49 protein-coding genes, 1 tRNA gene and 2 rRNA genes (2 of these 52 cut by a window edge) are annotated in these 57,671 nt (G+C 63.7%); 24 read left to right on the top strand and 28 right to left on the bottom strand.

Features of this window, described 5'->3' with window-relative positions; translation table 11 throughout:
• The 3 genes in view from H6718_10825 to H6718_10815 are tightly spaced (at most 34 nt apart) and all read left to right on the top strand, a layout consistent with a single transcriptional unit that may run on beyond the window.
• Window positions 1-489 carry the 3' portion of a polyhydroxyalkanoate synthesis regulator DNA-binding domain-containing protein gene (locus H6718_10825; GenBank protein MCB9585881.1) on the top strand. The gene continues 183 nt to the left of window position 1, outside the view, so the window shows 489 of its 672 coding nt (coding positions 184-672); its start codon lies beyond the left edge, outside the window; its stop codon occupies window positions 487-489.
• Window positions 490-523: 34 nt separating this feature from the next.
• Window positions 524-1,192: a sigma-70 family RNA polymerase sigma factor gene (locus tag H6718_10820; GenBank protein ID MCB9585880.1), complete on the top strand. Its 669-nt coding sequence runs from the start codon at window positions 524-526 to the stop codon at window positions 1,190-1,192.
• Window positions 1,189-2,031, top strand: a complete 843-nt coding sequence (locus H6718_10815; protein ID MCB9585879.1) for a hypothetical protein — start codon at window positions 1,189-1,191, stop codon at window positions 2,029-2,031. The genes H6718_10820 and H6718_10815 overlap by 4 nt, the downstream gene beginning before the upstream one ends.
• A 119-nt stretch (window positions 2,032-2,150) precedes the next feature.
• Here the strand turns inward: H6718_10815 and H6718_10810 are convergent, their stop codons facing one another.
• The gene (locus tag H6718_10810) at window positions 2,151-3,134 is read right to left on the bottom strand and encodes an MBL fold metallo-hydrolase (GenBank protein ID MCB9585878.1); all 984 of its coding nucleotides are present in this window, start codon (window positions 3,132-3,134) and stop codon (window positions 2,151-2,153) included.
• A 64-nt stretch (window positions 3,135-3,198) separates the two neighbouring features.
• On the opposite strand from H6718_10810, the gene H6718_10805 reads away from it, so the two are divergent.
• Window positions 3,199-4,083, top strand: a complete 885-nt coding sequence (locus H6718_10805; protein ID MCB9585877.1) for a LysR family transcriptional regulator — start codon at window positions 3,199-3,201, stop codon at window positions 4,081-4,083.
• Between the two features lie 19 nt (window positions 4,084-4,102).
• Here the strand turns inward: H6718_10805 and H6718_10800 are convergent, their stop codons facing one another.
• The 5 genes from H6718_10800 to ggt form a co-directional block, all read right to left on the bottom strand.
• Window positions 4,103-5,383, bottom strand: coding sequence for a VWA domain-containing protein (locus tag H6718_10800; GenBank protein ID MCB9585876.1), 1,281 nt, complete (start codon window positions 5,381-5,383; stop codon window positions 4,103-4,105).
• 125 nt (window positions 5,384-5,508) lie between these two features.
• The gene (locus tag H6718_10795; GenBank protein ID MCB9585875.1) at window positions 5,509-6,444 is read right to left on the bottom strand and encodes a hypothetical protein; all 936 of its coding nucleotides are present in this window, start codon (window positions 6,442-6,444) and stop codon (window positions 5,509-5,511) included.
• Window positions 6,441-9,221, bottom strand: coding sequence for an NHL repeat-containing protein (locus H6718_10790; protein ID MCB9585874.1), 2,781 nt, complete (start codon window positions 9,219-9,221; stop codon window positions 6,441-6,443). Before H6718_10790 ends, H6718_10795 begins: the two co-directional genes overlap by 4 nt.
• A 51-nt stretch (window positions 9,222-9,272) precedes the next feature.
• Entirely contained in the window at window positions 9,273-9,617 is a 345-nt protein-coding gene (locus H6718_10785) for a hypothetical protein (protein ID MCB9585873.1), read from the bottom strand.
• Between the two features lie 110 nt (window positions 9,618-9,727).
• Window positions 9,728-11,437 (bottom strand): gamma-glutamyltransferase, encoded by a 1,710-nt coding sequence (ggt, locus tag H6718_10780; GenBank protein MCB9585872.1) that lies wholly within the window; start codon window positions 11,435-11,437, stop codon window positions 9,728-9,730.
• Between the two features lie 99 nt (window positions 11,438-11,536).
• Between ggt and gshB the strand changes: the two genes are divergently transcribed.
• Window positions 11,537-12,472, top strand: a complete 936-nt coding sequence (gshB, locus tag H6718_10775) for a glutathione synthase (GenBank protein ID MCB9585871.1) — start codon at window positions 11,537-11,539, stop codon at window positions 12,470-12,472.
• Between the two features lie 20 nt (window positions 12,473-12,492).
• Here the strand turns inward: gshB and H6718_10770 are convergent, their stop codons facing one another.
• From H6718_10770 to H6718_10760, 3 genes are all read right to left on the bottom strand, one after another.
• Window positions 12,493-13,419, bottom strand: coding sequence for a hypothetical protein (locus H6718_10770; GenBank protein ID MCB9585870.1), 927 nt, complete (start codon window positions 13,417-13,419; stop codon window positions 12,493-12,495).
• Window positions 13,420-13,495: 76 nt separating this feature from the next.
• Window positions 13,496-14,929 (bottom strand): AgmX/PglI C-terminal domain-containing protein, encoded by a 1,434-nt coding sequence (locus tag H6718_10765; protein MCB9585869.1) that lies wholly within the window; start codon window positions 14,927-14,929, stop codon window positions 13,496-13,498.
• Between the two features lie 13 nt (window positions 14,930-14,942).
• A complete protein-coding gene (locus tag H6718_10760; protein MCB9585868.1) occupies window positions 14,943-15,359 on the bottom strand; it encodes a hypothetical protein in 417 nt (138 codons plus the stop codon).
• 395 nt (window positions 15,360-15,754) lie between these two features.
• Here H6718_10760 and H6718_10755 point away from each other — a divergent pair, with 395 nt between their 5' ends.
• A complete protein-coding gene (locus tag H6718_10755; GenBank protein MCB9585867.1) occupies window positions 15,755-16,672 on the top strand; it encodes a hypothetical protein in 918 nt (305 codons plus the stop codon).
• 43 nt (window positions 16,673-16,715) lie between these two features.
• Here H6718_10755 and H6718_10750 read toward each other — a convergent pair whose 3' ends face one another.
• The 4 genes from H6718_10750 to H6718_10735 all read right to left on the bottom strand — a co-directional run bounded on the left by H6718_10750 (window position 16,716) and on the right by H6718_10735 (window position 21,416).
• Window positions 16,716-17,933 carry an acyl-CoA dehydrogenase family protein gene (locus H6718_10750; GenBank protein MCB9585866.1) on the bottom strand — a complete coding sequence of 406 codons (1,218 nt, stop codon included), beginning with the start codon at window positions 17,931-17,933 and terminating at the stop codon, window positions 16,716-16,718.
• Between the two features lie 38 nt (window positions 17,934-17,971).
• The gene (locus H6718_10745; protein ID MCB9585865.1) at window positions 17,972-19,189 is read right to left on the bottom strand and encodes an acyl-CoA dehydrogenase family protein; all 1,218 of its coding nucleotides are present in this window, start codon (window positions 19,187-19,189) and stop codon (window positions 17,972-17,974) included.
• A 241-nt stretch (window positions 19,190-19,430) separates the two neighbouring features.
• Window positions 19,431-20,192, bottom strand: a complete 762-nt coding sequence (locus H6718_10740; GenBank protein ID MCB9585864.1) for a TetR/AcrR family transcriptional regulator — start codon at window positions 20,190-20,192, stop codon at window positions 19,431-19,433.
• A 162-nt stretch (window positions 20,193-20,354) separates the two neighbouring features.
• Window positions 20,355-21,416: a ferritin-like domain-containing protein gene (locus tag H6718_10735; protein ID MCB9585863.1), complete on the bottom strand. Its 1,062-nt coding sequence runs from the start codon at window positions 21,414-21,416 to the stop codon at window positions 20,355-20,357.
• Window positions 21,417-21,554: 138 nt separating this feature from the next.
• Here H6718_10735 and H6718_10730 point away from each other — a divergent pair, with 138 nt between their 5' ends.
• The gene (locus H6718_10730; GenBank protein MCB9585862.1) at window positions 21,555-22,163 is read left to right on the top strand and encodes a sigma-70 family RNA polymerase sigma factor; all 609 of its coding nucleotides are present in this window, start codon (window positions 21,555-21,557) and stop codon (window positions 22,161-22,163) included.
• Window positions 22,164-22,165: 2 nt separating this feature from the next.
• Here the strand turns inward: H6718_10730 and H6718_10725 are convergent, their stop codons facing one another.
• A complete protein-coding gene (locus H6718_10725) occupies window positions 22,166-23,212 on the bottom strand; it encodes a serine/threonine protein kinase (protein ID MCB9585861.1) in 1,047 nt (348 codons plus the stop codon).
• A gap of 41 nt (window positions 23,213-23,253) precedes the next feature.
• Between H6718_10725 and H6718_10720 the strand changes: the two genes are divergently transcribed.
• From H6718_10720 to miaA, 11 genes are all read left to right on the top strand, one after another.
• On the top strand, window positions 23,254-23,886 hold the full coding sequence (locus tag H6718_10720) for a helix-turn-helix transcriptional regulator (GenBank protein ID MCB9585860.1): 633 nt from the start codon (window positions 23,254-23,256) through the stop codon (window positions 23,884-23,886).
• A 121-nt stretch (window positions 23,887-24,007) separates the two neighbouring features.
• Window positions 24,008-25,231, top strand: a complete 1,224-nt coding sequence (locus H6718_10715; GenBank protein MCB9585859.1) for a helix-turn-helix transcriptional regulator — start codon at window positions 24,008-24,010, stop codon at window positions 25,229-25,231.
• Window positions 25,232-25,315: 84 nt separating this feature from the next.
• Window positions 25,316-26,791, top strand: coding sequence for a hypothetical protein (locus tag H6718_10710; protein ID MCB9585858.1), 1,476 nt, complete (start codon window positions 25,316-25,318; stop codon window positions 26,789-26,791).
• The gene (locus H6718_10705) at window positions 26,788-27,582 is read left to right on the top strand and encodes a hypothetical protein (GenBank protein ID MCB9585857.1); all 795 of its coding nucleotides are present in this window, start codon (window positions 26,788-26,790) and stop codon (window positions 27,580-27,582) included. The genes H6718_10710 and H6718_10705 overlap by 4 nt, the downstream gene beginning before the upstream one ends.
• 13 nt (window positions 27,583-27,595) lie before the next feature.
• Window positions 27,596-28,267, top strand: a complete 672-nt coding sequence (locus H6718_10700; protein MCB9585856.1) for a hypothetical protein — start codon at window positions 27,596-27,598, stop codon at window positions 28,265-28,267.
• 284 nt (window positions 28,268-28,551) lie between these two features.
• Window positions 28,552-28,863 (top strand): 50S ribosomal protein L21, encoded by a 312-nt coding sequence (rplU, locus tag H6718_10695; GenBank protein MCB9585855.1) that lies wholly within the window; start codon window positions 28,552-28,554, stop codon window positions 28,861-28,863.
• A 21-nt stretch (window positions 28,864-28,884) separates the two neighbouring features.
• Entirely contained in the window at window positions 28,885-29,145 is a 261-nt protein-coding gene (gene rpmA, locus H6718_10690) for a 50S ribosomal protein L27 (protein ID MCB9585854.1), read from the top strand.
• A 176-nt stretch (window positions 29,146-29,321) separates the two neighbouring features.
• Window positions 29,322-30,158: a Cof-type HAD-IIB family hydrolase gene (locus tag H6718_10685; protein MCB9585853.1), complete on the top strand. Its 837-nt coding sequence runs from the start codon at window positions 29,322-29,324 to the stop codon at window positions 30,156-30,158.
• A gap of 81 nt (window positions 30,159-30,239) precedes the next feature.
• Window positions 30,240-30,824 carry a hypothetical protein gene (locus H6718_10680; GenBank protein ID MCB9585852.1) on the top strand — a complete coding sequence of 195 codons (585 nt, stop codon included), beginning with the start codon at window positions 30,240-30,242 and terminating at the stop codon, window positions 30,822-30,824.
• A gap of 40 nt (window positions 30,825-30,864) precedes the next feature.
• A complete protein-coding gene (gene mutL, locus H6718_10675; GenBank protein ID MCB9585851.1) occupies window positions 30,865-32,808 on the top strand; it encodes a DNA mismatch repair endonuclease MutL in 1,944 nt (647 codons plus the stop codon).
• A gap of 49 nt (window positions 32,809-32,857) precedes the next feature.
• Window positions 32,858-33,772 carry a tRNA (adenosine(37)-N6)-dimethylallyltransferase MiaA gene (gene miaA, locus H6718_10670; protein ID MCB9585850.1) on the top strand — a complete coding sequence of 305 codons (915 nt, stop codon included), beginning with the start codon at window positions 32,858-32,860 and terminating at the stop codon, window positions 33,770-33,772.
• 15 nt (window positions 33,773-33,787) lie between these two features.
• Here miaA and H6718_10665 read toward each other — a convergent pair whose 3' ends face one another.
• The 6 genes from H6718_10665 to H6718_10640 form a co-directional block, all read right to left on the bottom strand.
• Window positions 33,788-34,945 (bottom strand): homogentisate 1,2-dioxygenase, encoded by a 1,158-nt coding sequence (locus H6718_10665; GenBank protein MCB9585849.1) that lies wholly within the window; start codon window positions 34,943-34,945, stop codon window positions 33,788-33,790.
• Window positions 34,945-36,090, bottom strand: coding sequence for a 4-hydroxyphenylpyruvate dioxygenase (gene hppD / locus H6718_10660; GenBank protein ID MCB9585848.1), 1,146 nt, complete (start codon window positions 36,088-36,090; stop codon window positions 34,945-34,947). Before hppD ends, H6718_10665 begins: the two co-directional genes overlap by 1 nt.
• 83 nt (window positions 36,091-36,173) lie before the next feature.
• Window positions 36,174-36,839, bottom strand: coding sequence for a maleylacetoacetate isomerase (maiA, locus tag H6718_10655; protein MCB9585847.1), 666 nt, complete (start codon window positions 36,837-36,839; stop codon window positions 36,174-36,176).
• Window positions 36,836-37,813 carry a fumarylacetoacetate hydrolase family protein gene (locus tag H6718_10650; protein MCB9585846.1) on the bottom strand — a complete coding sequence of 326 codons (978 nt, stop codon included), beginning with the start codon at window positions 37,811-37,813 and terminating at the stop codon, window positions 36,836-36,838. The genes maiA and H6718_10650 overlap by 4 nt, the downstream gene beginning before the upstream one ends.
• 266 nt (window positions 37,814-38,079) lie before the next feature.
• Window positions 38,080-39,666: a hypothetical protein gene (locus H6718_10645; GenBank protein MCB9585845.1), complete on the bottom strand. Its 1,587-nt coding sequence runs from the start codon at window positions 39,664-39,666 to the stop codon at window positions 38,080-38,082.
• Entirely contained in the window at window positions 39,663-40,220 is a 558-nt protein-coding gene (locus H6718_10640; protein ID MCB9585844.1) for a hypothetical protein, read from the bottom strand. The genes H6718_10645 and H6718_10640 overlap by 4 nt, the downstream gene beginning before the upstream one ends.
• A gap of 129 nt (window positions 40,221-40,349) precedes the next feature.
• Between H6718_10640 and H6718_10635 the strand changes: the two genes are divergently transcribed.
• The gene (locus H6718_10635) at window positions 40,350-41,771 is read left to right on the top strand and encodes a hypothetical protein (GenBank protein MCB9585843.1); all 1,422 of its coding nucleotides are present in this window, start codon (window positions 40,350-40,352) and stop codon (window positions 41,769-41,771) included.
• On the opposite strand, the gene H6718_10630 is transcribed toward H6718_10635, so the two are convergent.
• Window positions 41,750-44,194 carry a S8 family serine peptidase gene (locus H6718_10630; protein ID MCB9585842.1) on the bottom strand — a complete coding sequence of 815 codons (2,445 nt, stop codon included), beginning with the start codon at window positions 44,192-44,194 and terminating at the stop codon, window positions 41,750-41,752. The genes H6718_10635 and H6718_10630 overlap by 22 nt on opposite strands.
• Window positions 44,191-45,105, bottom strand: a complete 915-nt coding sequence (locus tag H6718_10625; GenBank protein MCB9585841.1) for a redoxin domain-containing protein — start codon at window positions 45,103-45,105, stop codon at window positions 44,191-44,193. The genes H6718_10630 and H6718_10625 overlap by 4 nt, the downstream gene beginning before the upstream one ends.
• Window positions 45,106-45,128: 23 nt before the next feature.
• Between H6718_10625 and H6718_10620 the strand changes: the two genes are divergently transcribed.
• Window positions 45,129-45,656, top strand: coding sequence for a hypothetical protein (locus H6718_10620; protein ID MCB9585840.1), 528 nt, complete (start codon window positions 45,129-45,131; stop codon window positions 45,654-45,656).
• Between the two features lie 798 nt (window positions 45,657-46,454).
• On the opposite strand, the gene H6718_10615 is transcribed toward H6718_10620, so the two are convergent.
• A complete protein-coding gene (locus H6718_10615) occupies window positions 46,455-47,240 on the bottom strand; it encodes a shikimate dehydrogenase (GenBank protein MCB9585839.1) in 786 nt (261 codons plus the stop codon).
• Window positions 47,241-47,657: 417 nt separating this feature from the next.
• Between H6718_10615 and H6718_10610 the strand changes: the two genes are divergently transcribed.
• Window positions 47,658-48,431 carry a DUF2314 domain-containing protein gene (locus tag H6718_10610; protein ID MCB9585838.1) on the top strand — a complete coding sequence of 258 codons (774 nt, stop codon included), beginning with the start codon at window positions 47,658-47,660 and terminating at the stop codon, window positions 48,429-48,431.
• 565 nt (window positions 48,432-48,996) lie between these two features.
• Here the strand turns inward: H6718_10610 and H6718_10605 are convergent.
• Window positions 48,997-49,073 (bottom strand) — tRNA-Arg (locus H6718_10605).
• A 292-nt stretch (window positions 49,074-49,365) separates the two neighbouring features.
• On the opposite strand from H6718_10605, the gene H6718_10600 reads away from it, so the two are divergent.
• Window positions 49,366-51,030, top strand: coding sequence for a diguanylate cyclase (locus H6718_10600; GenBank protein MCB9585837.1), 1,665 nt, complete (start codon window positions 49,366-49,368; stop codon window positions 51,028-51,030).
• Here H6718_10600 and map read toward each other — a convergent pair.
• Window positions 51,011-51,763 carry a type I methionyl aminopeptidase gene (map, locus tag H6718_10595; protein MCB9585836.1) on the bottom strand — a complete coding sequence of 251 codons (753 nt, stop codon included), beginning with the start codon at window positions 51,761-51,763 and terminating at the stop codon, window positions 51,011-51,013. The two genes, H6718_10600 and map, sit on opposite strands and share 20 nt — an antisense overlap.
• A gap of 78 nt (window positions 51,764-51,841) precedes the next feature.
• Between map and H6718_10590 the strand changes: the two genes are divergently transcribed.
• Both H6718_10590 and H6718_10585 read left to right on the top strand, forming a co-directional pair.
• A complete protein-coding gene (locus tag H6718_10590; GenBank protein MCB9585835.1) occupies window positions 51,842-52,117 on the top strand; it encodes a LysR family transcriptional regulator in 276 nt (91 codons plus the stop codon).
• Between the two features lie 62 nt (window positions 52,118-52,179).
• Window positions 52,180-52,626, top strand: a complete 447-nt coding sequence (locus tag H6718_10585) for a nucleoside deaminase (GenBank protein ID MCB9585834.1) — start codon at window positions 52,180-52,182, stop codon at window positions 52,624-52,626.
• 7 nt (window positions 52,627-52,633) lie between these two features.
• Here H6718_10585 and H6718_10580 read toward each other — a convergent pair whose 3' ends face one another.
• The 3 genes from H6718_10580 to H6718_10570 form a co-directional block, all read right to left on the bottom strand.
• Window positions 52,634-54,895, bottom strand: coding sequence for a transglycosylase domain-containing protein (locus H6718_10580; protein ID MCB9585833.1), 2,262 nt, complete (start codon window positions 54,893-54,895; stop codon window positions 52,634-52,636).
• Window positions 54,896-55,027: 132 nt separating this feature from the next.
• Window positions 55,028-55,144: ribosomal RNA gene (gene rrf, locus H6718_10575) — 5S ribosomal RNA — on the bottom strand.
• Between the two features lie 106 nt (window positions 55,145-55,250).
• Window positions 55,251-57,671 (bottom strand): 23S ribosomal RNA (locus H6718_10570) (it continues 588 nt past the right edge of the window).

Raw genomic sequence — 57,671 nt, 5'->3', positions numbered from 1 at the left:
AACGCGACGAAGGAAGACAAAACCGACGTCACGCTCGCGCTGATCATCTCTGAAGAGCTGAAAGCGAAGCCGCGCGGCATCCCGCTCACGACGCTGAAGGCGCTGATCCGCAACCGCGGAGAGAAGCTGCTCACGACGCTGAGGGAGGGCCCCATCGGGCGTCTGATGCCCAAGGAGCAGGTTCCCGCGACCCCTGCCGAGCCGGCGCAGATTGTGGTGGAGCAAGTCCCAGCCGAACCAGAGGCCGGCTTGGAAGACAAGGAAGACGACGTGAGCGACAGCAAAGACGCCAAGGGGCTAACGCGAGTGATCCAGACGTCGCGCGCCACGCTGGAGCAGTGGCAGGCGGCGATCGACGAGCGTATCAACACGGTTTTGCCCGACTTTTCGCCGCTCAAGGATTTGAAGAGCCAGCTTTCCAAGCTCAACGAACGCCTGGATAAAATCGAAGCGCGCCTAGACTCGATCGACAACAAGCCTCAGGAATAACTGGGCGGCGCCCCGGGTTGCCGCTCAGTACCCGATGGCACAAGTCACATCCACGCGCGGCGCGCTTTCTGCGGCGGAATTCGAAGAGGAGGCGATCAGCCACCTCAAGTCGATGTACGCCGTGGCAACGCGCCTCACCCGTAGTCGGACCGAGGCTGAAGACCTGGTCCAAGACACCTTCGTGAAGGCGATGCGAGCTCGGCACCAGTTCGAGCCCGGCACCAACATGAAGGCCTGGCTGCTGCGCATCCAGACCAACACCTTCATCAATCGCTACCGCCGAGGTGGGCTGGAGCGCGCGGTCCTCGACGGACCTGACGCCGATCCCCTCAGCGATGGTTGGATCAGCGCCGCCAGCCTACGCGGGATGCGTGACCCTGAAGGGACCGCGCTGCGTCCGGTGCTCGAAGCGGAAATCCGCCGCGCCGTCGAGGGCCTACCGGAAGAGTTCCGGCTGGCCGTCGTGCTCGCGGACGTGGAGGGACTCGGTTACAAGGAGATTGCCGACGTCATGGGCTGTCCGATTGGAACCGTTATGAGCCGCCTGCACCGTGGCCGCCGCCTGTTGAAGGCTGAGCTGCTCGAGCAGGCGCGCGAGATGGGCATCGTTGGACCTGAAGAGCAGATCGGCTCCAAGCAAAAGAAGGCGAGCGAACCCGTGAACCTAGACGCTTACCGTGAGCGGAAGCGAGGTGTGGGATGAGCAACGCCGCACGTCGTATCGAACCCCTCGTCGACCCCTACATCGACGGCGAGCTGCCACCTGAGAAGATGGTCGAAGTCGAGCAGCTGATGCTCGATTCCGAGGACTGCCACGAGCAAGTCCTGTTCGCTCAGGCGCTCAAGGAAAGCATGCGCCAAACCCTGGCGGATGAAGAGCCCAGCGCGGCCTTCGAGGCTCGCCTGCGGGGAGCACTCCGCGCGGAAAGGGATCGTGAAGAGGCGCTGGAAGGGCACGGTCATGGCCGCGCTCTGCCTTGGAAGTACATCCTGCCCATCGCGGCTGCCGCAGGCTTCACCCTGGTGCTCGGCGCAAGTGGAGATCATCCCCAGACCAAGCCGAGCAGCAGCGCCCAGGCGAACGTGATGTCCAGTCAACCAACGCCGATCACCGTCGACGCCTTGGTGGATGAGCTAGTGAGCCATCACGCGGCTCCTCCGCCGGAGCCGGAAGTGGTCGAGCCTCGCCTGGTCGAGTCGTTCGAGCCTCAGGTCGGTGTGCCGGTTCACGTGCCTCAGGGCCTGCAAGACTACGGCGCTCAGTGGCTCGGCGGCAGCGTCGTTCCCGTACGGAACCAGAAGGCGGCTTCTTTCCGCTACCGTCTGGGTGGTCACCGGGTCACGGTCTACGTCTACGACTCCGAGCGAGTCCCCGTGCGCTACATCTTCAAGCCCAAGGTCGTGCGCAACACGGCCGTCTATATGGGTTCCCGTCGGGGCTACACCATCGCCGCCGTGGAGCGTCGAGGAGTGGGCTACGCGGTCGCGACGGATCTGGATGAGCCGGAGAGCGCCGAGCTAGTCGTCGCCTCCATGCGCTGACACGGGGCGCGCAACACCAGCCATCGAACGCAAATACGGGAGGTCCGAATGGGCCTCCCGTTTTGGTTTTTGCGAGCGTACTTCTCGCGGGTTTGGGGGTGAGGCGCGCCGCTGCTCAATCACTCACTAGCGCCAGCTGCCACGGGCGCCTGATCCGGAAGCCACTGGTGCCCAAGGCGTACCTGGATCTTCGGGTGCTGCTCCACCAACTGCTTGAGCCACTTGAGGCTCTCACGGTTGGTCGCTTGATCTGCCGTAAAGGAACCGGGCTCCACGCCGTGCTGCCAGCCCCAAGCCGTGTGACACGTATCCCCAACCATCAGCACCGGCCCGCGCGTCGTACGCGCCAGATATGCAGTGCTGCCGCTCGTGTGACCCGGCACCTGCAGCGCAAAGAAGCTACCATCGCCGAACACGTCGACCACGCCCCGAGTATCCTTAGGGAAATTCCATTCGCGCACCGGCGGGCGCCCTGCGAGCGCTTCGTCAGTGATGCCCGCAGTGAACGCATGGGAGAACTCTCGTCCCCGCGTCTCACCCTTTCCGGCGTAGACGGGCACATCCTGGGGGATGTCTGGGAGGCCCTCGATATGGTCCGTGTGCATATGAGTGAGAAAGACACCGCTGAGCGGCTGCGACTGCTTGGCGAGCCAGGTGCGCATGTCGAGCTTCACCTGGATGCGCTCGCGGTGCATCACGTCCCCCACCAAGCCACCGAGTAAGGAGCTCTCAGGCTGATTGGCAAGAGCCCACTCGACCCCCGAGTCGACCACGAACAGCCCAAACTTTGGGTGCCGCACGGAATAGAAGAAGATCTGAATTGGCTCGTCTCGGTCGCTGAGTCCCGCCGCTCGAGCCTCGGGCGCGTCCAGGTTGAGCAAGCCGCTCAGGGGCACCTCCCAATCGGCCGCGACGAAGGTCTCGAACTCGATGGGCCCCGGTTGGTCGACATCCGCCAAGAGAGCGTCGTCCGACGCGGTCACCCCGAGGTCCGACGGTTCCACCGCGTGGCTGGACGCAGGCAGGCCAACCACGGCTAGCGTGGCTGAAAACAAGGCGATCCCGGTGATCACTCCAAACAAGACGCGACGCCGACGAGTCATGGCAGAAGCCTAGCCATCTGGAATTGGATGCAAATCGATAAAGATTGCATACTGTTATCCGTAAATGGATATCCCGTGGGAGGACGTTCGCACCTTCCTAGCAGTGGCCGAGAGCGGCAGCATCAGCGCCGCCGCCCGTCTGCTTCGTCTAGGGCAACCAACGGTGAGCCGCCACCTAGCAACTCTGGAGGAGCACCTAGGCTACCCGTTGTTCGACCGCAGCGCGCACGGTGTGAAGCTTACGAGTCGCGGAACTCAGCTGTTAGAGCCAGCGCAGCGCATGGCGGAGTGGGCGGGGGTGCTCACGTCGCGCGCGGAAAGCCGGGACCAAGAGCCAGCAGGCGTCGTGCGCATCACGGCACCCCCGGGGCTGGCATACGGCTTCCTTGCTCCGTTCGCCGCAGATTTGAGAACGCGTTGGCCAGAGCTGCAGCTGCATGCGTTGGCGAGTGTCCAGTATGCGGATCTCGTGCGGCGTGAAGCGGATCTCGCGTTGCGTTGGAAGGCGCCCGAGCACCGTGACCTCGTCTCGTTTGCGACGCTGACGCACCACACCGCCGCGATGGCCACTCCGGAGTACGCAGCTTCCTTGCCGAAAGGCTATGGACTGGCAGATGTTGGATGGATCGGTTGGGCGCCGCCATTCGACCACGTGGTGCCGAACTCAATACTGTCTGAGCTGATCCCAGATTTCCGCCCGGTTTTTGCAAGCGATGACTACCTGGTCCAGCTTCGGGCCGCCCAATGCGGCATTGGAGGCATCTTCCTGGGCCGGGTAGAGCATCGCTACCTGCGTCAGGACATGTTTGTGGAACTCGACCTGGATCTGGGAGAGCACGCCGAGAGCACCTTGCACCTCGTGGTCTCGAAGAGCGCTCTCGACGTACCGCGCATCCGCTTCGTCGCCGAACGGCTAGCGGCGGAGCTCGCTGCTACCCGATGTTGGTGAACCAGCTGCTCGCCGTCGACTAGCGCGGGGGCGCGACGATCTGCTCGCAACCGAGTTCGATGCTTACCGAACCGCCCAGGTTCTTCACCCGGTCGCAGGACGCGGGACAGAGCGTGATCTTGGTCGGGTTCGCCGGGTCGTCGTAGTACCAACCGGGTTGGCCCTGGCACTGCGACACATCATTTACGCGCGGAAATACTTCCTCAGGGCTACCGTCCGGCGTGTAACGCACGTTCAGCTTGTCGGGGTCCGCCTCGCCCTCGGTGGGCGTCGGCATCAGGTACTCACAGCCGAGCGCCTGGCCGCGGATCTCGTTCATGGCGTCCAAGAAGTCTTGGCTGCCGGTCGCGGTGTCCACGACGATGGCCTTCTGGCTGCCGCCTGCGGCGGCGATCGCGTCGAGAGCCGCAATGTCGCCGATGCCAATGGCATAGGTCTCGACCGACGGCGTCTCGGCCAGCGCCGCGGCCGCCACGGCAGCGATTTGCGGGATGCCATCTTCGCAGCGACTTGGCACACCGTCGCTCGCTAAGACGATGATCACCTTGCGATCCGGATGCTGCTTGGCGTAGGCGGTGGTGGCGATGGCCGCGCTCTGGAGCGCCGGCATGGTGGGGGTGTCGCCGCCAGGCGAGGTGCCGTTCATCGCGTTGACGATGCCCGCGGCAGCGCCAGGCAGGGTGTTGAACGGAACCGCCGGGGGCAGGAAGCCGTTCGGGTCGCACATCTCGCAGAAGCCACCGTTGTTGGTGCAGCTATTTCCGCACGGCGCGAAAATCGGACACGTCGGCTCAGTCGGAGAGGGGAAGAATTGTAGGCCGATGCCGACGCCATCGGAGTCCGGGCTCTGCACGAAGTCGGTGAGCGCTCCGACGACGGCGGTCCAGCTTGGACCATCCATCGAGCCTGAGCGATCGAGCATCACGTACATATCGAGGGGGATCTGCTTGCCGCCGTAGTTGTCCGCGGCGCAGGCGTCTTGGCCGGAGCCACCGCTCGCGCCGCTGCCGCCGTTGGCGTCCACGAAGGATGAGCCGCCGAAGTTGTCTCCGCCGCTGCTCGAGCCGCCGTTCTCGAAGCCACCGATGCTGCTGCCACCGTTGCTGGCTGAGCCACCGTTGTTGCCGACCTGGCTACCACCACCACCCGTGGGGCTGCACGCACCAAACTGCGACGCGAGGGCCACCACCCCGAAAACCGCGCCCAAGCGCACCGCATTGATACGGCGACGTTTCGCCGGGTTGCCGCCCTGGGTTGAGGCAAGCTCCAACTGTTTCCGCGAGGTGCTAAGCTTCGACATGGCGACCGTAGTTTAGCGGATAGCCAGCTGAGTCGCCTGTGCCTCGCGCAGATATGAGCCGCGATTTCGTTGAGGCTTGAAGTTTTGTCGGCAGCACCACCGACCACACCGTGTGGGTGCGCCGCCTACTGGGCGACGGGCTTGAATAGCGCCAAAGCTTGCCTCAACAAGGGACGCGCGTCGGACACCTGAACATCCAAGCTGCCTCGCACCAGACCGTCGAGGTCCCGCACCTTCAGAGAACCGCGCGGCAAAGCCAGGCCTGCCAGTTTCAACATGGGTTCGTCTTCCAGTGCTCGCAGGCGGTCCGCGATGGACGCACAACGCAGCTCGTCATCGCACCGCACCGCGAGCTCGACACGCAGGCTTGGAGAGAAGTCGGCGCTGAGTGCGGCTGCCCTCACCCCCGGAAACCAAGGCAGATCCCAGATGGCGCTGAGGAGGAGCGTTCCATTCACGCCCACGATTTCCCGTAGCAACCGATGCTGCTCCGACTTTCTCACATTGGGTGCGCTGCGGTTCGCAGCGGCGACCATCTGAGGGAGGTAACTGGTTGGAGCCCCCAACAAGAGGCCGTCGTCTCGCAACGCGACGACGCCCGTTTGCCCCTGCGCGTCGGGGCCGGCGCCAAGACGCAGAAACTCTGCGTCCCGCTCGCGGTGCAGCTGCTGTCCCCGCCGCGCCAAGGACTCGCGCACGCAGCTCTCGATCTCGACAGCCTTGAAGCCTCCGCTGAACGCCGCTCCGAGCACTCCCACGTCTTCGGCGTGCTCCAGGCGAGGCATGGCCACGGCAACTCGCGCCGCGTGCCCAACCACCGTCTGACAATCGCCAGCCGGCAGCGCCGCACCGCCGGATTCGTCGAGCAGCTGGCGCCCAAGCTCGCTGTGTCGCATGCGCTCGAGGTTTGCGGTCAGCACCACCGCTGAATTCTCCGGTAGCGCGACGATTGGGTCCGGATACGTAGGCGGGGGTGGAGGCGCAGAGCGTGCGTAAACCAGCGCAGCCAAAGCCGAGCTGTACACGAAAGCCGCCAGCTTGTTGAACCCGTGAGGTGTCATGCAGGGCGGCGACGACGTCGCATCCAGACGGCCAGCGCCGCAAGCAGCATCCAACTTTGCTTGGGTGAACGGGAACTCGCGCGACACCCGCACCCCGCGTCCGATGCGGGTAGGCGACACTCCCCACTAGAACACTTGGCGCCCTCGGAGCAGTCCCCATCGCTCGCGCAGCGCAACGTGCACGCCGCATTGCGGCAGCTGCCGGCGCCACAGCTCACCTGAACGCGGGCGGGACACTCAGCGCCGTCGCCGGGGCAACTTGCTGCCTGGAGCAAGACGTTAGCACCGGCGCAACTCGCCGCGGCGCATTGCTTCCCCACGGAAGAACCCAGGCACGCGCCGGCGCCATCGCAAGTCGCGCTGCACGTGGTCGCGCCGCACTCTTGGTCGGGGTCCTCGCCTGACGGCACATAGCTACACACGCCCTCCGTGCCGCTGACAGCGCATGATCGGCAGACGCCGTCGCAGCGCGAGTTGCAGCAGTAACCGTCAGCACAGAAGCCCGACTCGCATTGCGAATCGTCGCTGCAGAGGGTCACCGTTGCGGCCTTGCACTCCCCGTTTGCGCAAACCGCACCCGGCGCGCAATGGGAGTTTTCGGTGCAGGTGGTGCGGCAACTGCGGCCATCCAGCTCGCACCCGTAGGCGTTCGGACACGGCGCGGAGGTGCTCGCGGGACAAGCGCTGCCATCGCCGACGCACTCTGCCGCCTCGAACAACAAGCCATCCTCGCAGCGCGCCTGGCGGCACTCGCTTCCGGCTTGGGTCAGGCGACATCCGCCACTGCCGTCGCAGAATCCACCGCAAATAGCGGCGTCCGTCGGACACTCTTCGTTGGGATCCTGTCCGGCCGGGATGAACGAACAAGTGCCGCGCAACCCAGACACCTTGCAGCTCTTGCAGGTGCCCGGGCAGTCGGAGTCACAACACACTCCGTCGGTGCACACTCCTGAGCCGCACTCGCTCGCGGCCGCGCAGTCGCTGCCTTGCGCCTTGATGCAAGTGCCGGCGTGGGCCGCATCGAAGTTGCACGTCGATCCCGACGCGCAGCTGTCCTCACCGCAGCACGCGCCGTCGACGCACTTACGTCCTGAGCAGTCGCTGTCGGAGCCGCAGTCCTTGGTGCAGACAGTCCCAGCACAGCGAAAGCCGGCTTCGCAGTCGCCGTCGCCGCTGCACAGCGCTGCGCGGCAGCTGCCTGAGCCGTTGCAGCCGTAGCCCAAGCAAACTTGCTTTGGATCTTCCGCGACGGGAGCGTTGCTGCAGGTGCCTTCACTGCCGCTCACGTCGCACGCCTGGCAGCTCCCGCTGCACGCCACGTTGCAGCAGTAACCGTCGCTGCAGATCCCGCCTAGGCAGTCTGCCGGGGCACTGCAGGTCTTGGTGCAACGCCCGGCAATACAGTCGTAATCCGCGCGGCAATCTGCTGTGCCTGCGCAGCTCGTCTTGCAGCCCAAGCTCGTGGCATCGCAAGCGAAGCCGACGCAACTGTCCGGCGGTGTCTGGGCGACGCCGTGGCTGCAAACACCGCTCACCTCACACACGTCGTCGGTGCATGGATTGCCGTCGTCACAGCCGACGCTGGCGCAGCTCGCCGCGTAGCTCAGGGTGCGATGATTTGCGGAGTCTGCGATGAAGAGCGTGCCATCGCTGCTCACCCCCAAGCCCACTGGGGTGCGCAGGGAGCGTGGCCCCACACCGCCCTTGTTGGCGGTTCCGGTATCGAACGCGCCGAGCTGGCCAAACACCTGCGTCGCAGAGGAAGCGCTTGTTGCCGTGGAGAAACGCAGCACGCGGTGATTCAGCGAATCGGAGACCAGCAGGTCGCCGCCCAGGCTGAGCAAGCCTTGAGGGTAGCTGAAGCGATTCGCCGCGATGCCCGAGCCGTTGGAGGCGAAGTCTGATTGGCCCCAAACCGCGTTGGCCACGATGTTGCCGGCCAAGCTGTAGCGCAACACCCGGCGGTTCGTGGTATCCGCGATGAACAGCGAACCGGAGCCGTCCAGCGCGACGTCCGCGGGGCCGTTCAGCGTCGCCGGGCCCACACCGCCGAGGTTAGCGGTGTTCGTGGTTAGAGAGAACTGACCCCAGACCTTGTCCGCTGTTCCACTTCCGGGTGGAAATTTGAGCACGCGGTGATTCCCACGGTCAGCCACGTAGAGCTCGCCGCTCGAGGAGACGGCGAGCCCGGTCGGTTGATTGAGCCGGTCTGCCGCGACGCTAGGAGTCACACTGGAGAAGTCCGCTTGCCCGACCACGCGCGTCGCCGTGGTGGAGTTCCCGTCAAAGAACAGCACGCGGTTATTCTGGGTGTCCGCCACGAACAATCCCGCGGGCTGGCCAGCATCCCCAGTGAAGTAGGCGAGCCCTTGAGGCGCGCGCAGCGAGCCCGCAGACACCCCGCCGTTGTTCTCCAGGCCTTGGGTGAAGTCGCCGGCCTGACCATAGACCCGATCCGCCGTTGTACTTCCCGCGGGGAAATGCAGCACGCGAGAGTTACTGGTGTCAGCGACGAACAAGCTGTCGTCGTCGGCAACGCTCAGCGCGAACGGCGCCGCCAAGCTATCCGCGGAGCGCCCACCCTTGTTGAAGGTCGCGGTGTCAAAGGCACCCGCCTGACCGTAGACTCCGGTCGCCTCAGCGTCGGCGACCACCGCACTCGACTCGCTGCCGACTGTTTCTTCTTCGTGGCTGCTCGAACAGGCAACGAACGCCGCAAACAGCGACATCCAAACCAGCGGCCGCCGCACGCCCCCGCTACGCACTGCCCGGACCATCGCACGTAGCCTACGCCGGCGTTTGTCAGTAGTCAGCTGCTGACCGCGACTTCAGCGATCGCTCGCGCGACGCCCGTCCGCCATGCGTCGCCCTTCCGGCCGCGGTGGAAACACTCGGCGGTCGAGGGGGCTGCGGCGCAAGACCAGCGAACGCTTGCCGTAGCGTTCTTGAAACAGCTCCCTTAGCTCCGCGATGGAATCCACCCGATGCAGCTGAATTTCTGCGGCGTGCTCATCGCACAGCGACAACAAGCGGTCCTCGATCAACACCCGCCGCGTCTTGTCCCCGCCTTGCTTGCTCTCCGCTTCGGGAGCAGCGGCTAGGGTGGGTGCGCCAAGGCCGTCCGTCTCCGACGACGCCAAAGCGCTGCAAATCTCACAGGGTCTGCCGGACATCGGACCAGCGTTGGAGGATCTCTCGCGCTTTGGCCAAGTTTTTGGGGGTGAGAAAGCGCCGAAAAGTCAGCGACAAGGCTCGGCGCGGCGCAGCCCAACGCAGAACGACTTCATCGCCCCAGCGCCGCGCCCGACTTGCGGGGATCTGCGGCGCCCACCTTGCGCCCCTTCTCGATCGCGATCAGCTGAACAGCGCTCGTCGTGAAGGGCATTGTCCCGACGATTTCGCCGCGCGCCTCGAGGTCCTCCCAGAGCGACTTGGGGGCACCCTTCTCGAGCGCGATGTACCATTTCCCCGGGGGAACATAGAAGCGCTGCCCGGAGACCAACCTTTGTGGGTCGACGCCAAACGCCAAGCGCGCCAGCACCAGCTGCGTCACGTTGGTGGCGATGGTCGTGCCACCGGAGCCACCGATGCCCAGCACCGGCACACCGTTCTCGACCACAATCGTCGGCGTCATGCTGCTCACCGGGCGTGCTCCGGGCCGCGCGCGGTTCGGAGACTGTTTCATGCCGAACGCCGCGACGTCTTTGTTCGCAGTGAAGTCGTCCAGCTCGTCGTTCATCTGGACTCCACTATTCGTCGCGGTGAGCTTCGCGCCGAACAAGCGGTTCACGGTCGTGGTCAGAGAAACCATGTTGCCAGCTGCGTCGCTGGTCACCAGATGATGCGTGCCGTGCTCCTCGAGGCCAAAGCGCGGGATGTTGTGGGTCCGATGGAGCGAGATCTTCTTGCGGCGCACCTGCATGCGGGCGGCGCTCATCAGCTTCTCCACGTCGTACTTCTCGAACGCTGGATCCCCAAGGTAACGCGCACGGTCGGCGAACGCACCACGCATCGCCTCGGCCAGCAGGTGCTGATAGGCACCCGTGTCGCGCCCGAGCTTCACTAGCTCGGGCTTCTTGAACAGCCGCAAGGCTTCGATCAGCATCATGCCGCCGGCGCTCGGCGGCGGCATCGTATACACCTGATAGCCTTCCCAGGTGGCGCTGAGGGGCTTGCGCTCGATAGGCTTGTACGCCTTCAGGTCTTCCAGGCTCAAGGCGCCGCCAGCCGCCTTGACGCTGCTGACCATGTCCTCGGCGATGGGGCCCTGGTAGAACGCTTCTGGGCCATGCTCCGCGATGGCCTCCAGCGTGGCCGCCAGCTTGGGGTTCTTCAAGAGGTTGCCCTGTGCGGCTGGTTTTCCGTTCGGATAATATACGGCAGCGATGCCAGCGTCCTGAGTCAACGTCTTGGCGCTTTGAGCGAGCATCTTCGCCAGGTGGCTCTCAACGGGGAAGCCCTTCTTTGCCGCACGGATTGCGGGCTCCACGACCTGCTTCCAGGTGCGCTTGCCATACTTCTTGTGCAGCATGTAGAGGCCGGCTACCTCACCAGGCACGCCGACGTATTTGCCACGCTGGTCCCACGCCAAGGGGCGACTTTCGAAGGCGGCTGCATCTACGGCTTTTGGCGCCACCTCACGGAAATCGAGCAGGTAGGTGGTTTTGGTGTTCGCGTCCCAAACCAGCGCGAACCCTCCCCCCCCGATCCCGCTGGAAGTTGGACTGGCGACCCCCGCGACGAGCACCGCGGTGACCGCAGCGTCCACAGCGTTCCCGCCGGCTTGCATCTGCGCGAGCGCCTCCTGAGCCGCCAGCTTGTTCTCCGAGCTGACCACATTGCGACCTGCGTTCTGAGCGACGCCGGAACTCGACCAGCACAAGGCAACTGCCAGGCACAGCAACGCGAAGAGTCGGTGCGGGGGTTGAGAAGGCCTAGAACGCCGAGCCAGAGTCGGGATCCGGTGGAGGACGGTGTCGTGGGTGCTTGCCATCATGATTGCCAGCTGTAGATAGGGAGCCTACACCCTCTTCACCACCTCTCGAGCGCGAAGCCAACGGCCTCGCGCCAGTCGCTGAAAGACAGGTATCGCGTGCGCTTGCTGTTTGTGATGGATCCCGCCGAATCCATGTCTCACGACAAGGACACGAGCTTCGCGTTCATGCGCGGCGCTCGCGCGCTGGGGCATACGTGTTTGCACTGTCTTCCCCGCAACATCGGCCATCAAGGTCGTGATTTGTTTGCGGACGTGCGGCCCATCAGCGTCAGCGAAGAGGCCTCCCACGTGAGCATCGGAGGACCCGAAACGGTGCAGCTTGCGGACCTCGATGCGGTGTTCATCCGTAAGGATCCTCCGTTCGATGTGGACTACCTGCACCTCACACAGCAGCTGGATTTGGTGCGCGATCAGACGTTGGTGGTCAACGACCCGCGCGGACTGCAGGCAGCAAACGAGAAGCTGTTTGCCTTCCAGTTCGCACACCTGATGCCGAAGTCTCTGGTGACGAGCGATCGGCAACGCATCCTCGACTTCGTCACCGAAGTCGGTGGTCAAGGGGTGATCAAGCCGCTGGACGGCGCGGGCGGCATGGGTGTGCTCTCGCTCACGTCGTCGGACCGCAATGCGCGCGCCATCGTCGACGTGCTGACTCACGAGGGTAAGCAGCTCGCCCTGGTGCAGGAGTATCAGCCTGCGGTGCGAGAAGGGGACAAGCGCGTCCTGCTGCTGGACGGCAAACCTCTCGGCGCAATCCTACGCGTCCCTCGGGAAGACGACATTCGCGCGAACATCCACGTGGGTGGCACCGTCAAGCCAACGGAGCTGAGCCAGGCGGAGCAGGCCCTCGTCGCTGAGGTGGGGCCCGTCTTGAGCAAGCTCGGCTTGTACTTCGTTGGGCTCGACCTAATCGGCGGCAAGCTGATCGAGGTCAACGTCACCAGCCCAACGGGAATTCAAGAACTTGCACGCCACCTAGGTCGCCCGGTGGAGCAAGACGTGATTCGCTGGGTTGAAGCCAATCGACGCTGACGCCCGAGGGGCGGCTCGCCTCACATCGCGCTGACGGTGATGAAATCACCCGGCTCGTCGAACGCTTCATCCATGCTCTCGCCTTCGTCGAGCACCTTGTCGCGGTCGCGATCCTTCTCTTTGATCTCGACGACGAACTCGAGGGCGATGTTCGCCTGCTCGGTGGTTCTGAAGCCGATATCGAACCCGGTGATGCCAGCGATCACCGGCGGCACGTACTTGTCGGTCAGCGGCGTGTTGTGGGTGCGGTTACCCATGTGGAACGCGTGATTCGCGAACGTCGCGGGTCCCATCACGTTGTCTTCGTCAGGCGGAGGCGGGGGCACTTGCAAGATGATGTTCATCACCGCGGCCAGGTCTGTAGTGACCTCCGTCATGTCGTCGAAGGTGAACGTCCCTCGCAAGCGAGAAGCCTCCCCCGCGCTGCTGGGCTTGAGTTCACGGTAGAAGTCGATACCTGAGAGGTTCGGCGCGACTTCGCCGCGCTCCGCGTCGACCACCTGCAGTCCAGGCCAGTAACGCCCAAACTCGTTCCACGGGTCGAGCAACAGCTCGATGGTGTGCGTCTGATCATCGAGGTTGCTGATCACCCAAGTGACCTGAACCTCGTAGTCATCCGGAGTAACGCTCGGGTAGCGCTCGTAGGGATCGATGCGATTTTGGCGACCGCTCTGGCGTTCGGTCTGGGTCGACTTGCGAACGGGCAAGCGCACCGGCAGCTTCACTTCGTAAAGCTGGGTCTCGCCATCATCAAAGATCGGCGCAACGTCGGGAGTCATGCCGACTTGCTGCGGGTTGAGGGTGCGCGTCTCTTCCTCGTTGCCGCAACCCGTGATCGCCAGGGCGCCCACCAACACGAGGCCCGTAGCCCACGCCGCGGAGGCGCGTGCCCCCGCCAAGGGGGTTTGGGGGTGAGAGCGCAACGCTTTGATATTCCAAGCAATCATTGAAGTTCTCTCCCGCGACCAGCGCCGCGAAACGCCTTAAGAATCAAGCAATGCGAAGTCGATGCCAGCGAGCGCTTCACTTCTTCTTCGCACTTGGCCGGAAGCTCCACGAGTAGTTCGCTCCCGTGGGCTTGTCCGCCGTGGGGAAACTCAAGCGGCGCACCTGGCGCAGGATGCAGCTGGTGACGCGCGGACCCACGGAGCCGCTCACGTTAGCCGAGCTGACGCTGCCGCCTGGAGTGATCGAGAAGCTGGCTGCGGCGCCGCCTTGAAGCGTGGGCTCGCGTGCAAGTGCTGAGTCGTAACACGCGCGGAATGCACCGTAGCGGGAGTTCATCACCGAGGCGATCTGCTGAGGTGTCAGCCCCTGCCCGGTCTTCTTTCCGCCGCCCTTGCCTTCAACGTCACGCTCGCCGCCGCCACGCCCGCTGCCGGCCCCGGTTCCGTCACCGCTGCCGCCCTTGCCGTTGCCGCCAGTTCCCTTACCGCCAGGTCCGCCACGACCGGTGCCATAGCCGCCACCCTTACCCGGCCCCCAGCCCGTGTCGAGAGTTCCGGATCCGTACGGAACCCCGCCGGGGCCATCACCGCCACCGCCGGACCCGCTGCCCTTGAGGCCGAGTCCAGGTCCCTTCCCGAGCACGATGTCGTTGGACCCAAGGCCACCGAGCGCATCTGCGACGGAGCTGATGGTGCCGAGGGTCTTCTGTACTTCAGCGCCGACTTCGCTCGAGAGCACCTCGCTCATGCCGCCCAAGCCGGGCTTGGGCTCGCCGGGCATGCGGGTCTCGTCCGCCTCCCCTTGCTTGCCGAGCTTGCCCTCAGCGCCAGCGATCTTCTTGCCGCCGCCCTGGTCCTTCTTGTCCTGAGCTCCCGGGTCTTTCACGCCGGAGCCCTTGTCCTGCCCCTCTTCGTTGCTGACTTCGGGCTTCGTTTCTTCTGGTTCCTCCTCCTTCATGTTGAAGCGGAGGAGCAGCTCTTTACGATCCGTAAGCTCGATTGGCTTCGGCACCGCGGGCGGCGTGGCGAGGCGCCAGGCGATCACCAAGAACCCGACGACGCTCATGGCCGCGAAGATGAACGCGACCAGCAGCACCCACGGAATGATCAAGCTTCCGCGTGGTGCAGCTGACGTCTCCGTGAACTGAAAGAAGATCGAAAACGAGCCGTACTGCAGCAGCCCGTAGTCCCCAGCAACAATCGGCACGGGTGCGCCGCTGCGACCGAGGTCCGCTGGGTTTTCCTGGCGGCCGCGCAGGTACACGACGCCCCCAACGCAGCCTCGGCAATCCAGCTGCCAACCGCCCGCCATGGCCTGGACTGGGGCGTCGGCCATCGGCACGCCGTCGGGCTTCGGCAGAACCGCGCGTTCGTGGTCTCCCAGGACGAACGACTCGCCACCGCCGAGGTCGCGAACCGCCACGACGTTCGTGCCCCAGACCGCCGCAGCGCGCAGCGAGATGGCTGCTCCCGGAGTCCGTCCCTGAGTTGCCATAGGTTGCGTCGTCATGCTTTAGCTCTCGTTACCGCAGGGAAGGATGATGGCGAGTGTAGGAAAGTTCGCGCAGGAACGAACGATGGCCGAGGGCGCCGGCTTCGAACTCCGCGCGGACACGACGCAGGAAGTATTGGATCTGAGGCGACTTGAGGCGACCTTCGACCTCTTGCGGTCCGAAGGTGTAAGTCTTCATGCCTTCGTCGCCCTTCTCGACCTTCTCGACCTTTATCCCCGAAGTGTCTTCGGCCTTTGGGCTGGCCTTTTCGCCTTTGCCCTTGCCTCGCTCCTCGGCCTTCTCAGGTTCGCCTTTCGACTTGTCCTCCGCCTTCTCCTCCTTGGCCGAGGCGTCCTTGCCCTTCTTCTTCTGAGCGGACGCTTGGCTCGGAGTGAGCGAGAGGCCTAGGAACAGCAAAGCTCCTGCCGCAATCAGCTTGCGTTGCATCGCCCTCAGAATAGCCGACCCCTCGCCGTCCGTCAGGCCGAAGCACGTGCGAACTCCGCTTATCAATGTGGCAAAGCCAGCGCCGCCTCGCTCAAATCCTGGGCGCGCCGCAAAGATCGGGGGCGACGACCCGCTGAACACTTGGTTTGTGGGGTCCCACGCCCGCGGCTGCGAAAGCGCGGCTGATGCTGGTCTCACCGAGAATGGACGTCGCGTGATGTAGTTCCTCCGAGCACACAACTACCCCTGAAGACGACCGAGAGCGCTCTATGAGCGTGACACGAGTGCGCAGCCCAAACACCGCACGCGCGAGCGAAGAGTCCGGAGGCGGCAGCCCAAGGCCAGCGCGAGTCCGCGAGGAAACAAGCAGTGTAGACCGAGGCGTAGCTCACCTAGTGAGTGTGCGTCGAACCGCGAACGGCCAGCGACCACGCGCGTCCACGGAGTCGAGCGCGAGAGCCAGTCACCCCTCACCTCACGCAGTCCAAGCTCGCCTGGATGCGTTTCGCAGCTCCTTCGCCGGTCCCTACCTAGTCGACGGTCGACGCGAGTGGGTCGACCCGCACTTCCGTATGAACGGCGGCTACGGGACAAATCCGAGCGAAGCCCTGAAGCGTGCCCGTAAGGTGCTGCCCTCGCAGATCATGACTCGGCTCCAGGGCGCTCTCTTGCTCACTGCAACGGGCAAGGCGACACCCCACACCTTGGTGCGCGTGACCCAAGCGCTGATCGACGCGGGCGCACATCGGGAGTTCGGCGAGGGAGCCGCCGCCATACGCAAGATGATGTGGTCGTATGGCATCGGGGTCGACTGCTCCGGATACTGTCGCCAAGCGTTCATGGCAACCCGCGGAGTCAGTGAAGCCAGCGCCAGAGCGCGCTATGGCATCGGACGCAGCAGCAACGGGTTCGACCCGGACCAGCTCTCACGCTTCCGTAAGGTATCACCCTTGAGTGTACGCGCAGGCGACGTAGGCAAGCTCGGCCTCGGGCGAGACAATCACAAGGTCATCGTGGCGAGTCACGATGTGATCCCCGCCCAAGGAGCCGCGCCCGAGGTCCCTGGGCACGGCCCGCTACCGCAGAGCTTTCACGCAGGCGGGCGAGTGCACATTTTCCAGGTGGACTCTTCATGGGGCGCCGGTCCAAGCGGCAGCGCCAGCGGGGGTGTCGGACGACGAGTGTGGGTCTACAGCGAAGCGAGCGGGCTCTGGGGGAGCTACCACGCGAGCAGTGGGAAACTAGAGACCAGCAGGCTGGGTCCCTACGGATACGAGCTGAATGGCTTCTTCCGTCCGCGCCGGGAAGACTGAAACGCTGTGTTGATTTTGTTCAACGAATCACGGATTCGCTGAACTAGAAGCCCCGCAAGTTGCTCATCAGGCGCTTCGAAATCACGATGCGCTGGATCTGCCCGGTGCCCTCGAAGATGTCGTAGACCTTGATGTCACGAAACCACTTCTCGAGCAGCGCATGATCCTCGGACAACGTACCGTGTGCTCCGCAGATCTCGATCGCGTCGATACATGCTCGAATCGCCGCTTGACCCGCGAGCGCCTTGGACATGCTGGATTCCTTGGCGTTTGGAATGCCTTGGTCAGCCATCCAGACCGCCTTCCAGACCATGATGCGCGCGGCCTCTAGGTTACGATTCACCCGGGCTAGGCGCTCCGCGATCGCAGCGTAGCGTGGGATGGGGCGGCTCAGCTGGTAGTTGTCCCGCACGAAGTCTCGGGCGTACTCATAGGCAGCACGGCCGATGCCGCACGCCATCGCAGCCACTAGCGGACGCGTGTTGTCGAAGGTCTTCATGGCGGTCATGAAGCCTTCCTTCGTCTGATAGCGCTCTTCTCCGCCAAGCAGGTTTTCAACCGGCACGTGACAGTCTTCGAGCACCAGCTCCGCGGTCTCGTTCGCGCGCAGACCGAGCTTGTCTTCGATCTTGCCAACGAAGAACCCTGGGGTACCCCGCTCGACGACGAAGGCGCGATGTCCGGCGCGGCCGAGGGTCGGATCGATGGTCGCGAAGATCACCACCCAGGAGGCGCGACCGCCGTTGGTGATGTAGCACTTGCGGCCGTTTAGGACGTAGTGGTCACCTTCCTTGCGGCAGCTGGTGCGGATGCTGGCGACGTCGCTGCCTGCCCCGGGCTCCGTCAATCCGTAGGCACCCCAGCGCAGCTCGTCGGACATATCGCGAAAGACGCCGAAGAAGCGCTCCCGCTGCTCGGGAGTTCCCGACGATCGCACTGGCGGTCCGCCGAGGCCAGCGCCAGGAACGCTCAGCATGATGGAAGCATCGGCCCAGGCGAGCTCTTCTGCCGCGATCGCCGCAGTTCGATTCCCCGAGGAAGGGCCGCCTTCGGAGCCGGTGGAGCCCTCCGTGAGTTCGGTCATCGTGGAGCTTCCGCCACGCATGCTCGCGCTCATCATGTAGAAGTTGCGCAAGAACTCGAGTGGGATGTCCTTGTTACGGTCCCACTCCAGACTGCTCGGACGGATCACGCTCTTACCGAGACCGCGTAACGCCTCTTTGAGCTGCTTCTGCTTGTCGCTCAGCGAAAACTCGAACATGGCTGAATCCTTCTCGACGTGTCACTCGCCGTGTCGAGTCAAACGAACACGCTCTGGGTTTCGGGGGTTGGGAGGACCAAGGCTGAGTCCAGCTTGCCTCGCACTTCGAGGTTGGCAGCGAGCTGATCCATGTGTTCCGCGGTCAGACCGACCAGAGCCATCTGCTTCGCGTCACGCATCATCTTCTCGACGATCACATCCCGCATGAAGCCAGCGCCACCGTGGAGCTGGACCGCATCATCGGCACAGCGCATCGCTACTTCGTGGGCGTGAGCAACTGCCTGCGCCGTGCGCAACAAGCACTCCTCCTCAGGTCTGCCGCTGTCCCAGCACCAGGCCGCGCGGCGGCAGAGGGCGCTGGCGCTTTCTCCATCCATGTGCCGGTCGGCCAAAGTGAAGGCCACCGCCTGGAAATGACCGATTGGCTTACCGAACGCCTGCCGGATGTCGCAGTACTCGCGTGCCGTCTCGAACGCTGACCGACTGAGACCTACTTGCCGCGCGGCAACTATCAGAGAGTACTTGGCGAACGCCCGTAGGACTGCCCGCGTGAAGGGTTCACCGATGAGATCCGAGACCAATCGCGCCTCGCTGGGGAGCTTCACGCCCTCGAGCTTCAGCGGGCGAAAATCCGCGCAGTCGAGCCCCAACGTGCGGTGGCGCTCTCCGACGCTGAGCCCCGCGGTCCCCCGCGGCACGAGGAACGCGCCAAGCCCGTCCCACCCCGCGGACTCGTCTACTTGAGCGAAGACGATGAATTGTTCTGCCAAGCCGGCGCTGCCGACGAAGCACTTTTCCCCGGTGAGTTCGTAGCCGGAACCTTCTCGCTTCGCGACGCAGCCGAAGCCAGGGCGTTCGCTGAGTGCCTTGCGCTCACTCCAGGCGACAGCACCGAAGCAGCCTTCGCCCTCCAGGGTGAACGGCTTCAAGAGCTCTGGAGCGCGCGACCCGCCAAGCTCCAGCGCAAACAGCGGGAACGCACCAAAGCCGGGCAGGCCAAAGGGAGCTGCGGGATCTCCCAGCGCGAGCTCCTCGTTGATGATCACGCTGGTCAGTAGGCCCAGCGCCTGCCCGCCTGCTTCCTCGGGGAAAGCCGCGAGCCCGAGCTGCATCTCCTGCACGCTCGAACGCACGTCGGCAGGCACTCTCTGAGCCTTCTCGAACTCGCGTGCCCGCGGAGACAGCGTCGTCTTCGCGAACTCGAGCACCGTCTCGGAGATCAGGCGTTGGTCTTCGGTGGGTTCGAAGGAGATCATCTTGCCTCGCTGTCCGGCCGCCCCCAAAAGGCTGACCAACGCAGCCTGTATAGTGGCGCTCCATAGAGCGAGCAAGCACCACGCAGGCCCGATGGAGGGCTCTCGGCAGAGCTGGGCGGGCTCGAGGCGTACCTCACCCCCAAACCCGTGAGCTGCGCTCAATCGGGCTTCGAATCGGAGGGGTTTGACTGAGATGCGGCTGAAGTTGAAGCCGCCGGATCGACAGGCGCGGGGGAGAGGGTCAGGCCTCGGGGCGCAACATGCCTTGGATGGCGGCGCGCAGCATTTGCTTGCGCATGCGACGGGCGCTTTCGCTGAACGGCTCTGAGCCGATGATCATCGACTCGACGTCAGCGACTGCGGGGTAGACCAGCATCAGCCCCATGAGCGCGAACACCGACTGGCGGATGCTGACGTGACCGATCGCCTCTGCTTCCCGCGCCCCCTCCAGCCAGCCAAGCAGCAACACGTAGAAGCGCTCCACCGCGCCCGAGCTCATGCCTGCGTTGTGAACCGCTGAATCTTGAGGGGCGACCATCGCTGCCAGCAAGAGCCGAGCGGCGTCGGGCTGCTCGGAGAAGTGATCGACCAACCGGTCGCTCAGCTCGAGCATCTGCTCTAAGGACTTCTGCTCGGCCCCAAGTAGCGGCTCCATGTGAGCGACGATGCTGGCCACCGTCGCCTCCAGCACCTCTTCCGCGATTTGCTGCTTGTTCCGATAGTGATGGAAGAGTGTGCTCTTATGTAGGCCCACCTCATCAGCCAGCTTTTGCAAGCTGACGCCGTCGAAACCATAACGACTGATCAGGCTCCGCGCTGCCGCGTGGATACGCTCGCGCGAGTTGTCGCTCGACGGCGACCGACCCGACTCGGGCGCCGCGTCGGGAGACTTGGCTGCGCTGAGGCGCGTCACGGATCCAACACCCACTTCGCTCCGGGGCGCGGGCTCAACGTTTCCCTTGAACTCGGCGAGAGCGGCTGAAGACTCTTGGCTGGCAGACATGTATGTCTTTTCCTCCCGGAGACCTTCATCGTCAATCAACTTCCAGCATGATGTTGCAGGACAGAACACATTGTCTCAGCTGGTTGAACCAACTCGATCGTGAGGTTGTGCAACGTTGCGCAACTTGCACAGTTGCTTGCACTGTTATGCGAGACGGAGCGGTCACGCAGCGTGAGAGCGCGCTCCCATGGCTCGCGCGCCGAGCTCGACGACACGGTACAACCACGCGGTACCACCGCTCGGCGAAGCGCCGTCCGGGGGGAGCACGAAGTCGAGCTGAGCCTGATAGGACGGCTGCGTCGGGTCGATGGTGCGGAAGTATGATTGGTCGGTGCCAGGCACATTGCCGAGCTTCTGTCCCAAGCCGTGGAGTAGCCGATCGGCGCGGCGAAACAGCTCCCGCGGGTCCAAATCCAGCGCGCGATAGTGGGGAATCATGCGCATTTGCGTGGCGGCAAACATATCCCCAATGGTTTCGGTGTGAGCCGCGATGCGCTGGCACTGTCTGGCGTCGAGCTTAGCCAAACGCGACGGCAGGTGCATGACGCCAAGGCCGACGTGGCGTGCTTCGTCCTTCTCGATCAGCGGTAGCAGCTCGCTCAGCACCGGCTCGACATTTGCTTCCGCCAGGAAACCAAAGATCGACTGAGCGGTACCCTCGGCCAAGAGCTGCATCGCGAACAGCTTGAGTGTCAGGTCCTCAGCCGAGAGCAACGAGCGAACCGCGGCTTGAAAATACGGGTCCAGAGGCGGAACGGGGACGTGCAGCAACGCCACGTAGTCCCGCAGCACGTAGAAGTGCCGAGCCTCGTCGAAGACCTGGCTCGAGGCCGCCATGCGAGCATCCAGGTCCTCGAGCTGCTCAGCGAGCTCAGCCGAGACGTACCAAGCGGCCAGCTCTCCCCACATCAGCATGCTCATGAGGTGCGCGAGCGCCTCGCGTTTCTCCCGAGACAGCTGGATGCCACCGTGCTTGTGGACTGCCGCGCGGAAAACTTCATGGCCGTCCCAGCTGTCGCGAATCGCGTTGGTGTAGATGCGCCGCAGGCGGTGGGTGCGCTCTTCCGCCAGCGCCAGAGGTTCGTCGATCAGCACCTGTTGCTCCGGCCAGCGCCGGTGCCGACCGAAGCGACTCTTGACCGCCAAACCAAAGACTCGAGACACCGCCGAGGCGACCGCCACCGGCACCTTGAGCTGCTTTCTCACCTGCTTGATCGACGACATCGGCGACTTTCCCCCCGTTTTCACGCCTGGCTGCTGGGCCGGTTCGCTTGATTACTAACCCAAACCAACCGGTTGGCTTGGGGATAGTGCCAGAATTCCCGACCGGGTCAAGGCGCCGCCAGGAACTATGTTTGGATGGTGCGCGAAGAGCCTCTAGAGAGCCGGGTGCGGGCCGTGTTGCTAGCCCACGACGCCGACGCTGCGGTCGTTTTGACCTTGGAGGAACTCGGAGCCGAGGTGCTCGGCTTCTTGGTGGCTCGCCAGAAGTCGCGGGCGGAAGCCGAAGACGCCTTCTCGCTTGCTTGTGAGCGCCTTTGGCAAAGCTTCGATCAGTTCGACTGGCGCTGCAGCCTGAGGAGCTGGTTCTATCGCCTCGCGCGCAACGCTGCCGTCGATCTGATCCGTCAGCGTGGAGTGGTTGGCCGAGGCGCAGTGCCCCTGTCCCAGGCGCCTGAACTACAGGAACTCGCCGCTCGTATCCGCACGGCGACGGCGAGCCACTACGCGAGCGAGCGCAAGCAGGAAGTCATGGCGCTACGTGAGCAGCTCTCTGAAGAAGACCGCGAGCTACTCACCCTGCGCTTCGAGCGTGGAATGTCTTGGGACGAGGTGGTCGAAGTGATCAGCGGCGCTCTGCCGGCAGATGCCAGAACGAAAGAGGCGGCACGCTTGAGGAAGCGCGCCCAGCTGGCGCGGGATCGCCTGCAGAAGCTCGCACGGGAACGTGGACTGCTACCGAACGAATGAGGCTACGCCACCGCCACGGCTGCCAGCTGCCGTTCGAGTGCCTCTGCGGAGGGGCGTTCGAGCGGATCCTTGTGTAGGCAACCAGCGACTAGCTCACAGACCGCTGGCGTTGCCTCAGGGAAAGTATCCTCGAGGCGAAGCGGTTCATCGCGCGCGATCGACAGCATGACGTGCATCGAGTTGGCCCCACGAAAAGGGCGCTCACCGGACAAGAACTCGAAGGCCGTGATGCCCAAGGCGAAGATGTCAGCAGCTGGCGTCAGGCGCTGCCCCAACACTTGCTCGGGTGCCATATAGTGAGGCGTTCCGAGAATGACTCCGCCGCGCGTGGCCACCTGAGTGGTCCAGTCGCTCGCCCCTTGGAGCTCTCTCGCGGGGCTCTTCGTGAACCGTGCGAGCCCGAAGTCGAGCAGCTTGATCTTGCCCCCGTCAGCGACCATCACGTTATCCGGCTTGATGTCCCGGTGGACGAGGTTCTGAAGGTGCACCGCAGCAAGCACGTCGGCAACCTGGCGTAGCATCGAGAGCCGCCGCGGCAGCTCCGGAGCCGTTGGTCGGCGAATTTCTCGGCGCAGCGTGTAACCCTCGATGAACTCCATGGCGATGAACAGGTGACCATCGATCTCACCCGCATCGTACACCCGTGCGACGCCCGGGTGCGCGACCATCAGCCCCCGGCGCGCCTCCCCACGGAAACGCTTTCGAAACTCAAGGTACTGTCGCTCGTCCTTGCCGCCGAGAGCCGTCGGATGGAGCAGCTTGAGCGCCACCGGCGCGCGCGTCTCGCCGTCCATCGCGCGATACACGGCCCCCATGCCGCCAGCCCCCAGTAGCGCTTCAATCTGGTACCTGCCGACGCGTGTGCCGAGCAGAGCCTGAAGACGCGTCGCCGGATCGATGGGGCGCGCGTCGAGCACCTGCGCCAGAAGCGCCCGCTCGCTTGGCGAGAGGACGTCTGCCTCCGTGTCCGGGCCGTCCACCACGAAGGGGAGACTACCCGCTCCCAGCGCGGAAGAGGGGCGAACAAAAACCTCCAGTGGACCCTTCACACCTAGAACCGGCCTGCGTCTGCCTCTCTGGAGGCTTGAAAATGAGCTTAGGTGAATTAGCGACGTCCATCTCGTGGGCCGCTAGCGAATGGTGCGACATTGGTGGCGACCTGCTTTGGGAGCAGGTCTGCCGGGGAGAGTTCCTGATCTCCGGCGTCCCTGGGCCGCCGGGGTATCGGCACGCGATGATTCGCAAGCGCGCGCCCAGCACGCCGCTGAGTGACCTCGAGCGCGATGCGCTGGAGCGCCTGGTGCGAGGATGTCGGCTGGAGCAGGCGTTCGATCTCCGAGTCCCCGTCGGGACCTCGGCGTCGCTGGCTGCGAGGGCGATCCGCAAGTCCGGCGCCGGCTCACCGATCGGCGTACTGAGGACTTGGAGCATCCTGATGTCTCCAGGCTGCGAAGCGCTCCAGCTGCTGTCCGACGCGCTAGTGGTGCGTACCGCCACAGTGCCACTACCGGAAGAAGAGGAGCTCGACTCACGTGAGCTGGAAGTCCTGACCCTGGTACTGGCCGAGCGCTCCAGCGCAGACATCAGCATGTTGTGTGGTGTGTCCCCACGTGCCGTCGCTCGTCAGCTCGCGGCGATTTTCCGCAAGCTGCAGGTATCAGACCGCTATGAGCTCGCTCACCTGGCGTTCATTGGCCGCCACCCTACACAACACGTGCTTTGAACCGAGCACCCCTCGGGTTTGTCGGACCGGGTTTGGTCCCGCGCTACTTCATTCCTTGCGGATATTAAATTGAGACGCTGGCCGGTTGCGTTCCCCGGCCATTTCGCTTCTAGTGTTTGCGGTGCGACACGATCCGGTAGGCATACTTGAGGTTTGCTACTCGCTGACAGAGGGCTTCGACGACTGGCTCGCGCGCCTCACCCATGCTCTGCAGCCGAGCCTCGACGTGGGTCTCGGAGTATTCTGCACAGGCATGTACCTAACCCCAGGCGGACCCGAGCACGCGTTCGTGCGGACCCTGGGGGATGTTCCGCCGAACATCGCAGAGTTGCTGCGGCTGAGCCAGCAGACGATGCCAGACCCCGGTGAGGTCACGACGACTTTCGCAAGCTCTCGCTTCACCAGAGCTCGCAGCGAGATGTCCCCGAACAACCTAAGACGCTTCGACGAACTCGCCCATCCGGCGGGAGTGCGCGATGGCGTCGGTATGGTCTTCTCTGACGGCACGCTGGGTGTCCTAGTCGGGGGCTTTCATCCGGAAGAAGCGCGCGTTGGTCTCTCGGAACGCCGCATGTGGAGTCAAATCGCGATTCACCTCAGCCACGGGTTGCGACTGCGACGGCGGATCGCTCGGACCCCAGTGGCCATCTTGGAGAGTAGCGGGCGGCTGGTTCACGCAGAGTCGCAAGCCCAGGGCCTGAGGGCACGTGAGCTTCTACGGCGTCATGTCCGAAGCATGGAGAAAGCACGCTCGAACACCCGACGCTCCGACGCGCCCCGGGCTATCTCGCTCTGGCAAGGCTTGGTCGACGGACGTTGGTCTCTGGTCGATCGCTTCGAAGCCGACGGCAAGCGCTTCGTTGTCGCGCTGGAGAATCCAGTCGCAGCCGCGTCCATCACGCGGCTATCACCCAAGGAGGCCGCAGTGTGCCAGCTAGCGGCTCAAGGCCATCCGCTGACCGCGATCGCCTCCGCCCTTGGCTCCCGGCCTTCCACGGTTTCGACCCAACTCAGGCAGGGCATGCGCAAGCTGAAAGTCAGCAAGCGGGCCGAGTTGGCACAGACCTGGGCGCTGCTTGCGCGTGGTGAGAGCGACGTGCTTGCCCTGGCTGCCATCGACCGCGGCCTGGTGTGCGTGCGCGGTACCCAGGCAGCGCAGGTGCCCCGCAGCCTGACCGCAGCCGAGCAAGACGTCGCGAAACTGGTGGCGAGCGGCTTGTCGAACCGTGAGATCGCGATCCAGAGGGGCGTCAGCGCGCACACCGTCGCGAACCAGATCCAGCGGATCTTCGACAAGCTGGGTGTGTCGTCCAGGTTGGCGGTGCGAGAGCTGATCGAAGCCTGAACGCGAATTCATTTCCACGTGATTCCGCAAGTCTCTGGCTGAATTGACCATTTACCTCGTCGGGAGGGTTGATAGCCGTGCGGCATGATCATCGGAGTGCGCTCGGGGGCCGCTGTGCTCTGTGCGTTGTTCATTAGTGTGTCCAGCTCAGAAGGCCTGGCGCAGCAACACGTTCCTATCGGAGGACGCACGGCGACGATGGGCGGCGCTGGGATCGCGGCCGGCAACGATTCCGCGCTGCCCTATCTGAACCCGGCGGGGCTGGCCGGGGTTCCAAACGACATCTTCGGCGTTTCCGCGAGCTTGTTCGCCTACCGCGAGCGCAGTGTCGAGACGGTGTTCTTTCCCCGCGGGTTCCCGGCGAGCTTCGGTCCGACCCGGATAGACGACGAGACCAACACCAGCTCGAACACCTTCGAGCTTCCGAGCTCCGTGATGTACTTCAAGCGTATCGCTAGCAGTGAGGACTTCACGGCGTTGGCCGGCTTCGCGTTGGTGATCCCCGAGATCGAGCGCTTTCGCCTGAGCCCTTCTCTCGACGCTAGGCTCACCAACGTCGCGGGACGACTACTCGAGGACGTCACTATCAAGCGCGATTTCACCGCGTATCACCTCGGCCCGAGCTACGCGATGAGCGTTGGCAAGCGGCTGCGGCTCGGGGCGTCGCTCTTCGCGCGCTACACGGTGTGGGATGAAACGAACAGCTCGAGTCGTTTCCTTCAGCTGGGGAACAACGCCGCCACCTCAGACAACGCGCAGAGCTTCACGCTCAAGCGGGAGACGTTGGCGTTCGCGCCGGTCATTGGGACTCAGGTGAACGTCTTCGAGTCTCTGTGGCTGGGGCTGAGCCTGCACGTGCCGACCATCAATCTGTGGGGCCGCGTGGATGGTGCCACGACGCTCAGCGATACCACATCGGATCCGGCTGACGTGAGTCGCGTAACCAACTTCAGCCAGGACACGAATTTTCACGCGGAAACTTGGCGCAACGATCAATCGCTACGAGTTGGTCTCGGCGTGGCCTGGGACGACCGAGAGCACTTCTCCGCCGCACTCGATTTGGTCTACCGCGCATCGCGGGTCGACGCGCTGTCGGGACACGGCGTGCGCCACGTCACGCAGTATGAGACGGGCGACATCGTTCGCGACCGCGATGAACGCATCGAAGGAACGCACGAGATCGCGCAAGGCATCGAAATCCACGCAGGCGTCGAGCTGTCCCTTTCCGCCTTGTTCGCGCTGCGCGCTGGCGGCTTCTACATCGATCCCCTGCCCACGGACGAGCCGATTCAGTGGCAGACAAGGGAGCGTGAAATGGGAGGCAGCCTCGGCCTCGGCATCACCTCGGGCAGCTTCGATTCGACGATCGGCCTGAGCTTCACGCGGACAACGGGCGACTTCTATGCGCTCGACGAGGCCAATGGCGGACTCGTTGCGACGAACACCCACTCGAACACGCTGTTCGTCGTGCTCTCGGGCTCAGTCACCGCGGAGGAAGCGAAGGAGACGATCGAGCGCAGCGTGCCGGTCCAAGTCACGCCAGAAGTGAGGACCCAATGATTCGCTACTTTGGCCTGAGCCTGGTCGGGCTGCTGCTCGCGGGATGCGGCGGCGACGACCCTGAAATCTCCTGTAGCGGCAACGGCGGCTGCGCACGTGGGGAGTTCTGCAGCACCAGCGGGGAGTGCCAGCCACTGGCGGACAACTCGTTCGCAGGGACGTTTCGTTGCGTCCCAGGAACAGCGTCTGATCCTCCCATCAGCCTCGAGAGCGATGTCGTCGGCAAGCTGTTTGGAGAGGACGTAACGCTCAACGCAACGGCGGTTTGCCACTACGACGACAGCGCTCTGATCGTCAGCGCGGTGGGAGCCGATCAAACCCAAGTGTCGATGTATACGACGGCGCCGCAGGTGAGCAACGTGCTCGACGGCTTCAACTTCTTGAACACTGCGTTTGGCTTCGTTGGGCGCGGGAACAATATCGGGAGCAGCACTCCCGCCCTCCTACTTCTGACCGATGGGGTGTTCACCCTCGACGGAGCTCCTACCGCGGGGAAACCGCTAACGGTGCATGTAGAAGTACGGGGCGTCTCGCCTGCCCCACAAAGCACCGCGGGCATCCCCTGCTCGGTTGGAACCGAATGTGGTGGGTACTTCTTCTCGGAGTCGGTCTGCGCCTACAGCGAGTCCGACACCTTCTGCCTCGCGGATTGCACAACGGACGCAGACTGCGGAGCTTTTGGAGCACAGATATGTGACGACGGAACCTGCTTCAGAAGCTGTACCGCCGACACTGACTGCGTGGGCAAGCAGCGCTGCTTGTCACTTCCGAACGGAAACATGTGCCGCTAAACAGGAGACACCCATGAGACTCTTCAAGCTCGCCATCCTGGCCACCTGCGCGTACGCCTTGAACATCAGCGCGTGTACCTCAGACAACAGCTCGAACCGCCCATTGAACGCCGCTGGCAGTTCGGGGTCCGCTGGCGAAGGAGGCAGCGGCAACGCGAGCAACTGTGGCTACACCAGCCAGGTTGCCTGCGAGAACACCTGCTTGAACGGCACCTGTTGCGAGCAGGCGTTGACCTGCAATCAGCTCGGTTGCAGCTCTCTGATCGACTGCGTCGACGCCTGTGAGTCGGAGGGTACCTGCATCGACAACTGCGCCAACCAGTACCCGAACCTCGTTGACCCGTTGCTCAACATGTATGGCTGCCTCGACGACTGCTGCGCCGCGGGCGGCACTGGCGGCAGCGGCGCGGGAGGCAGCGGTTCCGGAGGCAGTGGCGGCGGAAGCGAGTGCGGCTTCACCAGCAGCGACGCCTGCCTGAGCTCATGCATCGAGGGCAGCTGCTGTGGTGTTGGCAACACTTGCGCCAACAACTCCGAGTGCGTGGCGCTCAACAACTGCGTCGACGCGTGCGCGGACGGCGACTCGGAGTGCATCCAAGGCTGCGTCGACGCACACCCCAATGGCTATGACGACATCTCGGCGTTCGCGACCTGTCTCAACGGGTGTGGCTGCGGTGGCGCCTGACTCCTCTACACGGCCGTTCAGGCTTACCTGCGCATGCAGCCAGTAGCGCCGCGCCAAAAGCGCGCCTCTCCCCCAAAAACCCATGAATTGAGCTGATTTTTTGGGGGTGAGGAGGGCTGAAACGCGGTATGCACTCGCTCCCCAAACCCTGATCAGCGGGTCCTCGAGGCATGTGCAAACAGCCGAGCGGCCCGCCCCACGATTCGCGCCTGGAAGGCGCGAACATTCCATTCGCGGGACCTTGCATGAGTCGCCTCATAGAGCTAGGGTCCCCGCCCTTCAAAATGGCAAGCGCGATTATCAAGACGGGTGGCAAGCAGTACAGCGTCTCCGAGGGAGACGTCCTGCGTGTCGCCAAACTAGCAGGCAACCCGGGCGAGAACATCGCCTTCGAAGAGGTTCTGATGGTCGGTGGCGATCAGCCGAAGTTCGGCAAGCCCACGGTCAGCGGAGCGAAGGTCGAAGGTCAGATCGTGTCGCACGGGCGCGGTGAGAAGCTCATCGTGTTCAAGTTCAAGCGGCGGAAGAAGTACCACCGCAAGAACGGTCACCGTCAGGACTACACCGAGGTCAAGATCACCGGCATCAAAGCCTGATCTGAGCGGGAGCATTTCGAGATGGCACATAAAAAGGGCGGCGGATCCACACGGAACGGCCGCAACAGCAATCCCCAGTTCCGCGGCACCAAGGTCTACGGCGGTGAGTTCATTCGCGCCGGCGGCATCATCGTGCGCCAGGTCGGCATGACCATGGCTCCCGGCCCCAACGTGGGTCTGGCCAAGGACTTCACGCTGTTCGCCCTCTGCGACGGCCACGTGAAGTTCGGCTGGGAGACGCGCACCAAGAAGCGCGTCTCGGTCGAGCCCGCTGCTAGCTGAGTTCGTCTGAGCAGCCAGGCTGCTCTTCCAATCGCGTAAGCCTTTCACCTGGACTCTGATCGCCACGGCGGTCAGAGTTTTTGGTGTTTCTGCCATTTGCGGTGCTTCGCACCGCGGAAGCCATTTCAGGGGGGTCACTCAACTCGAGTGACCCTTCTGTCGTATTGGGTTCGCCAGTGACTCTTCCTCCCCCCAAACTCCTCGCCACTGATCTCGACGGAACGCTCCTCGCGAGCGACGGGACGATTCATCCCGAAGACGCGGCGGCTATTCAAGCGCTAGCGCAGCGCGGGGTTCGCGTGACCTTCTGCACGGGACGCATGCACTCGGGCTGCGGCCACCTCGCAAGGCAGCTGGACCTAACGACCCCGCTCGTCTGTCTAGACGGGGTGCAGATCGTCGACCCACGTAGCGGAAAGCTGGTTCACACCGAGCCGCTGCCTGCAGACGCGGTGGCGCCGTTGCGCGAGGCGCTCGGCGAGCTGCGGCCGATGACCTTCCTGTTCGGCGCGGATCGCATCGTGTTCGACGCCCACGGGGACCAGGCAGCGCCCTACGTGAGCATCTGGACCGAGGCAATGGACCGCGTCGAGAGCGTGCTGGATCATCCCTCATGGGAAGACGAGGCGCTCGGCATGGTCGCCGTGGGTGAGCAATCCCGGATCACCGAGCTGCAACACTGCGTGAACGGGCTCAAGGAACTCGAGAGCGCTGCGTTCATCTCTAACCGCCCCGGTTTCGAGGGGATCTGGGCGATGGTGGTGCGCCGTCGCGGTGTCAGCAAGGCAAGCGGGTTGCAGCACTTGGCGGAGCTGCTGGAGATCTCCCTGGACGAGGTCGTGGCCGTGGGTGACTGGCTCAACGATCTGACGATGATGCGCGCCGTCGGTCGGTCCTATGCGATGGGGCAGTCGCCGCCTGAGGTGGTGGACGCGGCCAACGAGGTGCTGCGAGCGAACCACCACACCGGTGGCGGGATCGCCGAAGCCGCAAGACGCTCCGGCTTGCTCTAGCGAGCGTCGGTTGGCTCAGCTCCAGTAGTTCTTCGAGCCGCCGCATTTCGAGCTGGGCCGTGCTATGCCGGTTTCCAGCACGTGTCGGAAGGGGAGACCACAACCACCGCGGGGAAGCGCCCGCTCTATCTAGTGTTGGCGCTGGCAGCGCTGTCGTTGGTGGGGATGATGGTCTTCCTCGAGGGGTTCCAGCTCATCAACGCCACGACGGACCCAGAGTTCGCAGCGCGAGAGACCGCGGAGCTCCAGCCAGTCTTGGCGGCTGTACTCAAGACGCAGTTCGAAACCATAGCGGAGCTCCACAAGATCATGACTCCGATGGGCGTCGCCTTGGTGCTCCTCGGTGGCGTGCTGTCCATCGTGTCGATGCGCGGGATCTTTGGGCGAGCCTCCGCCGGGACGATCCTGCAAGTCGCGCTCGTCAGCGGCGGCGCGATGGTCCTCAACTTCGTGCTCTCGGCGCCGGTACGCGCCGCGGCCACCGCGGCCTTGGGCACCATATCAAACCCTGAAGCCGCCCAGATCGCGCATTTCCTCCCGGCAATATACGGCTTGAAGCTGGCGCTACCTTTGATGACGCTTGCCTTGGCGGTGTTTGGCGTCACACGACGTGCGGCTCGGGAGGCACTTGGCGCAGCGTCGGATCAAGTGAGCGAAGAACAGTAGCTCTCGCGAACAACTTGGGCGACAGTGCCGGTCGCGCGCCATGTCGAGAATTCACCTCCTTCCTCCGGAGCTCGCGAGCCAGATTGCGGCTGGCGAAGTCGTGGAGCGACCAGCCAGCGCGGTGAAGGAGCTGGTCGAGAACGCGCTCGACGCGGGCGCCACACGAGTCGACGTCGAAATCGTGGGCGGTGGCATCACCAAGGTCGCTGTGCGCGACGACGGCCGAGGCATGGACGCGGAGGATGCGGCGCTTGCCGTAGAACGCCACGCGACGAGCAAGCTCTCTGCCATCGCAGACCTCCAGAACGTCGTGACCTATGGTTTCCGCGGAGAAGCACTGCCCTCCATTGCTTCCGTCAGTCGCTTTCGTCTGGTGACTCGCAGCGCGGAGTCCGACGCCGCGACGGAGCTGCGCTTGGAAGGCGGTGTGAATCCCGTGATCACCCCGACAGCCAGCGCAGTCGGGACGCTCATCGAGCTCAAAGACCTCTTTTTCAACGTACCGGCGCGACGCAAGTTCCTCCGCTCCAGCAACACCGAGTCTGGCCACATCACAGAAGTGCTGGAGGCGGCGGCTTTTGCCCGTCACGACGTGTCGTTTACGCTGACTCGCGATGGACGCAAGGTGCGGGAGTGGCTGCGCGCGCCGAGCCGCGGCGAACGCGCGCGTGCGGCGTTGCAAGAAGACGAGCTTGCTCAGTGTGAGGGAGAGCGCGGGACCCTCAAGGTCGAAGCATACCTATCGCGGCCAGAGCGGGCACGCGCAGGCGCTGCGGGGCTCCGACTATTCGTCAACGGTCGGCCGATCAAGGATCGCGCACTCGCTGTGACGGTCGCTCAAGCGTACGGCAGCGTGCTCGAGCGGGGACGTTATCCGCGCGGTATCGTGTACCTCGAGCTACCGCCCCAGCTGGTCGACGTGAACGTTCATCCGCAGAAGACGGAGGTGCGCTTCGCCGACGCGCGCGCCGTTTGCGACTCGCTCTACCGGGTGCTCTCCCTCGCGCTGGCAGAGGCATTCGCGTTGCCTGCTCCCGCCAAGAACCCCTGGTCCCAGCGTCAGCCAAACGACACCCGACCTGCCTGGCAGCGCGACACCGCGCAGCATATGAACGTGCAGCACGAGAAGGTGCAGCACAACACGCCCGGCGCGGGTGGAGCGAGCACACCCTTTCAAGGCCAAACCCGTCTCGCGCTGGAGTCCGAGCCGCCCCGAGCTGCAGGCTCCAGTCCTACAGCAAGCCAGGATCCTTGGGGGCTTGGCCCAGACACGACTGAGAGTGATCCGCTGCAAACGTATCCACAGGGCAATGCCACAAGCGACCTCGCAGCGCTTGTGGCGGTGCGCGACAGCCACCTCGCCCCAGTACGCCCAGACGGAACCACCGCTGGCGACCCGGGCCTGCGCTGGGCGAATCTGCGATTCGTCGCGCAGCTGCGGCAGACCTACCTGCTGTGCGAAGCGGAGGACGGCTTCTATGTCTTGGACCAACACGCAGCAGCCGAACGCGTCACCTTCGACCGGCTGCGCCGACAGTACCAATCCCGCACGGTGCCTGCTCAAGCGCTCCTCTTTCCACTCACTGTAGATGTCAGCCCGGAAGAGGCAGACTTGATAGAAGAGCGCAGCGAAGAGCTTCAAGCGCTGGGCGTGGACCTCAGGCGCCGTGGTCCAGAGACGGTGAGCATTCACGCCATCCCAAGGCTCCTCGGCAGGGCATCCCCAGAGCGTCTCGTGCGGGACCTGCTGAGTGAGGTGACTCGGCGCGGCGGTCGCGGCTTCTCCGACGCCGTGGACCTCGCCCTCGCAACCATGGCTTGCCACGGATCCATACGCGCCGGGGAAAGCTTGGGCGCAGAAGAAGTGAAGGCGTTGCTGCAGGCCCTCGACCAAGCCGACTTCGCTGGCCACTGTCCCCATGGTCGCCCGGTAGTGACCCGAGTGACCTGGGCGGAGCTGGAGCGCAAAGTCGGACGCCGCTGAAGTCCCGTGATTCACGCTCTAGCGCTTCAGATCTGCTACAGCGCGAGCCGTGGAGCTGCGAGACGAACAGCGCCTATGGGTCGTCGTAGGACCGACAGCATCCGGCAAAACGGAGCTGGCGGTGCGCCTCGCTGAAGCCATCGATGGCGAAGTGGTGAGCGCGGACAGCGTGCAGGTGTATCGCTACTTCGACATAGGAAGCGGCAAGCCCAGCGCCGAGGAGCTGGAGCGCGCACCTCACCATCTGATCGACTGCTGCGAGCCGGGAGAAGCGCTGGATGCAGCTCGCTGGGCGGAGCTGGCTGAAGCAGCCGTGCAGGACATCAAGAGCCGCGGCAAGCGACCGATCGTGTGCGGTGGGAGCTTTCTCTTCGTCCGAGCGCTGATCTATGGGCTCGCCCCCGCTCCTCCCGCCGACCCGGCGCTGCGAGAGCGCCATCGGGCGCTTGCCGAAGCACACGGCCGCCCGGCGCTGTACGAAGAGCTGGAGCGTGTCGACCCGAGCCGTGCGGCGGAGCTCAACCCCAACGACTTCGTGCGAGTAAGTCGCGCGTTGGAAATCTTCGAGCTGTCGGGCGTGCCCATGAGCCAGTGGCAGGCGGGGCACGGTTTCCGCGAGGTACGCTATCCGGCGCGCCTGATTGGGGTAGCCCGCGAGCGGGAGCAACAGGATGTTCTGATTGCAGGCCGCATCGAGAAGATGTTCGCTATGGGCTGGCTCGAGGAGGTCGCGAAGCTGCTGGAGCGCGGCTACGGGGACACACGCCCCATGGGATCCGTCGGCTACCGGCAGCTGGCGGAGCTACTCAAGGAGAGCCGCCTGGAGGAACTGGTGGGCTCGCCTCGCCTCCAGGAGACGCAAGACGCCATCTACCGCGCAACGCGCGTCTTCGCCCGGCGTCAGCGCACTTGGCTCCGCGACGAACACGTTGAGTGGCTCGCGCCCGGCGAGCTACCCACCTAGGGACAAGCGCACGGCTCAGATGAAGCTGTCTTGATAGCCCGGGTCTTCGATGTTCAGCGCCGCGGCGGTGGGCTGCAGTGGCTCGAGAACGTCGAGCATCACGGCCAGCTCGTTGGTTCGTTCACTGCCGATACTGGCTTCGTACGCCCCCGGATGCGGCCCGTGCGCGATGCCCGCCGGGTGATGAGAGATGCTCCCAGGCAGGATGCCGCGGCGCGAAGTGAAGTTGCCATCGCAGTAGAACAGGAACTCATCCACATCCACGCTGCTGTGCGGGTAGGGACAGGGGATGGCTTCCGGATGGAAATCCACGAGGCGAGGAACGAAGCTACAAATCAAGCCGCCGCGACACGCGAAGGTGCCGTGCCAGGTCGGGGGCAGGTGCACCAGGCCGGCGCGCGGCTGGAAGTTCAAGATGGGGAACACCCACGGATACACCGAGCCATCCCAACCAATCACGTCCAACGGATTGTCGATGTACTCGAAGCCGTGGAACTGCCCGCCGCGCTTGATCAAGAGCTTGCGGATCCCTTCATCCGTCGGTCCGACGAACTCCGGCAGTTGAAAATCCCGGTGGCAATATGGGGCATCCATGCGCAGCTGCCCGACTTCGTTGCGCCACTGCTTTGGTAGGTGGAGGCCGCCGTTCAGCTCCATCGTGAGCCAGTATTGGTTGACTCCCGGGTCGGGGACCAGACGGTGAACCACCGAGCGCGGGATGAACAGGTAGTCGTTCTTGGCGAAGCGCAGCTTGCCGTACTGGCTGACTAGCTCGCCGGCCCCCTCAAAAACGAAGATCAGCTGATCTGCATCGGCGTCTGCGAAATAGACTGGATCCGCTTGCGTGGGCTTGCAGATCCCCAAGGATACGTCCTTGTTGAACAGCAGCGGAACTCGGGCGTCCACACTGGCCCCACCCGGCACCTTCAGATCGAAGGACTTGTAGTGCCGCTTCGCTAGCGCGCGCGGCGCCACGGGCTCTGGCAGGTGCCAGCCGTGGGCCACTTCGGCGATCCGCTGAGTGTGGGGACGCTTCTGGTGATACAGAATGGTGTACGGCCCGTCAAAGCCGTCTCGGGTGAAGCACTCTTCGAACGCCAGATCGCCGTTACTGAGGCGCATCTGAATGTGGTGCTTCTTCGGTACTTCCCCGCGGATCTGCCGATCCAGCATCAGGGCCTGCCCGTCTGTTCGCGCTCGATGCTCTCGAACAGGGCGCGGAAGTTCCCTGCGCCGAAGCCTTGGTCGCCCTTGCGCTGAATGATCTCGTAGAAGAAGGGCCCGGCGTCAGCTGCACCGTAGAGCCCGGCCGAGTCCTTGAGGAAGATTTGCAGCATGTAGGCGTGGTCGTGATCGCCGTCCACCAGCACCTCGAGCTCACGGAGCAAGTCGATTTCTTCGTCGATGGAGCCCACGCCAATCTTCTTCAAGCGCTCGGGCAACGCATCGTAGTAGGCGCCTGGAGTCGGCATGAACTGTACGCCGTTGGCCCGCAGATCACGCACCGCGGTCACGATGTCTTTGCAGGTGATCGCCAGGTGCTGCACACCGTCGCCGCGGTGATCTTCGTTGAAGATGTTGATCTGGGAGTTCTTGAAGAAGGGGCGCCACGGCTCGTTGTTGGCGAACTTCACGCCGCTCTTCGGATCGTTCATCACGATCGAGCGCAACCCGCTGCCTGAGGAGCGTCCCTCGGACACGTCTTCCGTGTGGAACTGCACGTCCCAGAACTGCTCGAAGCCCATCACGTACTCCATCCAGAGCAAGGCGGGCTTCATGGTTTGGAAGTTGGACGTGATGTGGTCGAAGTGCCCAAATCCGAAGCGATTCTTGCCGCCCTTCGGTGAGGTGTGGGGGAGCATACCTGGGTAGATCTTGGTGTAGCCCTGGCGTTCGACGAAGCGGAAGGTCGTATCGCCGAAAGGTGTGGTGATGGAGAAGGTCCCGAGTCGCTTTCCGTCTTCATCGAACCAGCGCACCTCGCTGATCGGCGTGCCCCCGCGCTCCTCCAGCATGCGGAAGGCCTTCTCCACGTCTTCAACCTCGAAGATGACCGTGCCGATTCCGTCGGGGTGCTTCTTGAGATAGCGCTGGGCTCGTCCGCCTTCACCCAGGGGCGTGGAGCACATCACGACGCAGTCCCCAGCGCGGAACACCATGGAGCGCTGCTTGCCTTCGGCTTCGAGCTCTGGGCTGCTCTGGCCCAGCTCCTCGAAATCCATGTAGTCGACGTAGAAGCGCTGGCTGCGCTCCAAGTCACGCACGTAGTAGTGCACGGAGTCGACACGCTTGATTCCCAGTGATTCGACCTTTGCCATCTTCGCTCTCCAAGCCCCACAGGGTGTCAATCGGCGCGCCCGTCAGGCGCTTTGAACATTCAGTGCGCCGTGTTGGCGCGGCGTCACGTTTCCGCGTCCGGCTGCTGATCCGGGTGGCTCAGCTTGAACGCCTCGAGCTCGAAACACGCGGCTTCGATCGCACACAGCCGCGGGTAAGCAGACAAATCTAGGCTGAAGCGGCGCGCGTTATACAGCTGCGGCACGAGACAGATGTCCGCCATGCTAGGCATATTTCCCACAAGGAAACGCGAGTCCGCTCCGCCCGCAGTCGTCTCGAGGGCAGCAAGTCCTCGCTCGATGAAGCTGGCAGACCAGGCTTTGCTATCCACTGCGGGAGCGACACGGCTCAGCTCCTGCATCACGAACAGGTTCTGCAGCGGTTGAATTCCGGAGTTGATCATCTCCGTCAGCCAGCGAACTCGCGCACGCTCCACCGCAGAGGTACCGACCAGCGGCGGCTGCGGGAGCAGCTCATCGAGGTACTCGATGATCGCGACCGACTGTGCCAGACCGTGCAGCTCGAGCCCGGACGCCAAGCGCTGCGGCGAGTCGAACTCGAGAAAGGGCACCTGCTGCATCGGGTTCTTTTCGCGGTAGCTCACCTGCTTGTGCTGCCCGCCGTCCTTGACCAGGTGCACCGGCACGGCCTCGAAGTCCGCACCCTTGAGCGCAAGTGCGATGCGCACCCGCCAGGAACAGCTACTACGCCAGTAGCCGTAGAGTTTCACGCGCTCACCACCTGCTGCGCGATGCGCCCAAACAAGCTCTTGCCGCTTTGATTGAGCATCTCGATCTCGATCTTGTCTCCCACCTGCATGAAGGAAGTCTTCGGCTTCCCTTCCTCAATCGTTTCGATCATCCTCGCTTCCGCGAGGCAAGAGATCCCTCGCGCTCGATCGCTATTGGAGACGGTGCCGCTCCCCAGGATCGTACCGGCCGTATAGGCCCGTGTCTTGGTGATGTGCTGGATCAACTCGAAGAAGCTGAAGTGCATCTCCGGCCCCGCCTCGGGATCACCAACCAGCTTCCCGTTGAGGGTCGAGCGCAAGCGCAGGTGCACCCGCCCATCCTTGAAAGCGTCGCCGAGTTCGTCTGGAGTGATGGCAAAGGGAGAGAAGCCAGTGGCCGGCTTGGAGGTGAAGAAGCCGAACCCCTTCGCGAGCTCCGGCGGGATCAAGTTGCGGAAGGTCACGTCGTTGGCCAGCATCATCAGCTTGACGTACTTGCCAGCGTCCGCGGCCTTCACGCCACGAGGTGTATCCCCGAGGATCACGCAAACCTCAGCCTCGAAGTCCAAGCCCCAACCCGCGTCCGGCAGCTCGATGTCTTGAGTGGGGGAGAGGAGCACTCCGGAGCCACCTTGATACACGAGGGGGTCGGTCTTCAACGTCTCGGGCGGCTCAGCCCCCCGCGCTTTCCGCACGAGAACGATGTGGTTGATGTAGGCCGAACCGTCTACCCACTCATAGGCCCGCGGCAGCGGGGCCATGAGTTGCTTCGGATCGAGCGCTTGCGTCTCGAGCTTGCCGGCCTCGAGCGCGCGCGAGAGCTCCCCGAGCTTTGGGGAGAGCGCGTCCCAGTCATCCAGCGCAGCCTGCAAGGTCGGTGCGATCTGCGTGGCTGGAGCGAAACGCTCACCGCTCGAATCCACCAACATCAGCGCGCCATCGCGGGTGCCGTTCTGGCGAGTTGCCAATCTCATCGTTCGTGCCTCCTGCCGCAGCATTGGGCATCACCCATGCCGCCGTGGACCCAACGAACTACGCCACTTCAGCGGCCACGTCGAGCCCAGCGGAGCTGCTATTTAGTGCACGCATGCGGCGTGCATAACGCACTGCAGTGCACCCTCACCCCCACCTTCGGCAGACGCAGCTCGGCCTTGAGACACCACTCCCCACGGCTCCCTAGGGACCGCTTGGGAAGCTGCGCAGGAAGATGGACAGCACGAAGGCGCCGCAGCGGGCGACGTCAGTCGAGGGAGAGCGAGGCGCTCAGCCAGTCGGCGAAGGTGGCCGCCCGTGGGCTAGGCAGCGTGTCCTTGCGTTCCACGATGGAGTCGCTTGGGACGATTTCCGTGCGCCCGAGCACCTCTGGTGAGCGGCTCGCGGATACTGCGGCGCGCATCGCCGCTGGGAGCGGCTCGGCGACTTCCGCCTCGGTGACCTCGACGTCTCCGGGAGGAGACACTGCTTCGTGCACTGGGGCGGAGTGACGATCCTCGCGTTCGGCTTCTTTGCGGCGAAGCTCAGCGAGCTCCTCACCGACTTCCGGCGGAGGCTTGAGGTTGATATCGAAGGCGCCGCTGGGACGACTCGGCAGCGCCATCTCCAGCTCCTCCGTGGGCGGAGGCGGAGTGAAGCGGACCCGGGGCCCTTGAGAATCTTGGACTTCCTTCGACGCCGTCGGATCCAACTCGAGGTCGTCACCACCCATCGAGGGCTCGAGGTCGACGGTCTGGCCCAGCTGCTCCAACGTGGGCATCTCCGGACGAGCCTGAACCACCTTTGGTCCGGGCACGTCGGCTTCGAGCAGATCGTCGATGTCGTCACCAGCGGAGATCTGTTGCTCCGCCGCGGGAATTTCATGGGACGCCGCAGAGTCCTGAACCAGCGCTGCCTCGAGAGCAGACTGATCCATCCCGTCGCCTTGAGAGGCAGGTTGCTGACCGCTCTCCGGTGGTGGAGTGAGGGGCACCGCGTGCTCGGCGGCAGACTGGAGCGCCTCGTCCATGCTCTCGGCGGGCTTCGGACGTGGGCTGGAGATCGGCTCCGCCTCCTGAGCGGGCTCCACCAGATCGAACTCGATGTCGTCTTCTCGGCTCGCCGCTGCCTGCACCGAAGAACGCTCGCCCTCTCGGCGCACCGCTGGCTGCACCGAGGATACGTCGGCCTCGGGCTCCTCGTCGAAATCCAGATCGTCGAAGGCGTCGATTGGCGGTTTCTGTGCGGAAACGCTGGACACTTCCGGCGCTGGCGAAGGTGTCGGCTCGGGGATCTCCTCCTCGACCACTTCGACCTCAGCGTCGGGCTCCTCCACAGGCGCATCGAGCACCGTCTCGTCGACTGGCGCCGCCGCGAATGCGGGCTCGTCGACGGTCAGCTCAACCGCCGGAGGCTCTGGCGATACTACGACGTCGACGGGTGGAGGCGACAGCTCTGGCGCCTCTTCGGCCTCGACCACAGCGACCTCAGGCGGCTCGGGAGAGACGGCGATTTCCACATCAACCCCGTCTTCGTCGTCGATGTCGGTTATGTCCTCGAGGATCTCGATGCCGTCGTCCTCGTCCAGCTCGACGATCTCGTCGTCGTCGAAGATGTCTTCTCCGGCGAAGGTCTCCATGCGCGGACGAGGAGCATCCAGCTCCGGTTGCTCCGCAGCCAGCACGGTGACCTCGTCTTCTTCCGAGGAGAGATCGAGCAAGTCATCGACGTCCGCCGACGCTTGGCTTGTCAGCACCGCGGCAGGCGCAGCGCCGTTTACGCGCGGAGACGCGGCGTTCTTCTTCACTCGGTCAAGCAACGCCTGCAGCGTCGCGATCTTGCCGGCGTTGCTCACGCGTCACCTCCGGACTGAAGGCGCGAGAGGACTTCTCCCCAGTGCACCCCGCTATCCAGCCAGCCCTTCACACGCTTGGCCGCGCTTTCCCCCGAGACCAGAAAGCGCACGCGCTTACCTACGCGACCCAAGCAGATGCTGCTCGTCGTCTTGCCGTACAAGCGGAGCATCGCCCCGTCGAACAAAGCCGCCATGAAGCTGTCTGCACTGGTTCCGAATGGCGAATCCACCACCGAAAACACCAGCGCGCGGCCCCAGCGTTCGAAGCCGAGGCTGCCAAGGCCCATCAGCGCCAGTTCCCCGCCAAGGAACTCCAGCACTCGCTCTGGTGCAGCGGTGTCGCTGTCTCCCATCGCCAACCCCGCTCGCCGGCCGAGGTCAGTGCCGAGGTGCTGACCCACGTCGCGGCAAACCTGCTCAGATGCTCCCTCGAGCAAGCGGGTCAAGACGTCGGCGGGCAGAATGACGCGGGACCCACCTCCGACTTGGGAGAGAGTTCCGCGTCCGAGATCGAACTTCAATGCGAGCGCTGGGTCGAACTTCGCCTGAACCATAGGTGTCTAGTTCGCGGCTGGAAATCAACCCGCGAAAGCCAATGCAGTATAGAGGGGTCCTTGGTCGAACTGTCAAATCCCGGGAGACTCGCCCGTCCCATCACTAACCGTGGGACGGGTGGCCCGATTATGTCCCCTCCCCCCCAAATCCCGTCTCCACGCCCCTGGCGCACGCTGGGATGGCTCTTTTTCTGCGGGATCATGGGGTTAGGTAAGCCGGTGCTCGCGGACAAGGAGCCAGGTCGAGTGCCAGGCGCCCTGTTCGGTGGACGCATGGGGGCCCCGCCTCCAAAGGCACCCGTGAAGTGGGATCCGTGGCTCCCAACCGGTCGAGCACGCATCGAGGCTCCACGCCCCGCTTCTTCGCTCCGCAGCTGCTCTGCTCAGCGTCCGGTGTGCGTGCATCACCTACCTGGAGCCGATCCCCAGGGAGTCAGTGAAGCGCTGGGCGCGTTGGTCAGCGCTTGGGAGCGCCTGATTGACGTGCAAGAGCTGCCGACACCGCTCGGCGATGAGGCGCGGGGCGGCGACCCGCGCGTGGATTGGTACCTGAACGCAGCTCAGGGCCTGGAAGTGCTCGCCGACGCGCCAACGTATGGGGTGCGAGATCAAGCGTCGGGCTACTGCCAAAGTCCGTTGCCGCGCGGTGCGGAGCGCGACCGCTGGGCGGTACAGTGCCTGACCGAGCTGAGCGCCTTGCGCCTCGATGCTTCAGAGTCCCCGTTCACCCGGCGCGCCGTATCGACACAAGTCTGGTGGACCATTGGTTACCCCACGGATATGGATGCTAGCGCCATCGACGACGCGCAACGGAACCCTCAGCTAGCCCTGTCAGGCTCCGACCTCGCACCTTCCGCCGAAGGCGGCGCAGCGCTCTTCTTCGAGTTCTTGGACGAGAAATACGGGGCGAGTCGCTGGGGCACCCTAGGGCTCAGCCTGTATGCCCTGGGGGCGAGCCTGACCGAGGGCGATGGTTGGTTGTACGACAACGAGCCGGATATCTTCGACGTCGTACGCCACACCTTCGACGAGGATCCCGTGGAAGTCGCGAATATGCTGGCAGACTTCGCGCTAGCGCGAGCACGCCTAGGAGATCGCGACGACGGACGCGGCCTGCCAGAGATGGCCTGGGTAGGCAGCTTCGGTCGGGTGCGCTTCGACTGGGCGCTGCGCTACTCGGAGCTGCCGAAATTCGTTGCACCGTGGCGAGCCGTCGAACCCACCGGCGCGGTGTTCGTCTTCCTGGAGTTAGACAAGCTGCCGGAAGCCCCCGAGCTCGGGCTCCGCGCCAACTGGGAAGTCCCGGTCAGCTTCAAGTGGAACGTGGCGATCCTTGATTCCGCAGGGCAACTCAGGAAGCAAGTGGCGATCAAGTACGAGCCCCGCGCCACGCAGACCGAGCGCACCTTGGTCCTGGACGCAAAGCAAGGCGAAGCGCTGCTCATCACCGGGGTCAATCAGGGCGGAGTCGACTTGAATCACCCGTTCGACCCCGACGTCAGCCCCTTCGAGCCCCACGACTACTCGCTCTACTTGGTCGACATGGAGTAGCGGCGGCGCCAGCCTAACACCAAGGAGGCGGCGACCAGCCATAGCCCACCAGAGCCAGGTCCGCTGGGGGCGAGCTGACATCCACCTCGCGCACGCGGCGTGGTCCCAACCAGGTGCGGGTCCACCGCGATGGGGAGCGACCGCGACATGAGAGTTTCCCCTTGGAATTTCACATTCAACCCGAGCTGCTTGCCACCAGTACCCGCGGAGGCCGCGACGCGCGCCCGCCACAGCCCGGGTGCGACACGGGTCAACTGGTCCGTCTGTTTGCCATTTCCCACCACGAGTTCGAGATCAGCGTTGGAGACGCGATCCGCCAGGTGCCCGCTTGCAGTGCGCAACTCGAGGTAGACGTCGAAAGGCCACGCCGGGTCCGGATGCGCAAACGAAGCCGCGACGTTCATCCAGCTTCGACTCCCGTCGGGGTCTGCTTGCTCGCCCTGCACTCCGCCTTCTAGGAGCTGAGCCTCGAGGGCGCCGAGGGTATCAAGCCCACCAGCTCCCATCTGCTGCGGGAGCGGAACCAGCCCTTCCAGGGGACGGGCGCCCGCTTGCAGCAAGGCGCGGACCCGGGACTGCGTCAGGCTTGGGTCACCTTCCAGGAGCAGCGCAACGGCACCGGTGACTTGTGGAGCGGCCATGCTCGTCCCGCTCGTTACCGCGTGGTAATCATCAATCACCAAGCAGTCAGCACCCGACGAGCAAACTCCGGCTCCAGAGAAGATCCCCGTGTTGTTCGTGCGCCCAGGATCCGCAAGGCTGCTCATGGCGCCCGCCACGAAGGCGCCGGGCGCGCTGATGTCGGGCTTCATGACCCCAACAGCGTTCGGCCCCGCCGAAGAGAAGTACGCCGTGCCGTCGCTCGGAGGGTTCTCGACGGAGCCGAGGCTCGAAACCTTGATCGTCGCTCCGTCGCGGGTGGGCCAGGACAAGCGATTGATCGTCGCTCCCACGGCGATCAACTCCGGGTGGGAGCCCGGCAGATTGACGGTCCCCTCTTTCATCGCGCGCGGGACCAGAGCCCCGACGCTGCCAGCGCTGGGTGACAAGTCGCCGTCCGACTGCAGCCAAATCACGGCAGAACCGTGTCCCTCCAAGCGCAGCGCGAACGTCTCTCCGGCTTTCCAAGTCCCGTCGAGCACGACCACCGCGGCGTTCGGGATGGTGAGCGGGCTCTCCAAGCTGCGATCGCCGTTGAAGATGGTGACGGTCAGCTCGTCCTGCTTGAACGCCGCAGCGCGCCCGAATTCGAGCGGTGGGATCCACTCCCCCTCGGAGTCGTCCAAGCCAACTTCGAGTTCGTCTCCTGGACGTGAGGTGATCCAGATGTACACCCGCGCGGATGTCTTGTCTTTGCTGCCCTTGGGCGTGACCACGGGCACACGCACGCTCGAGGCGTGGGGAACGTGTACCTCGGTGTGCGGGCCCCATGGGTCAGGATAGCGCGCGGATAACCCATTGTAGACCGCACCGCTATTCCCTGCGGCAACAACGATCGCCCGCCCAGGGAACTCGTCGCCGACAAACTCGGCTAGCCCTTGCTCAAGAGCGGACGTGCCGTCATGGGCGCCGAAGTCGGAGCCCAAGCTGAGATTGAGCACCGCAGGCAAGCCCATCTCCTGAGCGCGCTCAAACACGAAGCGAGTGCCGAGCAGAATGTCAGCGTCGTAGAACGATCCACTCGCACCGCGATCCCCGCGCACGATGATCAGCTTCGCCTCGGGAGCGACACCGATGAAGCGACTCGGGTCCGTGGAGAAGCCGTTCCCCGCAGCGAGGGAGGTCACGTGAGTGCCGTGACCGAACCCATCACTCGACAGCGTCTTGCCCGCATCCTTCGCAGCGTTCAGATCTTCGGCCGAGTACACCGCGCAGGGAGTCAAGCTGGTGCAGCCATAGCTGTCTTCCAAGTCCGGATGTAGCCCGGCAGGGTTACGCGAAAAGTCGAGTAGCCAGGCGATGCGGGTCGACCCATCGAGGTTCTGGAAATCAGGGTGCTTGGTGTCAATGCCAGTGTCGATCACGCCAACGACTGCGCCAGCCCCAGCGCGTCCCGTTTCCGCGCGAAACTCCACAGAACGGGTCCACAGCGCCGCCTTGTCGAGCAACACGTGGCGAGGTGGCGCCCACTCGATGCGCCAATCCCCATGCGCCTGCTGCAACGCCGTGACCTCGCCGGGTGTGAGCCACGCGCTCGAGTATTGGGCGCTCACAGCAGTTAGGGGCGCGTCGTCTGCCCAACGCTCTGGGTGGAGAATGACCACCGGCACCCGAGGCTCTGCTCGTCCGAGAGACGTGGCGGCGACGCGCAGAAAGTCCGCGTCGCCGAGCTGCCGCAGGGCGCCGGGAGCGGAGATCTGCGCTACTGCACTCGTGCTCGCGAACGCGCAACTCAGCGCGACCAACCAGAACGCGCGCTTCAAGGCGCGAGGCCCTCAGGACCTGCGGCGGGAGCCTGGGGAGCGCCTGCCAGCAACGCATCAACGGTGCGCTCCAGCTCGGCGATCTTGCGCTCGTCAAAGCCCACCATGAGATCCCTCACCACACCCTGTTGGTCGATCAAAAACACAGAAGGCAGCGCGTACGCGTGATATGCCACGGACGTCTTTCCGTGGAGATCCGCAGCCACCGCATAGTCGAGCTCCTGCTCCACGCTGGAGCGCACAGCGACATCCAGCGTGTCAGTGGTGATGGCGAGGATCTCCACTCCCTGGCCGGCCCAACGTCGGTGCCATTGTTTCATTGTCGGAACAAGCATGCGGCAGACCATGCACCAGTCAGCCCAGAACTCGACCAGCACGACCTTCCCACGGTAGCCACCGATGCTCGCGGGAACCTGCCCCTGCACGCCGACGAGACCTTGAAAGTCCGGAGCCTTCGCGCCTACGTACGCCTGCTCCACGAGCTGACCTTCACTTGGGCGCTCTCCCAGGGTCACAGCGAGCAGACGATCCTTGCCCGCCCTCCGCACACCAAAGGCGACTCGCTTTCCCGCGCCTGCGCCTTTGATCTTCATGACCACCGCATCCGGGCTATTCATGGTCTCGCCATCGATGCTCATGATGACATCCTGCGCCTGAAGCCCTGCGCGAGCGGCAGGCGATCTGGGGAGCACGGCCGCCACCCTCACGCCCGGTTCATCGGGAGCGGCGAGTGCTAGCTCAGCGCCAAGCCAGCCAGCACTCTGGGGAGCGTCAGGATCCATTCCCTCGGGAAACAGCACAGGCTGCGAATCCTCAGGGGCCTTCACCGGCTCGCTCGGGGCGCCGCACGCAACCGTCAACGCACAAGCCGCGAGTGTCAGCGCAGACCCGAAGCCGATGCGAAACTGCATATCCTGCGTGGTACCATGAGCCATTGGATTTCGCTGCTTGCTTACGGTCCTGCGCGGTCGGCGTGCTGTCGCTGACGTTCGCGTTCGGTTGCGCCGGCTCGAGCCCTGGCCCGGCCGAGTCGAGCCGCCCCACGTCCAAAGGCCAAACCCCGCCCGTCGCCGCGCCCAAAAAGCCGAAGCGGCTGGATGACTGGGCGACGGTGTCCGCCCTGCCGGAGCTCCCCCTTGGCGCGGAGCGCCCCACGTCGCTCGGCCACGGTGGTGGACGCTTCACGTACACCGTTCACGCCGAGGCCACGCTCGAAGCGAGCTATCTCCACCCCAGTCGAGACACGGTCTTCCCGATCGGCGCTACCTTCGTGGAGCGGCTGTTCGACGCCAAGAGCGGCGAGCCAGAGGGTCTGTTCGTGATGCGCAAGGAAGCGCAGGGCTGGCGCTTCGATGAACTCGATAACGACGGCTTCATCCGAACGCGCGACGCGGAGCGCTGCCGACGCTGCCATGCAGAGGCTCGTGCGGACTCGGTGTTTGGCGCCCCCTTCGCTAAGTAGCCCGGCGAATCAAAAAGTGCGCCGGTGGGGAATCATCTCGGGGGAGGCCGGGTTGGACTCACCAGACACCGACGCGGCTCACCCAAGAGCGTCGGCACAAAAAGCCACGACCCCGTTCAGCGAACCGAACAGGGCCTCTCATGGCTCGGACCAAGTCCAGGGCGGCAACGCCGCGCCCGGCCTTTGGTTCCTCAAGCAAGCAAAAGCAAAAGCAAAAATCTAAGCCAAGCCAACACGCGCCCCATCCCAGGGGCAGTCAAGTCCGGCTCCAGCACTCAAAGGTGCGGGCCCAAAGAGAAGAACTTCAGCCTGCCGCCGCGAAAGGGCGAGCAGAACGCACCGCAAGACGGCGCGACACCAGAGGCTCTTCGAGAGGTTCAAGCCAAAGAAGCAAGCGAGAACGTTAAGCGGCCTAGAAAGCCAAGCGGCGGAGACACGAAGGGGAGGGTCACGCCAAAACGAAGCTCAAGAGCTAATCGAAGAGAAGAGAAAGCCGTAAGGAAGGGAGGAAGAGAAGAAAACCAAGCCAAGCAGGTCCACCAGGGGACCGGACAAGTACCAGCCCTTTAGCAGTCATCGTGCCACACCCAAGCAAACCGCAAAAAACCCAAGCAACCCAATAAGATGACTGTCCGACGCCAGAGCCAGGCGCGAGTAAGGATGGCACCACTGTCAGGCCCCCTGGTGGACCATGCATTTTTTGCAGAGCCCTCAACGCGCCGCGTTATCGCAGCGCCGCCCAACTTGGGTCCAATGAGCCTCACCCCGAGCGTCTGATCTCGATGCTCCCCTGGTCGCTCAAACGTATTCTCTCAGCGCGCGATCCATCGCCGTGAGCGGCGCTTCTCGCTGGGTGTAGAGTTCGAACTGTCGAGCCGCCTGATGCAGCAGCATGCGTCCGCCGTGGATCACCCGATTGCCACGCTCCCGGCAACGCTCGAGCCACGGAGTAACAAGTGGCTTGTAGACGATGTCCATGACCAGCGCAGCGTCAGGCACGCTTTCCGCGGGGATTGGTAGCCCCGGGTTGTTCTCCATGCCGACAGACGTGGCGTTTACGACGATGTGGGGTCGGCGTTCGAGCGCCTGCTCCAACTCAAGCGCCTCAGCTGACTCGAGAGCCTGCGCTGACTCGGACGAGTGCGACCGCGCCGATTGCAGTTCTGTCACGAGCTCCCGTGCCTTCTCGTGGTTGCGGTTCACGATGATCACCCGGGCGCCCGCCTCGGATAGCCCGAACGCCACGGCCCGCGCCGCGCCTCCTGCTCCCAGCACGAGCACCTGGCGCCCCTTCACGCTTTCGACTTCCTCGAGCGCCCGCAACGCTCCCCGAGCATCGGTGTTGTGGCCGACGAGCCGGCCCTCTTCGTTCACCACCGTGTTCACGGCGCCGATCGCGCCCGCGAGAGGATCGATCTCATCGAGCAGCGGCATGATCGAGAGCTTGAAGGGCATCGACACCCCGAAGCCTCGGATCCCCAGCGCCCGCATTCCGCTCAAGGCGTCACCCAGCTGCGCTTCATCGAGCGCAAACGGCACATAGCTGAACGCCAGTCCAAGCTCGCGGTAACCCGCGTTGTGCATCGCCGCGCCGACGGGGGACGCAAACAGGGACAGCGAACCACAGAGCGTGATGGGAGCCGAGCCAGCCATGCCTTTACGCTAGCAGCACCGGACTCGGGAACGAAGGAGCGCGCTGCAGTCGACCCCTCTCGATCCGACCGATTGCGAGCGCCCAAACCGAGGCCATCCAGCGGCGCGCCACGAGCAACCCGTCCCCTCACGTTCGCGACTTGGTGCTTTCTCTGGGGGGGGGAGAGGTCCGTCTGCAAGTTGCGTACAAGTAACGCTCGAACCGCACGGCAGCAAACCTTTGTTTCCCCGCGGGAATCATCTCGAACGGAATCTCACCTCCAACCGCCGCCCAAGCGTGGTAAGAGGAGTCACATGAGCGACCGCCCGCAAAGCCCAGTCATCTATGCGCCGGCAGACGATCCAGCGATGGCAGAAGCCACCGCTCGCGCCCAGGCGACCTTCAAATACCTGTGGCGCGAGCTGACCTGGGAGTACCGCCGCATCGTCCCCGGGCTCGAGCTCTCCGCGGTCAAGGCGGCATTCAGTGATCCCGGAGGAACCGAGGTGGAGCATATGTGGCTCTCCGACATCTCCTTCGACGGTGACGTCGTTGAAGCGACGCTGCTGAACTCGCCCCACCACCTCGAGACGATCCAGGAAGGCGACCGCTTCCAGCTGACGCTTCGCGAGCTGGAGGACTGGATGTACGTGATGGGAGGACGCCTCTACGGTGGCTTCACGATTCAGGCGCTGCGAAGTCAAATGCCCCCTGGTGAGCGCAAAGCCCACGACCAGGCTTGGGGCTTCGACTTCCCGCCACCAGAGCGCGTCGAGCTGGTTCCCGACTGGGACAACCGAGCCAAACCGAGCGCGCTCGGGCGGCTGTTTGGCAAAACCTCTCCTGCTCCGGAGAGTGACCCAGACCGCGAACATCCGATGTCCGAGAACATGGCGCCCTCGCTCGAGCAGGCCATCGCCGGCAATCGCGAGGCGTTCTTCAGCCTCGGCGAAGACGGATTGAACACCCTCCACAGCCTCGCACTGGGAGGCAGCGCCGCCGGCGTGCGCGTGTTGCTCGCCCACGGCGCCGATCCCAGCGTCAAGACCGCCAACACCGGCCGCACCGCACGAGACCTCGCGGAAATGATGGGCTGGCCTCGCGTGGTGGAGCTGCTACGGGCGGCGGAGAACGCGAACTAGCAACTCTAATTCGCGGTGCGCCAAGCGACCCCAGCCTTACTAAAGCGTCGACGCCGGTCGGGCGGGGAAGGATTCACTAACGCGGCGCGCTACGCGCTACGCGCGTTTTCGGCTCGCAGCGGCTCGCCGACCGTGGCTGCTCCCGCACTCGTCCAGCGTGGCGAGTCCTCGGACTCGCCACCAAAAGAAAGGGCGACGCAGGGTCAGGGAGGTGGCTTTGGTGAAGGAGTCGCTCGCCCTCACCCTTTGGGGCGAGCGACGACGAAGCCCCGAAGAGGACACAAGTCGCGAACTGGACTCGTACACTCGCAGTCGACTCGAACTGGACGCAGGCTAGCTCCGCTGGCCGAAGTCCAGTGAGAGCCACGGCGACCGCGAAGCGCGCATGCGCCGAAGGCGCGAGTGAACTCGAACTGGACGCAGGCTAGCTCCGCTGGCCGGAGTCCAGTGAGAGCCACGGCGACCGCGAAGCGGGCGCGCGCCGAAGGCGCGAGTGAACCTCCGGCGGAACGCCATCCTGCGTTCGAGCCAAGCGACTCCGCCCAGCTTTGCTGGGCTGCGCGCTTGGCGCGCCCGGAAGGATTCGAACCTCCGACTTTCGGTTCCGTAGACCGACGCTCTATCCAGCTGAGCTACGGGCGCTTGGGGAGGCGATACATAGCAACGGGTGGGGGTTCGTCAAAGGAATTCGCGCGCTGGCGGGCTTCGGTGGGTAACAATTTCGCGGGGCTGTTCAAGGCGGCGACGGCGGGTTGGAAGGAGCTGTTCGGCAGCCTCTCCCCCAAAAAGCTGGTGCTAATCGGCAGATAGCGCCGATTCCCACAAAAAGCGTGGTTTGGACTCAAGCGCTGCGGGGAAGCGACCGTCCTGGACCCCTGTGGAAGAGGCCAACCGAGTCTCGCTTCGGGCGCCGTTGGTTCAGGCGCTTGCTCGGTTGTCGAGGCTCGCGCTGCTCGGGGCTCGGGCATCGGCAGCGGGCTTTTTCGTCTACGACGAGGAGCGCGGTGCGCGCTGGGCCGCGCACGCCGGCGAGCTGAACGACCCTGAGAGCGAGCCAGAGCTGGCGCACTGCTGCCTGGAGGTGCTCAGGCACGGGCAGGCGCTGGACGCGACCGACTCCAAGGGTCGAGCTATCGCGGTGCGTCCGGTGTGCGAGACCCAAGGCGGCTGCACGGTCGCCGCATTTATCCGCACGGATTCTCAAGGCTTCGAGCAACGTGCACGGCAGTGCCTGGACGACGTCGTAGAGAGCGCAAGCAAGGAAGTGCGCTTGATGCTATCGAGTTCGCAGCTTGCGGTGCTCGTGGATCACATGAACGCTGGGGTGCTGTTCGAAGGTGCGGACCGACGCGGGCAGATGGTGAACCGCGAGTTCTGTGCGCTCTTCGGGATGCTTCCGACCGACGCGGTGGGGTTGTTCGGCGGCGGGCTCCTGGCAAAGGCGCGCGGCTTCTTCGAGTCGCCAGGTGAATTCGTGCGCTCTACGAATCGCGCTTTGCGACGTGGAGAAGCCAAGCGAGGCGAGCGTTTTGCAACCCGAGATGGCCGCTGGCTGGAGCGCGACTACGTCCCCATCTCCATGCCGCACGGCAATGACGGGCACCTGTGGCTGTTTCGGGACGTAACCCATGAACTCGAGGCAGAGGTTGGGTTGTTGGAGCGCAACGCCTGGCTCAGGCTGCTGGTCGTTCTCGCCGAAATGGCGAGCTCGACTACCGACGAACACACGACTCTCGTGCGAGCTAGCGCGCTGATCTGTGAACACGCGCGTTGGCTAGGTGGGCGTGTGGCCATGCCCAGCGACGAGCAGCCGATTGTGCGCCAGGCGACCGAGAGCGCAGAGGTTTGCTGGGAACATTCACGACAGAACCTTGGTCGCACGCTACGTGCCCAAAGAGCGCGCACCCATTTGGCGTGTCCGATCAGAATGTCTGGCGAGGTCGCACGTGTCCTGGTTTTCGAGCTAGAGGGTCACGTCACACCTCGAAGCTCGACCTTGGAGGCACTAACCGTCGTAGCGAATACCCTCGGCCAAAGCCTCGCGCGGTTGCGACGCGAACAAGAGATGCGCGAGCAGTCACTGGTTGACCCCTTGACCACGATGTACAACCGACGCGGCTTCATGCTGCTCGGCCAGCAACAGCTCAAGCTTGCCGCACGGCAAAAGGGTTCGCTGGTCGTCTTTTTCATGGACCTCAACGGCTTGAAGACGATCAACGACCAGCACGGACACGACGTCGGGGATCAGGCGATTTGCGACGCCGCTGTGGTGCTCAAGGCATGCTTTCGCTCCACCGACATCGTTGCGCGGCTTGCTGGCGACGAATACTGCGTGCTCTCCGTCGACCTCGAACAATCGGACATACCGAATGTGCTCAGTCGCCTTTCAGCGCAACTCGAGGGCTTCAATCAGCACGAGACTCGCCGCTACGAACTCTCGATGAGCGTGGGGTACGCCGTCTTCGATAGCGACGAACAGTCCACGATTCACGATCTACTGCGCACGGCGGACCAAGATATGTATCGCAACAAGCAGGCTCACAAACGCCGCCTGCGCGAGTCCTTGCGAGCCGAAGCGCTCAAGGCTCGAGCGTCATGATCTCCGCGCCCGTGTCCGTGACCACAATCGTGTGCTCGAACTGAGCGGAGAGGCGCCCGTCCGCCGTGACGATCGTCCAGCCGTCGTCGAGTTGAACGATCTCGTGAGTGCCCAGGTTCACCATCGGTTCGATGGTGATGGCCATGCCTGCCTTCAGGCGCAGCCCACTCCCCGGCTTGCCGAAGTGCGGGACATGGGGTTCCTGATGCATCTCACGCCCGATGCCATGCCCACCCAGATCGCGCACCACACTGCAGCCTTCGCGTTCGGCAAAGCTCTGAATCGCGAAGCCGATGTCCCCGAGGCGGCTTCCCGCTTTCACGGTACGTATCCCCACGTCGCGCGCTTCTCTCGCCACGCGGACCACATGTTGGGCTTCCGCGCTGGTCTGCCCAACGAGAAACGTCTTGGAAGTATCCCCATGGAAACCTTTCAAGCGAGTCGTCACATCAACGTTGATGATGTCCCCCTCCTCCAATTTTTCGTGGGGGTGAGGGATGCCATGACAGACCACTTCGTTGCGACTGGTGCAAACTGCAGCAGGAAAGCCGTGGTACCCGAGCTGGCTGGGCGTACCACCACGCCGCTTGGTGTCTTCCCTCACCAACTGGTCGATGTGCGCTGTCGTCATACCCGGGACCAGCTGAGCGCCGACCCAGGCAAGCGTAGCTGCCGCCGCGCGGCCAGCTTCGCGCATAGCGACGATTTCTTTGGGACTCAGCACTCGGAGCATCTTTCGAAGCTGCGTCCCCCGCCGCGCGCCGTCCAATACCCTTTGGGTATGTCTCCCGTCTGCTAAGCTTCAGCTAGTATGAGCCTCGTGCAGCTCGAGTATTTCGTCGCTATCGCAGAGGAAGGCAACATCGGCCGTGCCGCCAAGCGCCTCCATGTGTCTCAACCGCCGCTGAGTCGCCAACTCAAGTCGCTGGAGGAGGAGCTCGGCGCTGACCTATTCAAGCGCACGCCCCGCGGGGTCCAACTGTTACCGCACGGTAAGCGCTTTCTCGAGCACGCACGACGCATCCTGGCGGAGGTGGAGCAAGCCAAAATCTGCCTCGCTCCGCTAGCCAGCCACAGACCAGCATGACTGACGGTGACAGCCACCGCACGAGCAACGACGTTGACGCAACGGGAACCGACGAACACTGGATGCGGCGGGCGCTCAGCGAGGCGGACGCGGCGGAAACCCACGCGGACGTACCCATCGGCTGCGTGATCGTTGGCCCTGATAATCAGCTCCTTGCGACCGGGCATAACCGCCGCGAACTGGACGCGGACCCCACAGCGCACGCCGAGGTCGTGGCTATCCGAGCCGCAGCGCTGCAACGCGGGCACTGGCGACTCGATGGCTGCACTCTCTACGTCACCCTCGAACCGTGCCCGATGTGCGCGGGAGCGATCGTCAACTCCCGCATCTCGCGCGTCGTCTACGGTGCGTCAGACCCCAAAGCTGGCGCGCTCGATTCGCTCTACTCGCTCGGCAGCGACCAGCGTCTCAACCACCGCTTCGAACATCTTGGGATGGTGCTGGCGGACGAGTCCGTGGCGCGTTTGCGCGGCTTTTTCGCCAAACTCCGCGCTGAGGGTCAGAAGTAGCGTCGCCTCACGGAAACACTGGCGTGTCTTCGGTGCCTGCGGGGTTGCCGCCGGTGTTCGCCAGATCGGCCTCGTGCGCCGCATCCGGGTCCTCGCCTTCAGCAGGGAGACGCGGCGAGTAAGGCACCTTGAAAGTCACCTGCTCGCGCAAGCCGTCTTCGAGCTCGGCGTCACTCACCAGGCGAATGCGGTTGCCCAGCTTCATGAGCTTACGCAGGTATCCAGACCATCCTGGACCAACCTCGCCTGAAGCACCGAAGTGCTGCTGCTTGGGATTCGACAGGATGGACCCGATGTACAGTGCTTGCCCCAGGGAAAGCTGGCTTGGGTGCGTGTTGAAGTAGTACCGCGCCGCGGGCCCGATCCCGTACACCCCGGGCGCGTACTCGATCACGTTCAAATAGAGTTCCATGAGCTGTTGCTTGCTGAACTCCTGCTCGAGCAGCATCGTAAGCACCGCCTCCTGGAGCTTGCGAGACAGAGTCTTCTCCCGCTTCAGGTAGAGGTTCTTTGCGAGCTGCATCGAGATCGTGCTGGCACCGCGCACGAAACGTCGCTGCTTGATGTTCTCTCGGATGGAGTTGTGGATCGCTTCTTCGTCGAACCCACGATGTCGAAAAAAGCGGCCGTCCTCGCAGATCAACACCGCGGTCTCCATATGCCGACTGATCGAGGCGCGCGGCGTCCAGTTGACCGACCCGGGGCCGGTCTGAAAGGGCACCGTCGCGCCATCGGCCCCGACCACGTTCAGAGTGAACGGCTGCTTGAAGCGCAGCGGCGCGACATCAGCGGGCGTGGCCGTGATGCGACACTCGTTCGCGACATTCCACTTCAGCTTCATCCGTTCTGCGTGTTGCGAGTCCAGGTCGATGCTCGCGTCGCCCGCAAACGTTCCGGACGCGCGCATACCAGTGAGGAGTGGGGTCAATCCCTTGGGTGACGAGTCGAGCAACGTTTGGCAGGAAGCGAGAGGCACAGAGCCACGCGCTTTCAGCTGAAATCCGTCCTCCCCACGATTGAGTTCGGCGGTCACCGTCGCGTGGACCTGACCAAAAGACACGTCGGACTCGACGAAACGGACGAAATGCCCGTCCAGCGCAAGCTCGCCGCGACCATCAAAACCAGCTGCGAGTCCCTCGACCCTCCGGGGTGCCAGCCAGCGATGCTCGATCGTGAGGTCGCTCACCGCCACCTTGCCCTTGAAGTCGAGCAAGCGCCCTTGATCCTTGAGCAACAGATCGGCGTTGGCGCTGAGTTTCGAGTGCCCGACGTCGCTGAGGCCCCACTCCCCCTCACGCACTCCGAGCCAGGCGAGACTCACCGGCCCCCCGTGCAGCGAGAGCTTCACGTCTTTCGTGGCGTCGAGAGGAAGGACCACCCGTGCGTTGAGTGGATTCTGCTGCTTCGAATCTCCGGGAGTGAGCTCCGCAGAGATCTCCGAGTCGGTACGCTCCACACGCAACGTGCCGGGGCCGATCCGCAACGGCTGTCCTCCGCGCATCAGCGTGACGCTCAACCCAGCCAAATCGACCTTGGCCCCGACGGGGACGACACGAGAAACAGATATCCCGGCGAGAGCGATGCGCTTTCGCCAACCTTCACCCCGACTGCTTGGCGCGGCATCGCTGACCACGCGAGTTCGGGTGCTCCGATCCAAATCGAGCCGGGCGTCCAACGCCTCTGAAGAGACGTTTCGTAACACCCTCGCGCCGTCTTCACGCCCGAGCTCAACGGCCAGACCCGTGCCGACGAGAGGAAACCCGCGATCGGACTGGAGCCGATCGACATGAAACGACTCGACCTCGGGGGACCGCGCGTAACGGATCCCCCAGGCATCGACTCGCGCACCTTCGCCAGCGAGCCAACTCAAGTCGATCCCCTCTGCGGAAATCTGAGTCGAACCGCCGCCGCCGGTCCCCGACCTGCCGCCTTGAAGCAACCGAAGTTGATCCCGCAACTCGGCCGTCGTCCCGCGAAGCTGCACGAAGCCGCCGTGGATCCGAATCACCTTCGGATGAAGCCCGGACGGGACGACCTCAAGCGAGGCAACCTTCGCCTGGATCCCAGGGGCGACCACCGAAGACACGCTGACGTCCCGCAGCCAGATCCGCCCCCAACCAGGACGCACGCTGCCGATCTCCAGCTGGAGGCCGCGCTTCTCAGCCGCAGATTTAGCCTGATGGCGGACCACCGGCCCGAAACCGACGAGCGCCGCAAAGACCAGGAGGGACGGAACGCCGAAGAGGGCGACTTTTGCGCGACGGCGCATATGACAAGACTAACGCCGAAGCGTGACTTAGGCCTACCAAGCGCAACCGACCGGCGGTCCGGCCGCGTGGCCGATTGGTGGACAAAAAGAAAACGGGGCTAGCGCGTAAACGCTAGCCCCGTTGCAAGAATAGCCCGGCGGCGACCTACTCTCCCACAAGGGAATCCTTGCAGTACCATCGGCTCTGAGAAGCTTAACTACCGAGTTCGGGATGGGATCGGGTGTGGCCTTCTCGACATCACCACCGGAAAAAACGACAAGTGCACAAGCAGCGAGGATGCTGCGCTCAACACTCGATTTGAGTGGAGCTCGTCACTCGGACTCCGAGCGTCAACTACAATGTTTGCCTTAGAGAGTAGGGTCAAGCCGCACGGCCGATTAGTACTGGTTAGCTCCGCGCCTTACAACGCTTCCACACCCAGCCTATCACCTAGTCGTCTGCTAGGGGCCTTTAGTGCCTTACGGCAGGGACACCTAATCTTGAGGCCGGCTTCCCGCTTATATGCTTTCAGCGGTTATCCGTTCCGTACATGGCTACCCGGCTATGCCAGTGGCCTGACAACCGGAACACCAGAGGTACGTCCACCCAGGTCCTCTCGTACTATAGGTAGGGCCTCTCAAGTGTCCTGCGCCCACGGAAGATAGGGACCAAACTGTCTCACGACGTTTTAAACCCAGCTCGCGTGCCGCTTTAATTGGCGAACAGCCAAACCCTTGGGACCTGCTCCAGCCCCAGGATGCGACGAGCCGACATCGAGGTGCCAAACCGCGCCGCCGATATGGACTCTCAGGCGCGATCAGCCTGTTATCCCCAGAGTACCTTTTATCCGTTGAGCGATGGCCCTTCCATTCGGGACCACCGGATCACTAACACCTGCTTTCGCAACTGGTCGACCTGTCGGTCTCGCAGTAAAGCTCCCTTCTGCGTTTGCACTCCACGGCTGGTTTCCAATCAGCCTGAGGGAACCTTCGTACGCCTCCGATACGATTTAGGAGGCGACCGCCCCAGTCAAACTGCCCACCAGGCAGTGTCCCTCAGCCGGATCACGGCTGTAGGTTAGATTTCCAGAATAACCAGGGTGGTATTTCAAGGTTGGCTCCATCGAACCCGGAAGCCCGATTTCAACGCCTCCCACCTATCCTACGCAGGATATCCCGAAAATCACTGCCAAGCTGCAGTAAAGGTTCATGGGGTCTTTCCGTCTTTCCGCGGGTAGAGGGCATCTTCACCCCCAATGCAATTTCGCTGAGTCCCTGGTCGAGACAGTGCGGATGTTGTTATGCCATTCGTGCAGGTCGGAACTTACCCGACAAGGAATTTCGCTACCTTAGGACCGTTATAGTTACGGCCGCCGTTTACTGGGGCTTCGGTTCACTGCTTCGGGTTACCCCTAACAATTCCCCTTAACCTTCCAGCACCGGGCAGGCATCAGACCCTATACGTCCTCTTACGAGTTCGCAGAGTCCTGTGTTTTTAGTAAACAGTCACAACCGCCTTTTCACTGCGACCACCGGCCGCTCCGAGCGCAAGCTCTTCACGACTGACGGCACACCTTCTCCCGAAGTTACGGTGCAAATTTGCCGAGTTCCTTAACCAGGGTTCTCTCACGCGCCTTAGGATACTCACCCCGCCCACCTGAGTCGGTTTCCAGTACGAGCACCAGAGGGGCTCAGTACGCAGCTTTTCTAGGAAGTATGGGTGCACCCAGTGTCCAGGTCCAAGACCTGACCTCATCGCTTCTCGGCCTTGGCTCTCCGTTTGTCCCTATCGGGTCCTAGAGAACCAGCCTACGAGCTTAAACACGGAAACCATGCACCGTGCTGGGTTGCCCTTCTCCGTCCCTGCTTACTTCTACGCCATCCCTGGTGGTGCAGGAATATTAACCTGCTTTCCATCGCCTACGCCTCTCGGCCTCAGCTTAGGGCTCGACTAACCCGTGGGAGGATTATCCTTCCCCAGGAAACCTTGGGCTTACGGCGACCGGGTTTCTCACCCGGTTTATCGCTACTCATGCCTGCATATTCACTTCTGACAGCCGATAGTAGTCGTTACCGTCTACCGTGTATCTCTGTCAGAACGCTCGCCTACCGCTCTCTTGCGAGAACCCGTGGCTTCGGTACTGAGCTTAGCCCCGTTACATTTTCCGCGCAGGCTCGCTTGACCAGTGAGCTATTACGCTTTCTTTAAAGGGTGGCTGCTTCTAAGCCAACCTCCTGGTTGTCACTGCGCTCCCACATCGTTTTCCACTTAGCTCAGATTTAGGGACCTTAGCTGACGGTCTGGGCTCTTTCCCTCTCGGCAACGGAACTTATCTCCCGCTGCCTGACTCCCGGGCAGTTGTCATCGGCATTCGGAGTTTGATTGGGTTTGGTAATCTGGTAGGACCCCTAGCCCATTCAGTGCTCTACCTCCGACGCAATTCACCCGAGGCTATACCTCAATATATTTCGGTGAGAACCAGCTATATCCCGGCTTGATTAGCCTTTCACTCCTATCCACACCTCATCCCCTAGATTTTCAACTCTAGTGGGTTCGGTCCTCCAGGCGGTGTTACCCGCCCTTCAACCTGGACATGGATAGATCGCACGGGTTTCGGGTCTACGGCATGCGACTTAACGCCCTGTTAAGACTCGCTTTCGCTGCGGCTCCACCTAACGGCTTAACCTTGCCACATACCGTAACTCACAGGCTCATGATGCAAAAGGTACGCGGTCACACGTTGCTAGCAAGCTAGCCATAGTGCTTCCACTGCTTGTAGGCGCACGGTTTCAGGTA

The sequence above is a fragment of the Polyangiaceae bacterium genome (genome assembly GCA_020633205.1).
GTDB lineage: Bacteria > Myxococcota_A > Polyangia > Polyangiales > Polyangiaceae > JAHBVY01.
The sequence above is the reverse complement of the archived record's forward strand: the minus strand, read 5'-3'. Positions and strand labels throughout refer to the sequence as shown.

Excerpts from the sequence above, each read along its gene's own strand:
- H6718_10820 (MCB9585880.1), top strand. The coding sequence starts at position 524 with ATGGCACAAGTCACATCCACGCGCGGCGCGCTTTCTGCGGCGGAATTC.
- H6718_10815 (MCB9585879.1), top strand. The coding sequence starts at position 1,189 with ATGAGCAACGCCGCACGTCGTATCGAACCCCTCGTCGACCCCTACATC.
- H6718_10810 (MCB9585878.1), bottom strand. The coding sequence starts at position 3,134 with ATGACTCGTCGGCGTCGCGTCTTGTTTGGAGTGATCACCGGGATCGCC.
- H6718_10805 (MCB9585877.1), top strand. The coding sequence starts at position 3,199 with ATGGATATCCCGTGGGAGGACGTTCGCACCTTCCTAGCAGTGGCCGAG.
- H6718_10800 (MCB9585876.1), bottom strand. The coding sequence starts at position 5,383 with ATGTCGAAGCTTAGCACCTCGCGGAAACAGTTGGAGCTTGCCTCAACC.
- H6718_10795 (MCB9585875.1), bottom strand. The coding sequence starts at position 6,444 with ATGACACCTCACGGGTTCAACAAGCTGGCGGCTTTCGTGTACAGCTCG.
- H6718_10790 (MCB9585874.1), bottom strand. The coding sequence starts at position 9,221 with ATGGTCCGGGCAGTGCGTAGCGGGGGCGTGCGGCGGCCGCTGGTTTGG.
- H6718_10785 (MCB9585873.1), bottom strand. The coding sequence starts at position 9,617 with ATGTCCGGCAGACCCTGTGAGATTTGCAGCGCTTTGGCGTCGTCGGAG.
- ggt (MCB9585872.1), bottom strand. The coding sequence starts at position 11,437 with ATGGCAAGCACCCACGACACCGTCCTCCACCGGATCCCGACTCTGGCT.
- H6718_10770 (MCB9585870.1), bottom strand. The coding sequence starts at position 13,419 with ATGATTGCTTGGAATATCAAAGCGTTGCGCTCTCACCCCCAAACCCCC.
- H6718_10765 (MCB9585869.1), bottom strand. The coding sequence starts at position 14,929 with ATGACGACGCAACCTATGGCAACTCAGGGACGGACTCCGGGAGCAGCC.
- H6718_10760 (MCB9585868.1), bottom strand. The coding sequence starts at position 15,359 with ATGCAACGCAAGCTGATTGCGGCAGGAGCTTTGCTGTTCCTAGGCCTC.
- H6718_10750 (MCB9585866.1), bottom strand. The coding sequence starts at position 17,933 with ATGTTCGAGTTTTCGCTGAGCGACAAGCAGAAGCAGCTCAAAGAGGCG.
- H6718_10745 (MCB9585865.1), bottom strand. The coding sequence starts at position 19,189 with ATGATCTCCTTCGAACCCACCGAAGACCAACGCCTGATCTCCGAGACG.
- H6718_10740 (MCB9585864.1), bottom strand. The coding sequence starts at position 20,192 with ATGTCTGCCAGCCAAGAGTCTTCAGCCGCTCTCGCCGAGTTCAAGGGA.
- H6718_10735 (MCB9585863.1), bottom strand. The coding sequence starts at position 21,416 with ATGTCGTCGATCAAGCAGGTGAGAAAGCAGCTCAAGGTGCCGGTGGCG.
- H6718_10720 (MCB9585860.1), top strand. The coding sequence starts at position 23,254 with ATGAGCTTAGGTGAATTAGCGACGTCCATCTCGTGGGCCGCTAGCGAA.
- H6718_10710 (MCB9585858.1), top strand. The coding sequence starts at position 25,316 with ATGATCATCGGAGTGCGCTCGGGGGCCGCTGTGCTCTGTGCGTTGTTC.
- H6718_10705 (MCB9585857.1), top strand. The coding sequence starts at position 26,788 with ATGATTCGCTACTTTGGCCTGAGCCTGGTCGGGCTGCTGCTCGCGGGA.
- H6718_10700 (MCB9585856.1), top strand. The coding sequence starts at position 27,596 with ATGAGACTCTTCAAGCTCGCCATCCTGGCCACCTGCGCGTACGCCTTG.
- rplU (MCB9585855.1), top strand. The coding sequence starts at position 28,552 with ATGGCAAGCGCGATTATCAAGACGGGTGGCAAGCAGTACAGCGTCTCC.
- rpmA (MCB9585854.1), top strand. The coding sequence starts at position 28,885 with ATGGCACATAAAAAGGGCGGCGGATCCACACGGAACGGCCGCAACAGC.
- mutL (MCB9585851.1), top strand. The coding sequence starts at position 30,865 with ATGTCGAGAATTCACCTCCTTCCTCCGGAGCTCGCGAGCCAGATTGCG.
- H6718_10665 (MCB9585849.1), bottom strand. The coding sequence starts at position 34,945 with ATGCTGGATCGGCAGATCCGCGGGGAAGTACCGAAGAAGCACCACATT.
- hppD (MCB9585848.1), bottom strand. The coding sequence starts at position 36,090 with ATGGCAAAGGTCGAATCACTGGGAATCAAGCGTGTCGACTCCGTGCAC.
- H6718_10650 (MCB9585846.1), bottom strand. The coding sequence starts at position 37,813 with ATGAGATTGGCAACTCGCCAGAACGGCACCCGCGATGGCGCGCTGATG.
- H6718_10640 (MCB9585844.1), bottom strand. The coding sequence starts at position 40,220 with ATGGTTCAGGCGAAGTTCGACCCAGCGCTCGCATTGAAGTTCGATCTC.
- H6718_10635 (MCB9585843.1), top strand. The coding sequence starts at position 40,350 with ATGTCCCCTCCCCCCCAAATCCCGTCTCCACGCCCCTGGCGCACGCTG.
- H6718_10625 (MCB9585841.1), bottom strand. The coding sequence starts at position 45,105 with ATGCAGTTTCGCATCGGCTTCGGGTCTGCGCTGACACTCGCGGCTTGT.
- H6718_10615 (MCB9585839.1), bottom strand. The coding sequence starts at position 47,240 with ATGCACAACGCGGGTTACCGCGAGCTTGGACTGGCGTTCAGCTATGTG.
- H6718_10610 (MCB9585838.1), top strand. The coding sequence starts at position 47,658 with ATGGCAGAAGCCACCGCTCGCGCCCAGGCGACCTTCAAATACCTGTGG.
- map (MCB9585836.1), bottom strand. The coding sequence starts at position 51,763 with ATGCTCCGAGTGCTGAGTCCCAAAGAAATCGTCGCTATGCGCGAAGCT.
- H6718_10590 (MCB9585835.1), top strand. The coding sequence starts at position 51,842 with ATGAGCCTCGTGCAGCTCGAGTATTTCGTCGCTATCGCAGAGGAAGGC.
- H6718_10585 (MCB9585834.1), top strand. The coding sequence starts at position 52,180 with ATGCGGCGGGCGCTCAGCGAGGCGGACGCGGCGGAAACCCACGCGGAC.
- H6718_10580 (MCB9585833.1), bottom strand. The coding sequence starts at position 54,895 with ATGCGCCGTCGCGCAAAAGTCGCCCTCTTCGGCGTTCCGTCCCTCCTG.